We start from the raw sequence: 57,671 nt of genomic DNA, 5'->3' as shown, positions 1-57,671 counted from the left end.
CCGAATGGCCGACGACGTACTTCGTGCCGGCGAGGATCGTGAGGTCGACGCCGCGCTCGATCGCGGGGAAGAACAGCGGGGTGGCCCAGGTGTTGTCGAGCAGCGTCGTCACGCCCCTGGCCTTCGCCGCGGCGACGATCGCGGGAACGTCCTGCACCTCGAAGCTTAGCGATCCGGGGCTTTCCATGAAGATCGCCCGCGTATTCTCGCCGATCAGGTCGGCGATGCCCGCGCCGATCATCGGGTCGTAATAGCGCGTGGTGATGCCGAACCGCTTGAGCAGCCCGCCTGCCATGCCCCGCGTCGGATCATAGGCGCTGTCGACCAGCAGCAGTTCGTCACCCGGCGAGAGAACGGACAGCAACGCCGCCGCGATAGCCGCGACGCCCGAGCAATAGAGGAAGGTCCCCTCCGCGCCCGGCTCCAGCGAGGTCAGCGCATCGGCGAGGCTCCACTGCGTCGGCGTGCCCTTGCGTCCGTAGAACAGCCGGTGATGCGTATCGCTTCTCGCGCTCTCACGGAGATGGCCGACCGAATCGTAGAGGATCGTGGAGGCACGCCAGACCGGCGGGCTGACGATGCCTTGCGTCCACTCCTTGCGGCGGCCGGCGAGGACGACCTTGGTCGCATCGCCGACCGGCTTGTTCGTGTCGCTCATGCCGTGCCTGTCGCCTTGGGTGTCTCGGGATCGCCGCCCCATTCGGACCAGCTGCCGTCGTACAGCGCCGCATCGTTGCCGAGCAGGTGCGCGCCGAACGCGAGCACCGACGCGGTGATGCCCGAGCCGCAGGTCATCACGACTGGTTTTGCCAAGTCGATGCCCGCCTTGTCGAACTCAGCCTTCAGCGCGTCGCCCGTCTTCCACGTGCCGTCCGCATTGAACACCGCACCCTGCGGCAGGTTCTTCGAGCCCGGAATATGGCCCGGCGTCGTCCCCGGCCGCGGGTCTTCCTCCGCACCCGTGAAGCGCGCAGCCGATCGCGCGTCGAGCACCTGCTCCGCACCGCTTTCAACGTTCGCCTTCATCTGATCGAGATCACGCACGCCCTTCAGGTCCGCCCAGGTCGTGAAATGGCCATGCCGCAGCGTCTCCTTGCCCGACGCCATATCACGCCCCTCGGCCTGCCACTTCGCCAGCCCTCCATCGAGGATCGCGACACTGTGCGCGCCGAACAGCCGCAGCATCCACCATGCTCGCGCCGACGTGTGCCAGGGCGAGCTGTCGTACAGGACGATCCGGCTGCCATCGCCGAGCCCCAGCGCCTGCATCCGGCTCGCGAACTTCTCCGCAGAGGGCAGCATGTTCGGAAGGTCGCTGTCGGTATCGCGAAGTTCGCTCAAGTTCATGAACACAGCGCCGGGAATGTGCGCCGCCTCATACTCCGCCGCCGCATCGCGACCCTCGGCGTAGGTCGCGTCGACGATCCTGAGATCACTCGCGCCCAGTTCGTTTGCCAGCCATTCGGTGCTTACCAACGCGTCCATATGCGGCTCCTTGTGCTCGTGAGGTCAGTAGCCAGCGGGGCCGCTCGCGTCGAGGGAGGCGAGGAACCCCGCCGCCTGCGCACGCGTCGCCTCGCGGTCCGCCTCCGACTGTTTCGCCCAGTTGCGATACGGCATCGCCAGCCGGTTGTTGCGCCCCAGCTTGTCCTCGTGCCGCGCGAGGAAATCCCAGTACAGCGCATTGAACGGGCACGCATCGGGCCCGATCCGCTGCTTCACGTTATACCGGCATTGCCCGCAATAATCGGACATCCGGTCGATATACGCGCCCGATGAGATATACGGCTTCGATCCGAGCAGCCCGCCATCGCCGAACTGGCTCATTCCCAGCGTGTTGGGCAGTTCGACCCATTCATACGCGTCGACATACACCTCCAGATACCATTGGTGCACCTTCGCCGGGTCCGCGCCGATCAGTAGCGCGAAATTGCCCGTCACCATCAGCCGCTGGATGTGGTGCGCGTGCGCGGTCTCCAGCGTCTGGCCGATCGCCTCGCGCAGGCAGTGCATGTCGGTCTCGCCGGTCCAGTACCAGCCGGGGAGCTCGCGGTGGTGGTCGAGGAAGTTGCGCTCGACGTAATCCGGCCCCTCACGCCAGTAGATCCCGCGCATGTATTCGCGCCAGCCGATGATCTGGCGGATATACCCCTCGGCCGCGTTCAGCGGCGCGCGACCGGCACGATATTCCGCCTCCGCACGCCGGCACAGGTCGAGCGGATCGAGCAGCCCCGAATTGATGTACGGCGACAGGATCGAGTGCCAGAGATGCCGCTCGCCGGTGAGCATCGCATCTTCGTAATCGCCGAACTGCGGCAGCGCGTGGCGGAAGAAGTTTACCGCCTGCCGCTCGGCATCCTCTGCGGTCACGGCGTACTCGAACCCGTCGAGGCTCCCCGGATGCTCGGCGAACCGCTCGGCCACCATCGCCAGCACGTCCTTGGTAATCGCATCCGGCTTAAACACCAGCGGACGCGGCATCAGCAGATCGTTCTTGGCGGGTTTCCGGTTCTCCTTGTCGAAGTTCCAGCGGTCGCCCTCGGGCTTGCCGTCGGTCATCAACAGCCCGGTCCGCGTCCGCATCTGGCGATAGAACCACTCCATCGTCAGCGTCTTCCGCTCGGCGGCCCATGTCTCGAACTCCGCATGGCTGGCGAGAAAGCGGTCGTCGCTGCGGATCTCGACGGGAATGCCGAACAGCGTCTCCCAGCTTTCGAGCATCGCCATCACCCGCCACTCGCCGCCCTCGGTGACGACGATCCGTTCGGGGTCATGCCGCTCGACCGCGCGCGCGATCTCGCCGGTGAAGCTGCCCGCATTGTCGGGGTCGTCGAGCCGGGTGTATTCGACCGTCCACCCAGCCTCGCGCAACGCCTCCGCATGGTGCCGCATCGCCGACAGGATATACGCGATCTTGCGCTTGTGATGCCGGACATAGGTCGTTTCCTCGGCGACTTCCATCATCAGCACGATCGTCGTTTTCGGATCGCAGTCCCGCAGCGAGGCGATGTCGATCGTAAGCTGGTCGCCGAGGATCGGTACGAGTGTGGTTTTCTTGCGCGTCATCGCATCCTACATGGCGGCCTATGACCGCTCCCCAGAACCCATTGCATCTCGGCCAGAACAGCGCCCTCCCCGCCTCTCCAGAAGAGGCCGTGCTCGATTATGTTCCGAACCCGCGCCCGGGCCGGACGTATCTCGTGCGGTTCGCGGCGCCCGAGTTCACGTCGCTGTGTCCGGTCACCGGCCAGCCCGACTTCGCCCACCTTGTCATCGACTATGTGCCGGGCGAGACGATCGTCGAATCCAAGTCGCTGAAGCTGTTCCTGAGCAGCTTCCGCAACCATGCCGGGTTCCACGAGGACTGCACCGTCGGCATCGGCGAGCGCCTGTTCGACGAGATGAAACCGGTGTGGCTGCGCATCGGCGGCTATTGGTATCCGCGCGGTGGAATCCCGATCGATGTGTTCTGGCAGTCGAGTGCACCGCCGCAAGACCTGTGGCTGCCCGACCAGGGAGTCGCCTCCTATCGTGGCCGCGGATGAGGGCCTGGAATGAGGAAGCAAAATATCGTTTTGATTTAGATTGATATTTTCTCCGTGCTGCACTGCAGTATGTAATGAAACTTTATGCTACCTGAACCGTTGAATTGAATGCGCGACCGGGCTCTCCCAGAAGTGCGCGCTCAAACGAGGGACAGGGTATGGTGAAACCGGCGGACGGTGGGAATATCGCGCGACTTGCGCTGATCGGTAACTTTCTGCCGAGGCAGTGTGGGATAGCCACTTTCACGACCGACGTTTTCACGGCCATGCGCGCGCGCTTTCCCGAGATCGCCGTCGACGTCTACGCGATGGACGATCATCCCGGCAAATATGACTACCCCGCCGAAGTCATCGGCACGATCCCCGAGACCGACCTGTCGGCTTACATCAATACCGCGCGGAAGATCGAGGCCAGCGGCGCGCAGGCGATCTGGCTCCAGCACGAATACGGCATCTTTGGCGGGCCGGCCGGCGAGCACATCCTCGCGCTGCTCGACCGCACCACACTGCCCGTCATCGTCACGCTGCACACGATCCTCGAAAAGCCCAACGCCGACGAGCGTCGCGTGCTCGAGGGCCTGCTGCGTCGCGCCGCCCGCGTGATCGTCATGGCCGAGCGTGGCCGCGACATCCTCCAGCGCGTCTACGGCGCCAATTCGCGCCAGATCGTCATGATTCCGCACGGCGTGCCCGATCGCGACCTGCTCGATCCCGCGACGCTGAAGGACAAGTTCGGCTGGGAAGGCCGCAAGGTCATGCTGACGTTCGGCCTGCTCGCCCCCAACAAGGGGATCGAGACGGTCATCAACGCGCTGCCCGCGGTAATCGCGAAGCATCCCGACCTGCTCTACGTTGTGCTCGGCGCGACGCACCCGAACCTAGTCGCGTACGAGGGCGAGAAGTACCGCGACAAGCTGAAGGCACTCGCTGCCGAGAAGGGCGTCGCCGACAACGTATCGTTCGTCGACGCCTTCCTCGAACATGGCGAGCTGCTCGACTATCTGCAGGCGGCCGACGTCTATGTGACGCCGTACACCAACCCCGCGCAGATCACGTCGGGCACGCTCAGCTACGCGATCGGCGTCGGCAAGCCCGTCATCTCGACGCCGTACGTCCATGCGACCGAGATCCTCGCCGACGGCCACGGCGTGCTCGTGCCCTTCGGCGACGTCGACGCGTTCGCGCGCGAGATCGATGCGTTGATGTCGAACGACCGTGATCGCAACCGTCTGGCCGAGCGCGCCTATGCGCGTGGCCGCACGATGATCTGGCCGAAGCTCGCCGAGGCGATGATGACGGAGATCCGTGCGATCGTGGCGGCGCGCCCTTTTCGCCTCGCCAAGGTGCCAGCCCCGCTAAAGCAGCTGACACCTGATTTCGCCGCGGTCGAGCGGATGAGCGATTCGACCGGCATGCTCCAGCATTCGATCTATTCGATTCCCGATCGTCGCCACGGCTATTGCATCGACGATAACTGCCGCGCGCTGATGTTGATGAGCGCGATGCCCGGTCTCGACGACGTCACCCGCGACAAGTGGATGACGATCTACGCCTCGTTCGTGCAATATGCCTGGAACCCGGACACGCGCCGCTTCCGCAACTTCATGAACTTCGATCGCACCTGGTGCGAGGATTCGGGCTCGGAAGATTCGAACGGCCGCACGCTCTGGTCGCTCGGCGTTACCGCACGCGATGCGCAGGCCGCCAAGCACCGCGACTGGGCGACCGCGATGTTCGACTCGACCGCGTCGATGGCGCTCGAACTCGGCTCGTTGCGCGCGCAGGCGTTCGCGATGCTCGGTGCGGCGGCGATGCTGGAGGCCAAGCCCGGTCACCAGCTGTCGCTCTCGATCCTAGAAGCCTTCCCCAAGGTGCATCTCGACCTGCTCGCCAAGGCACGCCGTCCCGAATGGCAGTGGTTCGAGATCGTCCTCGCCTACGACAACACGCGCCTCCCGCAGGCGCTGATCCGCGCAGGCCAGGCGCTCGGCCGACAGGACCTGATCGATTGCGGTCTCAACACGCTGGACTGGATCGTCGCCAAGCAGACCTCGCCGGAGGGCCGCTTCCGCGCGGTCGGGTCGGAGAGCTTCAACCGCCCCTATGCCGAGCCGTTGCAGTTCGACCAGCAGCCGTTGGAGGCGCAGGCGACCGTCGATGCGTGCGCCGCAGCGTTTGACGCGACCGGCGACGTCCGCTGGCGTGACGAGGCGTTGCGCGCCTATGGCTGGTTCCTCGGCGTCAACGACCTCGACCTGCCGCTTGCCAGCGTCGCGGATGGCGGCTGCTACGACGGTTTGATGCCCAACGGACTCAACCGAAACCAGGGCGCCGAGTCGATTTTGGCGCTTCAACTCGCAAGTTGTGCCATTTCAGGGGTATCAAAGGCAGCGCAAAGCGTGGCAGGAGCGGCGCGCGTCGTCGCCTAGCCACGCTAGTGACAGCCTGACAGGCGACGGTGCGCTGAGTGGAACGACGCGGGGCACTGCTACGATGGATCTGTTCAACCACCAGCTGCGGCTGCACGCGGACCCTTCGCGTGTCGTCGTGCGGCCGTTCCATATCGCCTGGGGCGGTCATGGCGGCGCACCGAGCCGCACCGAGCGGCTCGTCGGCGAAGTGCTGGAAATGTCGTCCGCACAGGCGCGCGCGCAGCTCGAGGTCGTGCTGAAGGATTTCGAGGCGCGTCACTGGCAGACGCGACGCGTGTTCATGACGCGCTACGACCAGATTGAGGACATGCTGGGCTTGAACGGCGCGGAGATCGGCGACGAGAAGCGCCAGCTGATCGGCGCGTATTTCTGCCACGAATACAGCTATGCCGCCGCCGCGCTGATGAACCCGAGCGCGGTGCCGCATTTCGACCAGTCGGGCATGCCGCCAGGCTCGATGCGCATCCTGATGAGCTTGCGCGCGGTCGGCGAGGGTCACATCTCGTCCGTCGCCTTCCGCGAGGGCATCATCACCTGCGAAAACCAGATGAAGCTCGCGCCCGAGCCCCCGTTCGCGACCGCGACCGACGCGGTCGGCAGCGGCGAGGACGAGATGCCGATCGGCCCCGTCACCGTCTATCGCCACCGCGACAGCACGCTGAGCGGCACGGTGATCTTCCCGATCACGCAGGCACAGTCGAAGGGCCTCGAGGATCTGCGCATCGTCCGGTTCCAGCACGAGAACGGCGAATACGAATGGATCGGCACCTACACCGCCTATAACGGCTCGGTGATCCAGTCCGAACTGATGCGCACCCGCGATTTCCGCGCGTTCGATCTGGTGCCGATGACCGGCCCCGCCGCGCGCAACAAGGGCATGGCCTTGTTCCCGCGGAAAGTGAACGGCCAGTACATGATGATCGGCCGGCAGGACGGCGAGAACCTGTTCCTGCTCAAGTCCGACACGCTGACCGACTGGGACGATGGCGAGAAGATCCTGACGCCCGAATATCCGTGGGAGCTGGTGCAGATCGGCAATTGCGGTCCGCCGATCGAGCTCGACGAGGGCTGGCTGCTGCTGACCCACGGCGTCGGTGCGATGCGCAAATACTCGATCGGCGCGGTGCTGCTCGACAAGGACGATCCGTCGAAGGTGCTCGGCCGGACGAAGCAGCCGATCCTGGCCGCGAAGGACCAGGACCGCGAGGGGTATGTGCCGAACGTGGTCTACAGCTGCGGCGCGTTGAAGCACGGCGATACGATCTTCATGCCGTACGGGATCGCCGACAGCTCAGTGGGCTTCGCGTTCGTGCCGATCAAGGACATGCTTGCCGCGATGATGTGAAGGGGGGGCGTGGGTTTGGATCACGTCCCTATCCCCATACCTCACCACCACCCCGGCGAAGGCCGGGGCCCAATTGGGGGACGCAGATAACGGCGGACTGCGCTCCGTCACGCCCACCTTTCCAATTGGCCCCCGGCCTCCGCCGGGGTGGTGCATTAGAACCGAGCGCACCTCCCGCTTCTTGTTCTCCCGCGAAGGCGGGAGCCCAGTCTGGAGCCCCGCCTTCGCGAGAAAACAAACTCACCTACCCCCTTTCCCCTCGGGGAGAGGGAAGGGGCCCGCCCGGCACTTGCCGGGTGGGAAGGGTGAGGGCACGCGCCCTACCGAGAAGCCGCCACAGTCCGCCGGTACATGACCCACGTCAGCACCCCGAACAGCACAGTCCCGCCAATCAGCGCCACGCTCGCAAACCCGTCTCCGACCAACGCCAGGGGGGTCTCCTTATTGGTGAGGTACACGATCCCCGCAAAGCCAACGCCCCACAACGACTCCCCGACGATCATGCCGGTAGCCGTCAGCACCCCCATCCGCTTGGCAAGTTCAGGATCCCGAGCCCGGTCCGCCCAGCGATCATACGCAAATCCAACCACAGCCCCGATCGTAACCGGCAACGTCACCGACATCGGCAGATACACCCCGAGCCCGACCCCCAGAGGCGGCAACCGCAGCTTCCCCGCCTTGCCCAGCAACTCGTCGGCCAGGATCACGAAAACGCCCGTCAGCGCCCCATAGCCGATCATCGCCCAGTTCAGATTGCCCCCCAGCACGCCCTTCGCCAGTGCCGAGATCAACGCAGCCTGAGGCGCCGCCAACGCATTAGGCCCCGCCCCCGGCGCCCCCGCGAACCCGAGCGTGCTCCCGAGCAAGTTGAGCACCGGCGGCACCACGATCGACCCGAACACCACGCCGATCAGCAACGCGACCTGCTGCTTCCACGGCGTCGCGCCGACCAGTTGGCCGGTCTTCAGATCCTGAAGGTTGTCGTTCGAGATCGTCGCGATCCCGAACACGATGCCCGTCACGATCAGCCCGTACGCAACCAACGCCTGCGTCGTCCCCGGCTCGACCGCACGGCCGAACCACGACACCAGCAGGATCGACGCGGCGAGGATGGCGAGGATGCCGATTCCCGACACCGGCGAGTTCGACGCGCCGATCAGCCCCGCCATATACCCGCAGACCGCCGCGATCACGAGGCCGATGACGAGAATGAACAGAAGGCTGCCCGCGATCAGCCCGATCGCCGAAGCCTCCAGCGGCCCGCCCTGCAACACGGTCCAGAGCAGGATGCCGATCGGCACCAGCATCGCGAGCGACGCGATCCCGACGATCCCGATCGGAATGTCACGCTCCTCGAGCGCCAGCACGACGCCGCCCCGCTTGGCCGCCGAAGCCGCCAATGCCGAACGCACCCCGCCGACGACGGGCCCGGCGATCTTGAGCAACGTCCAGATCGCCGCAACGCCGATCACGCCCGCGCCGAAGAACCGCACGTCCGAGCGAAACACCGTGGTCGCGATCACTTCCGCGGTCCCGGTCACGCTCCCGCCCGAAGTCAGGATCGGCAGCAATATCCACCACCCGATCACCACGCCCGCGAACATCGCCATGCCGACCGAGATACCGACCAGATGCCCCGCGCCCAGCAACGCGAACGACAGTCCGCCCGAGATCCCGGTCGCACCCGCGCCCACGCGAAACCACGTCGCGGCCTCGGCGGCGACCAGCTTGGTCTGCGTCAGGATCGCGAACCCCGCCGATACGATGGCGTTGACGACGATGATGCCGAGCCCGCGCGCGCTCTCCTCGCCGCCTTCGCGACTGCCCGCGCCGACCTTCAGAACCTCTGCGGCCGCGCGGCCTTCCGGATAAGGCAGCACCGTATCGACGACGAGCGCGCGACGCAGCGGCACCGAGAACAGCACGCCCAGCACGCCGCCGAACATCGTGATCGCCGCGGTGGTGAAGAACGGAAAGCCCTGCCACCAGCCGATCATCACCAGCCCCGGCAGCACGAAGATGATCGCCGCCAGCGTGCCCGCCGCGGACGCGATCGTCTGGACGATGTTGTTCTCGAGGATCGTCGAATCCTTGAACGCCCGCAGCACCGCCATCGAGATCACCGCCGCCGGGATCGAGGTCGCGAACGTCAGCCCGATCTTGAGGCCGAGGTAGACGTTGGCCGCGGTGAACAGCAGCGTGATGATCCCGCCGAGCACGATCCCGCGGAAGGTAAGCTCGCGCATGCCGGTTTCGGGGCCCGTGTCGGGTACGCCCCGCGTCGCGTCGGTCATCTGGTCAGCCTCAAAGCAATTTGGGCGACTTGTGGCATGATGCGCAGCCAGTGGAAACTGCAACTCCCGCTACGAGCTTGTTCTCCCGCGAAGGCGGGAGTCCAGTCTGGGCTCCCGCCTTCGCGGGAGAACAAGGAGGAATGAGCCATCCCCACCTCCGTCATGCCCGAGCGAGGCGAAGCTTACTCCCGTCGAGCAAGCACCCCCCCGGCGAAGGCCGGGGCCCAATTAGGAGACGGAGGTAATGACGGACAGTCCCTAATTATATCGACCTGTCCACTTGGACCGCGGCCTTCGCCAAGGGAGGGGCTTGCCGGCGGGGATATGACCAAACCAGCCCGGAATGACGGAGTGATGCAGCAGTATTCCTCAAAAAACCTGCGAACTCACCAACGCCACTCAACCCTACCGCGCCGCCATCCGCCGCGCGAAATGCACCTCAACCGCCCGCGTCACGCTCTCCGCGATCCGGTGCCGCCCCTCTTCGCTATTCAGAAACGCCGCGTCCTGGGGGTTCGAGATATACCCCGTCTCGAACAGGATCGACGGCATGTCCGGCGCCTTCAGCACCATCAGCGACGCCATCCGGTGAAAGTTCGCCTTCAACGGCATCAAGGGTTTCGCCTCGCGCCCGAGCAGCCGCGCGAACGTCGCCGAGGCGTTCATCGTCTCGCGCTGCGTCAGGTCGATCAGGATCGACGACACGTCCGCCGGCGCCTCCCCGAGATTGACGCCCGAGATCACGTCCGCCTTGTTCTCGCGCGCCGCCAGCCGCGCCGCTTCCTTGTCCGAAGCCACCTCCGACAGCGTATAAGCAGTCGCGCCCGTCGCATTCACCGAACCCGTGCTGTCGCAGTGGATCGAGATGAACAGATCGCCCTTCAGCCGCCGCGCAACCCCATATCGCTCGCGCAGGATCAGATAGCGGTCGTCGTTCCGCGTCAGCGCCACGCGCACGCGCCCCGATGCCAGCAATTCGTCGCGGATGGCTTTCGCGACCTTCAGCGTCACGTCCTTCTCGCGCAGTCCGTTGGGCCCGATCGCACCCGGATCGACGCCGCCATGTCCCGCATCGATCACCACCAGCGGCCGCGTGTCGTCACCCTGCACGCGCGGCAGCTTCATGCCCCGCGCCTTGGGCGGCACTGGCACCGACACCTTGTATTTGGGCCGCGACGCCGCACCGAAGGTGAACGGGAAGAAGTTCAGCGGCCCCGCGATCCCGGCCTGCGCGAACTGATCGTAATCGACTGTGCGCAACGCCAGCGTCAGCTGGCGTCCATCGGAATCGAACCCGCCGTCGGTGACGATCGCCGGCTCGGCCAGATCGAACACCATTCGCATCCCCGAACGCCCGCTGCGCATCTGCGTAACGCCGGTCACCAGCCCGCGTGCGGTCACGGCGCGGCCAGGCGTCGCGCCGGTCACGTCGACCGCGATCTGCCGCGGCCCGGTCAGCACGCGGCTGGCGGCATCGCCCACCGCCTCGTCGAAGCGGATGACGATCCGCCCGTCCCTGATCGCGACGCTCTGCACGGTCGCCGCCCAGGCGGGGACGCTTGCCAGCCAGCCGGCGATGAGGGCGATTACCGTCAACACCCCGCGCCCTTGCCGTGCGGACTTGCCGCCGGTCCAGCAAAAACCCATGCTACACCCCTTTGATCGATACATCCGATCGCTGCGAGCGAACGATAGCACTGCGCATCCCAAGACGCAGTTGCGCAGTGCGGTTAATTCGACGTTTGCCACGTAATTGCCGACAAGGCTCTGTCGCCCCAGCAAGTCTGCGTCGTTCCGCCCCGAATTCGAGCCGAAACGCCGCCGAAAGCAGCCAATATCGGGCTAGTTGCGAGATCGGGTATGCAGTGCTAGTCCTGTCGTACAGCCGTGTGTCGCCTAGTTTTTACCAGCGACGCGCCGGTCTTCACGCCCGCCTGCGGATCCTTCGCTGGCGCGGCACTTCAGGTTGACGCTCGAATGACGCATTCCCCCCGCCCCGCACTCCGACCGGCCTTTGCCGACGGACTCGCGGTCGTGCGGGCGCCGCAGGGAGAGTTCCCGCGGCATGCACTTCGCGCAGAGGCAGTTTCGCACACCATCCGCGAGTCCGGGCGTCCGTGCCCGACCGCACCACCATCAAGCGCGCGACGGCTGCCGACAGGCCCGGCGCGCGCGCGGAGAATCTATAATGACAACGCGCATGCTGATCGACGCACGCCACCGGGAAGAGACCCGGATCGCAGTCGTCAAGGGTAACCGGATCGAGGAATTCGATTTCGAGAGTGCCGAACGCAAGCAGCTCAAGGGCAATATCTACCTCGCCAAGGTCACGCGGGTCGAGCCGTCGCTCCAGGCGGCATTCATCGATTACGGCGGCAATCGCCACGGCTTCCTCGCGTTCAGCGAGATCCACCCCGATTACTACCAGATCCCCAAGGAAGATCGCGACGCACTGCTCCGCGAAGAAGCCGAGCATGCCGCCGAGGAAGCCGCGCTGCGCGCCGACTACGACTCGGACGAAGACGAGGGTGACGACGAGGACGATATCGAGCGCTTCGAGGACGATGGCGGGGTAGATCCCGACGTCGCCGAGGAACTCGAAGGCGTAGAAGCCGGCGAAGCTCCCCGTCGCAAGCGCAAGCCAAGCGCCGACGATGCCGCGGTCGAGGACCTGCGCGAGCGTCGCATGAACCTGCGCCGCCGCTACAAGATCCAGGACGTGATCCATCGCCGCCAGGTGCTGCTCGTCCAGGTCGTCAAGGAGGAGCGCGGCAACAAGGGCGCGGCGCTGACCACCTACCTGTCGCTGGCCGGTCGCTACTGCGTGCTGATGCCGAACACGAGCCACGGCGGCGGCATCTCGCGGAAGATCTCGAACGCGGGCGATCGCAAGCGTCTCAAGACGATCATGGCCGACATGCAGCTGCCGCCGTCGATGGGCTGCATCGTCCGCACCGCCGGCCTCCAGCGCTCGAAGGTCGAGATCAAGCGCGACTTCGACTATCTCGCCCGCCTCTGGGACGGCATCCGCGAAGCCACGCTGAACGCATCGGCCCCCGCGCTCGTCTACGGCGACAGCGACCTGATCAAGCGCGCGATCCGCGACATCTACAACAAGGAAATCGAAGAGATCATCGTCGAGGGCGAGGACGGTTATCGCCAGGCGCGCGAGTTCATGCGCCTGCTGATGCCGACGCACGCTCGCCGCATCAAGCATTACGCCGACCCCGTGCCGCTGTTCCAGCGCGCCGGCGTCGAGGATCAGCTGTCGGCGATGTACCATCCGGTCGTCCAGCTGAAGTCGGGCGGCTACCTCGTCATCAACCCGACCGAGGCGCTCGTCTCGATCGACATCAACTCGGGCCGTTCGACGCGCGAGCATTCGATCGAACAGACCGCGACCGCGACCAACCTCGAGGCCGCGCAGGAAATCGGCCGCCAGCTCCGCCTGCGCGACATGGCCGGGCTCGTCGTCATCGACTTCATCGACATGGATAACAATTCCAACGTCCGTAAGGTCGAGAAGGCGATGAAGGAGGCGCTCAAGAACGATCGCGCGCGCATCCAGATCGGCCGCATCTCGTCGTTCGGCCTGATGGAAATGAGCCGCCAGCGGCTGCGCACCGGCGTGCTCGAAGCCTCGACCCGCGCCTGCCCGCATTGCGAGGGCACCGGGCTGGTCCGCACCGCGTCGTCGTCGGGCATCTCCGCGCTTCGCCTCATCGAGGACGAGGCCGCCCGCGGTCGCGGTTCGCTGCTGACCCTGCGCGCCAGCCAGGAAGCCGCGGTCTACATCCTCAACCGCAAGCGCGCCGACATCGCCGAGATCGAGGATCGCTACGGCGTGATCGTCGAGATCATCCCCGGCCAGGACGAGGAAGGCGCGCACATGACGGTCGATGCCAGCGGCCCGCCGCCTGCGCACGCCCCGAAGTTCGTCCAGATCATCGAGGAAGACGAGGACGACCTTCCGGAGGAGATCGAGGACGAGATCGAGGAAGAAGAGGTCGAGGAAGCCGAGGCCGAGCAGCCACGTCGTCGTGAAGGTGGTCGCGAAGGCAATGGCGAGCAGCGTGCACCCCGTGAAGCTCGCGATGCTGACGGCGAAGGTGGCAAGAAGCGCCGTCGTCGTCGCGGTCGTCGCGGTCGCGCGCGTCCGGGTGAAGAGGGCGCCGCAGAGGGCGTCAACGAGGACGGTTCGTTCGAAGACGCCGACACCAACGTCGAGGAAATCGACGAGGTCGAGGGCGACATCGTCGAAGTCGGCGGTGGCGAAGCGGTCGAGGCTGGCGCTCCTGTCGAGCAGAGCGCTGAGCATTCGGGCAGCGCAGAGGGCGAAGGACGCCGTCGTCGCGGTCGTCGGGGTCGTCGCGGCGGTCGCCGCAACGAGCAGGGGTCGGAGAACGGCCAGTCGGTCGCCGTCAGCAGCATCGACGACGCCCAGCTGATCGCCGAGGCCCCCGAGCCGGAAGCGTACGAGCCGGTCGAGTCGACCTATGCCGAGCCGCCTTACGAGCCCACGTACGAACCGGCGTTCGAGCCGGTCGTCGAGGAAGCCCCGGTCGCGGAAGTCGCCGAGGGTCCGAAGATGCGCCGTCGTCCCCGCGCACGTGCGGCAGCAGCCGCGGCGAACATCGCCGAGGCGGTGTCCGATGCAGCCCCCAAGGCTCGCCGCGGTCGCAAGCCACGCGCGGTCGAGGCGGAAGCCGAGACGGTTGCGCCGGAGCCAGTGGTTCCGGAGCCGATCGTTCCGGAGCCCGTCGCGGCCGAACCGGCTGCACCGAAGCCCGGTCGCCGCCGTCGCGAAGCGGTCGCGGAAGCCACGATGGACGAGGTGAGCGCAACGCCCGCCGAGACCATCGAAGCGTCGGCCCCCAAGCCCAAGCGTGCGCGTCGCAAGGCGTCGGACGCTGCGGTGGAAGCCCCAGCGGTTGAAGCGGCGGTCGTCGAGGAAGCCCCCGCCAAGGTCGCCAAGCCCCGCGGTCGTCCGCGGAAGGTGGCCGTGGTCGAAGCCGGCGATGCCGCCCCGACCAGCGAACCGCTCGCCACGCCGATCGAGACCGTCCCGCCCAAGGCCGAAGTCCAGCCCCAGGACGTCGCGCCCCCCCGTACCGACGACGGCGCCAACGACGACCCCGACGGCTCCCCCCGCCGCGGCTGGTGGCAGCGCACCTTCGGCGCCTAACGCCGAACGCCAGCCACAAAAAACGGGCGCGACCGAAAGGCCGCGCCCGTTTTCGTTTGTGGCGAGGCGCCGCAGCTACTGGTGAAGCGCTCCGTGCGACAAAGGCATGTTTCCCCGCGAAGGCGGGGACCCAGACTGGGCACCCGCCTTCGCGGGTGAACACGATACGGGGGCGGTGCTGGGTAGTGTTCTAGTACGTTCGTCAGACGCGCCCCCGTCCGCCCCACGCACCACCACCCCGGCGAAGGCCGGGGCCCAATTGGAAAGGTGGCAATAACGAAGCGCCACCCCCCGTCAGCAGCGTCCCCGCTCCGTGCGACAAAAGCATGTTTCCCCGCGAAGGCGGGGATCCAGACTGGGCACCCGCCTTCGCGGGTGAACACGACACGGGGGTAATGCTGGGCTGTGTTCTAGTACGTTCCTCGGGCGCGCACCTGTCCGCCCCACGCAGCACCACCCCGGCGAAGGCCGGGGCCCAATTGGAAAGGTGGTAATAACGAAGCGCCACCCTCCCGTCAGCAGCGTCCCCCAATTGGACCCCGGCCTCCGCCGGGGCGGTAACCGATGGCTGAGGCGGGTGACCGATCGCTAAGGTAGCAACTTATAAGCCCCCCAAACCCCTGTCCTACACAACCAAACCCTGCTCCCCTCCCCCAATGCCAACCCGCCTCCCCATCAACCCCGCCAAACCGCTCCCAGCGTCTATACTTCCTATACTTCACTCTGCCGCACGCCCCCCTGCACGCCCCGCCGCACGACCATTGCCCCCCCGCCCCCGATCGACGATAACCCGTAAAATGAAGCGCCTAGTAGCCGCCGCAGCCACCGCCCTGCTCCTCTGGACGCAACCCGCCGTCGCCCAGTCGATCCTCCGCGACGCCGAGACCGAAACCATGTTCGCGGAGATGTCGAACCCGCTCGTCAAGGCGGCCGGGCTCTCGACCCGCGACGTGAAGGTCGTCCTGATCAACGACGAGTCGATCAACGCGTTCGTCGCCGGTGGCCAGACCGTCTACGTCCACTCCGGCCTCATCCAGGCCGCCGACAACGCCAACGAAGTCCAGGGCGTCATTGCGCACGAGCTCGGCCACATCGCCGACGGGCATGTCGTCCTCGCCGACCGCGGCACCAAGCCGGCGATGGGCATGTACCTCCTCTCGATGGTGCTCGGCCTCGCCGCGATGGCAGCCGGCAGCGGCGAAGCGGGCGCCGGCATCATGGCCGCGGGCCAGCAGGCGGCGATGGGCAGCTACCTCTCGTTCAGCCGCGTCCAGGAATCCACCGCCGACGCGACCGCGGCGAAATTCCTCCGCCAATCGAACATCTCCGGCCGCGGCATGCTGAGCTTCTTCAAGAAACTGCAGCAGCAGGAATATCGCTACGGCACCGCCAACATCGACCCGTTCATGCAGTCGCACCCGCTCTCGGGCGAGCGCGTCGCGACGCTGACCGCCGACCTGCAAGCCTCCCCCGCCTGGGCCAACAAGCCCGATGCTGCGCTGGAGGAACGCTTCCGCCGCGTGAAGGCCAAGCTCGCCGGCTATGTCATGCCCGCCGACCAGACGCTCCAGGCCTATCCGCCGAGCGACCAGTCGATCTACGCGCACTACGCCCGCGCCTATGCCTATCACAAGGCCGGCTACCCCGACAAAGCCGATGCCGAGGCCAACGCGCTGGTGAAGGCCGAGCCGACCGACCCGTATTTCCTCGAGATCAAGGGGCAGATCCTGCTCGAGGCGGGCAAGCCCAACGAGTCGCTGGTCCCCTTGCGCGAGGCCACCGAAGGCTCGCGCAACAACCCGCTGATCGCCACCACCTTCGGCCACGCGCTGATCGCGACCGAGAACAAGGCGAACTACCCTGAGGCGACCAAGGTCCTGCGCACCGCGGTCGGTCGCGACGACCAGAACCCGTTCGCCTGGATGCAGCTCGGCACCGTCTACGAACTCACCGGCGATACCGCGCGTGCCGCGCTCGCCACCGCCGAGCGCGCGAGCATGGGCGGCGACATGCGGACCGCGTCGGCGAGCGCGCAATATGCACTGGCGAACATCCCGGCGAACACGACCGACTGGATCCGCGCGCAGGATATCGCGATGGCCGCGCAGAACGAGATGGACGACAATCCCAAGCAGTATAAGCGCCGCAAATGAGCAAATTCACATTTCCGGCGATCGCTTTAGCCGGCGCCGTCATCGGCGGCCTCGCGGTCTGGGGCTATGACCGCCAGGGCGGCGGCATCGAGCGCGCGCAGGTCGAGTCGATCGTCCACGACTACGTCCTCGCGCACCCCGAGATCCTCCCTGAGGCGATGGAGAAACTCCGCGACCGCGAGTCGGGCAAGACCGTCACCGCCAACCGCGACGCGATCGTCACGCCCTTCGGCAGCGCCTGGGCGGGAAACCCCAAGGGCGACGTCACGCTCGTCGAGTATTTCGACTACAACTGCGGATACTGCCGCGCGAGCCTGCCGATGATCGCCAAGCTGATCGCCGCCGACCCGAAAGTCCGTGTCGTGTTCCGCGAACTCCCGATCCTCAGCGCGGAAAGCCGCATCGCCGCCCGCGCCAGCCTCGCCGCCGCACAACAGGGCAAGTTCGCCACCTTCCACGAAGCGCTCTATGCCGGTGGCCCGGTCAGCGAAGCCTCGATCGCCGCCGCGGCGACCAAGGCCGGTGTCGACACGACGCAGGCCAGCTTCACCAAAACCGCCGACGCTGAAATCGCCAAGAACATGGAAACCGCCGCCAAGCTCGGCATGACCGGAACGCCGAGTTGGGTGGTAGGCGACCGAGTCCTGTCCGGTGCGCTGCCCCTAGAGGACCTCAAGAAGGCGGTAGCGGCAGCCCGCGCCGGCTAACCGTTCTCCTGCGAACGCAGGAGCCCAGGATACCGGGCGTCGCGCTTTGTAACCCTGGGCTCCTGCGTTCGCAGGAGAACAAGGCGGGAGCCCCTATCATTCCCCCCTCCCCACCCCCATCTTCCCCACACGAAAAAGGGGTGCCAATGACCGAACCGATCCTGTCCATCGCGGGCGTCACCAAGACCTACAAGAGCGGCACCACCGCCCTCCACCCCGTCGACCTCGATATCCAGAAGGGCGAGATCTTCGCCCTCCTCGGCCCCAACGGCGCGGGCAAGACGACGCTGATCAGCATCATCTGCGGCATCGTCACGCCCTCCGCCGGCACGATCAAGGTCGCCGGCTACGACGCGATCCGCGACTATAAGCAGGCGCGCAGCCGCATCGGCCTCGTCCCGCAGGAACTCAACGTCGACATGTTCGAGACGGTGCTCGCCACCGTCACCTTCAGCCGCCGCCTGTTCGGCCGCTCGGGGCATAGCGATTACATCGAACAGGTGCTCCGCGACCTCTCGCTGTGGGACAAGCGCGACGCCAAGATCCGCGAACTCTCGGGCGGGATGAAACGCCGCGTCCTGATCGCCAAAGCGCTCAGCCACGAGCCCGAAATCCTGTTCCTCGACGAGCCCACCGCGGGCGTCGACGTGGCGCTGCGTCGCGACATGTGGAAGCTCGTCCACCGCCTCCGCGAGGGCGGCACGACGATCATCCTGACGACGCATTACATCGAGGAAGCCGAGGAAATGGCCGACCGCGTCGGCGTCATCAACAAGGGCAAGCTGCTGCTCGTCGACGACAAGGCGTCGCTGATGAAGAAGCTCGGCAAGCGCGAGTTGGACATCGCGCTCCAAGATCCGATGACGACGATCCCCGCAGAACTCGCCGACTGGGACGTGTCGCTACAGGACGACGGTAAGCGCCTCCGCTACGTGTTCGATGCGCAGGCCGACCACACCGGCATTCCCTCGTTGCTCCGCAAACTCGCCGAACTCGGCATCGGCTTCAAGGACCTCGAAACCAGCAAATCGAGCCTCGAAGACATCTTTGTCGATCTCGTCGGAGAGCGCGCATGAACACCCATGGCATCTGGGCGATCTATCGCTTCGAAATGGCGCGTGCGCTGCGCACCTTGTGGCAGAGCCTCGTCACGCCGGTTCTCACCACGTCGCTGTATTTCATCGTCTTCGGCGGTGCGATCGGCAGTCGCATGCAGAATGTCGGTGGCGTCGATTACGGCAGCTTCATCGTCCCCGGCCTGATCATGCTTTCGCTGCTCACGCAGAGCATCTCGAACGCCTCGATCGGCATCTACTTCCCGAAGTTCACGGGCACGATCTACGAGCTGTTGTCGGCCCCCGTCTCGGCGATGGAGATGGTGATCGGCTATGTTGGCGCCGCGACCACCAAGTCGGTGATCCTCGGGCTGATCATCCTCACGACCGCGTCGTTCTTCGTGCCGCTGCGCATCGAGCACCCGTTCGCGATGCTCGCGTTCCTGATCCTGACCGCAGTGGCGTTCAGCCTGTTCGGGTTCATCATCGGCGTGTGGGCCAACGGGTTCGAGCAGCTCAACTTCGTCCCCGCACTGCTGATCACGCCGCTGACGTTCCTCGGCGGCGCGTTCTACTCGATCGACATGCTGCCTCAGCCGTGGCGGACGTTCAGCCTGTTCAACCCGGTCGTGTACCTGGTGAGCGGCTTCCGCTGGAGCTTCTTCGGGCAAGGTGACGTGGCCGTGGGGGTAAGCCTCGCAGTGACGGCCGGCTTCCTGGCGGTGTGCTTGTTGGTGATCGCGTGGATCTTCAAGACCGGCTGGCGGATGAAAAACTGACGGTGGACAGACGCACCACCCCGGCGGAGGCCGGGGCCCAATTGGTGAGGTTGCAGTAACGACGCGCTGTCTCTCGTCAGCAACGTTTCCCAATTGGACCCCGGCCTTCGCCGGGGTGGTGCGTACATGCTGCTCGGCCGTCCAAACCCTACCGCATAACCGGCAACGTCACCCGCGACCCCGCACAGACCTTCTGCGTCGCCTTCACATAGTCCGCCGGCTTCGCCCGCCCGATGTTCGCCACGAACGATTGCGGGTTGCGGTCGATCATCGGGAACCACGTCGACTGGATTTGCACCATGATCCGGTGCCCCGCCTTGAACACGTGATCGTGATCGCGCAGCGGCACGTCCCAAGCCACGACCTTCCCCGGCACCAGGGGTTGCGGCGCGGTATCGCTCGCCAGGAACCGCCCGCGCCGCACCTCCATCGCGATCGGCAACTGATAGCCGTTGAGCGTCTTCGCATAATCGCCCGGTTGCGCCGTGCGGCCGTCGAACGCTTCGGTATCGTCGGGCAGCACGTCGATCAGCTTCACCACGAAATCGCTGTCCGCGCCGCTGGTCGATGCCTGCAACGTCGCCGACAACGCCCCCGTCACGGTCAGGTCGGCGGCCAGTGGCTCCGACACATACCCCAGCACATCGGGCCGGTGGTCGACGAAGCGCTGGTCGTCCGCCTCCCACCACGACCAGTCCGGGCTGGCATAGGTCGCCGACATTGGCCGCTTACGAAACGGCACCGGGTTCGCCGGATCGGACACGTAACCGCGGCATCCTTCACCCGCGGCCGGCGCAGTGAACGACAGGCTGCCGTCCGTGTGCAAGTACAGGTTCGTCGCCTTCGCGCCCGTCGGAGGCCAGGCCGCATAGGTCTTCCAGACGTTCGAACCCGACTGGAACATCTTCGCCGCAAAGTCCGGCCGCGCGCCCTTGCCGTGCAGCCAATAGGCGAAGAACGGCGCCTGGATCTGCTCCTGGAACTGCGTGCCGCTGGCGGTGCCGAGCGGGATCGGGCCGAGGTGATCCGCCGTACCCTGCCATCCGCCATGCCGCCACGGCCCAGCCACCATCTGCGCGAGATGATCGGGATCGTTGCGCTTCTGCTTGGCGTAGATCTGCCACGAACCCCACGGATCCTCCTGATCCCAGAACCCGGCGACGTTCAGCGTCGGGACGGTCGTCTTGCCGAGCGAATCGGTCCAACGCTGCGCGGTGTAGAAGCCATCGTGGTTCGGGTGATCGAGCAGCGACGTGAACATCGGCACTCGGCCCTTGAAGACGGTCCGGTCGATCGCCTCCGCCGAGCCCGCCTTGAGGAAATAATCGTACGTATCGCTCGGATAGGCGAAGTCGGAATTCTTCGTCTTGTCGAGTTGCAGCGACGACACCCAGTCGGTCGCATAGCTCAGCCGCAGCGCGCCGTTGCGGTGGAGGTCGTCCGACTGCCAGTAATCGATCCATGCCGCCTGCGGGGAGACCGCCTTCAGCGCAGGATGCGGGTTCGCCAGCGCGACGGCCGCGGCGAAACCGGGGTATGACACGCCCCACATGCCGACCTTGCCGGTGTTCGCGGGGACGTTCTTCACCAGCCATCCGACGGTGTCGTAGGCGTCCGTGGCCTCGTCGACCGCTTTCGGATCACCGGCCCCGTTGCCCTTGGCATGCACCGCAGTCGACAGTGTGAAGACGCCGTCCGACTTGAACCGCCCGCGCATCGACTGGAACACGAAGATGTAGCCGTCCTTCATCAGCGGACCGAACCGGCTGGCGTTGGGAAACGGCGCGTCCGGCACGCCGTAGGGGGTCCGCTGGAGCAGGATCGGCAGCGGCCCGGTCATCCCGCGCGGTCGCATGATGACGGTCTGCAGCTTCGCCCCGTCGCGCATCGGCACCATCACCTCCTCGAAGGTGAAAGGGGACTGCGCCGCCGCCTGCAGGCCCGTCTGCGCGATGGTTGCGCTGGGCACCGCGGCGGTGACTGCGAGCGCGAGCAGGAGAGCGTGGCGCGACATGGAATTTTCCTTCGTGAACCCTGGCCCTTCGTGAACCGTACCGCGATTGGACGAACCCGCGAAGGCGAAGTCAAGCCGCGCGCCACGCTCCGGTCAGCGCCGGTCGCAATGCCAGCGAATTGAGATCGATCAATGCGTGCAGGAGCATCGCCAGCCACAACTCGCCCGTCATCAGATAGATCGCCGCCATCAGCGCGCCGACGAGCGTGGTCGCGATCACGCCGGCTCGCCCCTGATAGAGGTGCATCGCACCGAACGCCGCGATCGCGACGCCGAACGCGACGAACGCGTTGCCGGACACGAGCGCGACCAGCAGCGGCAGGAACAGGCGGAAGGCGAGTTCTTCGGATATGCCTGCCGCGATCGACATGGCGGCGGCGTGCATGATCTCGGGCCGGTTGCGCGGCAGGAGCGACCCGACATTGCCGATCGTCTTGAGGATGCGCCAGTTGCGCCGCGTGGCGAGGACCGCGCCGATGACCAGGCCGCCGAGCGCGCTTCCACCGATCATGCCGAGCAGTTCCGCGCGGCTGTCGCCGGCGAGGCTTGGCAGGAGGCTGCGCAGGGCGTCGAACTCGCGGGGGGCGGTGACGATGGCGTCGAGGCGACCCAGTAGCGCGAGGCCGATGATGGCCGGCAGGACGAAGGCGATCGCGGCCTTGGCGATCCACAGGCGGTAGGTTTTCTGGCGCGAGGCGGTGTCCGGGAGGCGCTTGATGCGACGATAGCCGAGGAGGTCGCCCTTGAGGAACCAGACCAGGCTCATGAGGGTGGCGAGGAGGAGGGCGTTGGGAAGGATCATGCGCATACCTCCCTAACCTTGTTCTCCCGCGAATGCGGAAGCCCAGTCTGGGTCCCCGCCTTCTCGGGGAAACATGGTGGTTGGTGCGGCACCCTAACCCAATGCTCCACCCCGGCGAAGGCCGGGGCCCAGTTAGAAAACGTCGCTAACGGAGGAATGCGCTTTATTACTCCGAACTTTCCACCTGGGCCCCGGCGTTCGCCGGGGTGGTACTCGCGGTCCCGATCAATCAGTCCGATGCTCGCCCTTGACCCAACGCACCGTCCCCGAAGACGCGCGCATGACCACGCTCTCGGTGGTCATCTTGCCCTTCTTCCGCTTCACGCCCGCCAGCAGCGAGCCATCGGTAACCCCAGTCGCCGCGAAGATGCAGTCGCCCTTGGCCAGCTCGGAAAGGTCATACTGCTTGTCGAGGTCCGTAATCCCCCACTTCGCCGCACGACCGCGCTCGTCGTCGTTGCGGAACAGCAAACGCCCCTTGAACTGCCCACCGACACAGCGCAGCGCCGCGCACGCCAGCACACCCTCGGGGGCGCCGCCCGAACCCATATACACGTCGACCGTAGTCTCCGGATCGGACGTCGCGATCACACCGGCGACGTCGCCGTCACCGATCAGCATGATTCCGCAACCAACCTGGCGCAGTTCAGCGATCAGCGCCTCATGACGCGGCCGATCGAGCACGCACACGATCAGGTCGCGCGCCGGCACGCCCTTCGCAGCGGCCACGGCGTTGATGTTCTCGGTCGGCGTCTTGTCGAGATCGATGATGCCCTCGGGATAGCCCGGCCCGACCGCGATCTTGTCCATGTAGACGTCGGGCGCGTTGAGCAGACCGCCCTCTTCGGCGATCGCCAGCACGGCGAGGCTGTTCGGGCCCGCGGTCGCGCAGATCGTCGTGCCTTCGAGCGGATCGAGTGCGATGTCGATCTTCGGGCCGGTGCCGATCGCGGATCCGACCTTCTCGCCGATGAACAGCATAGGGGCTTCGTCGCGCTCGCCCTCGCCGATCACGACGGTGCCGTCCATGTACAGCGAGTTGAGCGCCTCGCGCATCGCCTCGACCGCGGCCGCATCCGCCGCCTTCTCGTCGCCGCGACCGACGAGCGTGGACGCGGCGATCGCCGCAGCTTCGGTCACGCGGACCATTTCGAGAACGAGAACGCGGTCGAGAACCTGGCTGGCGGCAGCGGTCAAAATATTTCTCCTCGGTATGTTTCGTCCCGGATAGGCAGCAGCCACCGGGTTGTCGACCCGATCAGTCCCTCAGAAGGTCGTTGATCGAGGTTTTGGACCGTGTTTGCGCATCGACCCGCTTGACGATCACGGCGCAGTACAAGGCCGGCTTGCCGTCACCGCCGCCGATCGAGCCGGGCACGACCACCGCGTACGGCGGCACTTCGCCCTTGAAGACTTCGCCGGTCGCGCGGTCGATGATCTTGGTCGAGGCGCCGAGATACACGCCCATCGACAGCACCGCGCCCTCGCCGACGCGGACGCCCTCGGCCACTTCCGCGCGCGCACCGATGAAGGCGCCGTCGCCGATGATGACGGGGTCGGCCTGCAACGGCTCGAGCACGCCGCCGATCCCGGCACCGCCCGACAGATGCACGTTCTTGCCGATCTGTGCGCACGAGCCGACCGTCGCCCAGGCGTCGACCATCGTCCCCTCGCCGACATACGCGCCGATATTGACGAAGCTCGGCATCAGGATCGCACCCTTGGCGATAAAGCTCCCGCGCCGCGCGACCGCACCGGGGACGACGCGGATGCCCGCCGAGCGGAACTCCGCATCGCCCCAGCCCGCGAATTTCGAAGGCACCTTGTCGAACGCAGGCGCGCCGGCCGATCCGCCCTCGATCACGACATTGTCGTTCAGGCGGAACGACAGGAGGACCGCCTTCTTCAGCCATTGATTGACCTGCCAGCCGTCAGCCGTCGGCTCGGCAACGCGCGCGGTGCCCGCGTCCAGCATCGCGAGCGCCGACTCGACGGCATCGCGAATCTCACCCTTGGTATCGAGGCCGAGGTTCGCGCGGTCTTCCCAGGCGGCGTCGATGATGGTCTGCAAGGTCATGATATCTCCAGGATGGTTTCGAGCCACGGCGCAAGCACCGGCACGGTAAAATCGATGTGGTCGCGCGCGCCGCCGGGGGATTGCTCGGAGCCGTTGTCGACCCACACGGTGGTCATTCCGATCGCCTTGGCCGGCGCGAGATTGCGCGTCATGTCGTCGACGAACAGCGACTCCCGCGGGTCGATATCGAACGCCGCGCAGAAGCCCGCATAGGCCGACGCATGCGGCTTCGGCATCAGGTCCATCGCGTGAATGTCGTGGATCGCCTCGAAACTCTCGCCCAGCCCGAGCCGGTCGAGGATCTTCAGCGCATAGGGCTTGTCGCCATTGGTGAAGACCAGCTTGCGCCCCGGCAGCTTGGCGATCGCCGCGACCAGCGGCGCATCATGCTCAAGGACGTCCATCTCGATATCGTGGACATGCGCGAGGAACGCGTGGGGATCGACGTGATGCTCGGTCATCAACCCCGACAGCGTCGTGCCGTGATTATGGAAATACCCCTTCTGCACGCGCCGAGCCTCGTCATGGTCGAGGCCGAGCAGATCCTGGATGAACCCGGTCATTCGCGCATCGACCTGCGCGAACAGGTCCGCGCTCGCCGGGTACAGCGTGTTGTCGAGATCGAAGATCCAGTTGCGGACATGGTCGAGGCGGGGGTCAAGGCGGGCAAGCATCGGCCGGAACCTCTACGGAACGCGGCGCGCGGCGACAAGCGGGCTGACGTTGGTACGACCGAACGAAAGCACCGGGATTCACATCAAGGGTGGATAAGCTACCGCTCGGTACCTATCTCTGACGCATGACACGTTATTCCCTGCTCGATCTGGTCCCCGTCATCGAAGGCGGCACCGTCTCTAAATCGCTCGCCAACGCGGCCGACCTCGCGCGGCATGCCGAGAACGTCGGGTTCCAGCGATATTGGGTCGCCGAACACCACGGCATGACCGGGATCGCCTCGGCTGCGACCGCGGTGGTGATCGCGCACATCGCCGCAGCCACGAAGACGATCCGCGTCGGCTCGGGCGGCATCATGCTCCCCAACCACGCGCCGCTGGTGATCGCCGAGCAGTTCGGCACGCTCGACGCACTGTTCCCGGGTCGTATCGACTTGGGTCTTGGCCGCGCGCCCGGCTCCGACCAGCGTGTCGCTCGCGCGATGCGCCGCACGCTGGAAACCGACGCCAACGCCTTCCCGCAGGACGTGATGGAGCTGCAAAGCTACTTCGCCAACGACGGCCAGACCGGTATCGTCGCCACGCCGGGCGCTGGCGCAGATGTCGAGATGTGGATCCTGGGCTCCAGCACGTTCGGCGCGCAATTGGCGGCGGCGCTAGGCATGCCTTACGCGTTCGCCTCGCACTTCGCCCCCGACGCGCTTGATGCGGCGCTCGCAATCTACCGCCGCGATTTCCGCCCGTCCGCGCGGCTCGCCAAGCCGCATGCGATGGCTGGCTTCAACGTGTTCGCGGCGGATACGGACGCTGAAGCAGAACTGCTCGCCAGTTCGCAGCAGCAGTCGTTCGTGGCGCTTCGCACCGGCAACCCCGGCAAGATGAAGCCGCCACTCACCGGCTACCGCGAATCGCTCGGCGCGCAGGGTAACCAGATCCTCGACCACGTGCTGCAATGCTCGGCAGTCGGCAGCCCGGCCAAGGTTGCGCGCGGGATCGCGGCATTCATCGAGCGGACCGGCGTCGACGAGGTCATGGTCACGAGCGCGATCTACGACCACGAAGCGCGCAAGCGGAGCCTCTCGATCACGGCCGACGTGATGCAGGACCTGAAGATCGCGGCGTAAGGCTGCGACAATCTCTCGGAGGGCGCAACGGGCATTTACGCCACGTCCCGCCCATCCGTTCAGCCATTGCCGCCTTCGACATACTCGAAATAGCTGAAATCCGCCGGTTCGCCTGCTCCCGACAGATCCTGGCACGCCATCCCGACAAAGGCGCCGGTGAAGTTCGGCAGCCCCGGCAGAGTCGCCTCATCAGACAGGATGCTCGCGTCGAACCGTTCGGCTAGCCAAATCCAGTCCGTCGATCCGGCACTCCGGTATCCAAAGCGGAGGCTTTCGTGATCCACCTCGACGCGCAGTCCGATCGGTCCCGCGTCGATCGCTATAGGCTGCGTCATCACGCTACTGCCGAGCGGGGTCGGGATCGCCGACAGCACCTGAAGCACACGCTGGCCATCGTCGTCGGCGGTGACGTGCAGATAATGGAACTTGGTCGAATTATAATAGCAGACCAGCCCCGCCGCCTGCTGAAAATGGCGTGGCGCGAATGTCACCTGCGTCTCGGCAGCATAGGCGAACGCCTGCTGCCGGCGTGCGACCAGCGACTGCGTGAAATGGCTCCCGATCGTCTCGCGGCCATACAGCCTCAGATAGCCAGGCCGCGCGGTCAAGCTGAACAACCGGTCGGCATCCGGGGTACGAAGCCACTGGAATGCCTCGGGCAACGTCGCGGTATCGAATGCGCTTCGGTCGCGTTGCGGCTCGGAAGCGACCGACGGCGTGGCATCCTCCACGACCAGCGCGGGACTCGCTTCGCCGTCGAGCGTCCGCAGCCAGCCATCCTCGCCCCAGCGCATCGGCTGGATCGCGGTCTCGCGGCCCAGCACACACCGGTCGCTGACGGGCAGCGGCCGCCCGCACAGATACACCATCCGGGTTTCACCCGTTGGCGTTTCGACCAGATCGCCGTGCCCGGTCCGTTGCAACGCCGCGCCCTGCTTGCCCGCCGCAGTCAGTACCGGGCCATCCGGATGCACCTCGTACGGGCCGAACAGTGACCGTGACCGCGCCATCACGACGGCATGGTTGCGCTCGGTGCCGCCTTCCGCGACCAGCAGGTGATACCAGCCGTCACGCTTGTAGAGGTGCGGCCCCTCGGTGAAGCCGAGCGACGTACCCTCGAAGATCAACCGTCGTTCGCCAAGCAGGCCACCATTGGCGAGATCCATTTCCTGCGCGACGATCCCGGCGAAACGACGCCCGCCCGGCCGATGGTCCCACAGCATGTTGAGCAGCCAGCTCCGCCCGTCATCGTCGTGGAACAGCGCCGGATCGAAACCGCTGCTGTTGAGGTGGACGGGATCGGACCAGGGCCCGTCGATATGCTCCGCCGTGACCCAGTAATTGTGGAAATCGCGTAGCGACGCCCCCCGCGCGCCATCGATCGTAGTCTGGCCATAGCGCTTCACGTCGCTGTAGATCAGATGGAACCGGCCGTTCGCATGGCTCAGGTCCGGCGCCCATACTCCGCAGGAATCTGGGTTCCCACGCATATCCAGCTGGCTAGCGCGGTTGAGTGGCCGCGTCACCAGCCGCCAGTTCGCCAGGTCGCGTGAATGATGAATCTGGACGCCCGGATACCATTCGAAGGTGGAGGTCGCGACGTAGTAATCGTCGCCGACGCGGACGATGGACGGGTCCGGATTGAAGCCGGGAAGGATCGGGTTTCGAATAGTCATGCAGGCTTTCGTATCAGGATCCAGAGGAGTGCGGCGCCGACCAGGTCGAGCAGTCCGAGCAGGATGAAGAACGGCTGGTAGCCAACCTCCGCGACCATCGATCCGAGCGCCAGCGTAAAGATCAGGACGCCGAGATTGGCGGCGGTACCCGACATCCCCGTCGCGGTCGCGACCTGGTCCTGTGGGAACAGGTCCGACGACAGCGTGATGACGGTCACCGACAGCGTCTGGTGCGCGAAGCCGCCGAGGCATAGCAGCGCGATCGCTGCGATCGGGCTGGTGACGGTGCCGACGAACATCATGCCCGTCATCAGCACCGCGCCGACCGTGAACGCACCGCGCCGTGCATCGATCAGGTCGACCCCGCGCCGTTGCAGCCACGCGACCACGATCGGCCCGAACAGGCATCCCAGGTCCGCCGCCAGGAACGGCAGCCACGCGAACATCGCAATCTGGCCGAGATCGAAATGGCGTACCTGCACCAAATATAGCGGCATCCAGAACGACAGCATGCCCCACACCGGATCGGCGAGGAACCGCGCCGCCGCGATCGCCCACAGGTTACGCCGCCGCAGCAGATCGCCGAGCGGCGGACGCTTGCGGCGCGTGGCGAGCGATGCCTCCTGCCCTTCGACGATCAGCGTGTGTTCGGCCGGCGACAGACGGCGGTGCTTTGCGGGCGGCGCATACCAGAACAGCCAGCCGATGACCCACACGAGCCCGAGCGCACCCGCAATAAAGAACGCCGCACGCCAGCTATGGTTGAGCACCGCCCAGGCGACCAGCGGGGGCGCGAACACCGCTCCGAACGACGCGCCGATCTGATATATGCCGCCCGCGACGCCGCGCTCGCGCGCCGGAAACCATTCGGCCACCAGCTTCATGCCCGCCGGTTGCGCCGATCCCTCGACCAGCCCAAGCGCCCCGCGCAGGCCGGCGAATCCCATCCAACCGGCCGCCAGCCCATGCGCCATCGTGATCAGCGACCACAGCGCGACGAACACCGTGAAGCCGATCTTCAGCCCGACCACGTCGAGCACATAGCCGGCGAGCGGCTGGAACATGATGCCGATCTGGAACGCGCCGGTGATCCAGGAATATTCCGCGGCGCTGATATGCTGTTCGGCCATGATCGCGGGTGCCGCGACGCCCAGCACGCTGCGCGCGAGATAGTTGATGACCATCGCCACCACGAACAGGCCAATGATGGTCCAGCGGATATTCGTAAAGCGCCGCACCCTCACCCCCTCGGTAACGTTATCATTGCGTGGTAGCCGCCGACGATCGCTTTAGGCAAGCACTGCTGCTGCAAAAAAAATGTCGGACGTTCGGCGAAGTTTATCCCGCGCAACGGTAGGCGATGCCATTCTGCGCCGTAGCGCTCGGGCTCCACGTACCGCTTCGATCCATCGTCGATATGCTCGTGAACGCCGACATCGGTAGGCAGTCGGTGTGAGGGGCTCGAACGACAATCTTGGTGCGGACGTCAGGATACACACGGACTAATGCTCAGTTCTCAATCGATATTCAGGGCGGTCGAACACACTGGTCGAGATCTGGCCAACTTGCATCGTAGGACCAAAGGTCTAGGTCGCTTTGACGTGTATGGTTCGGACTATGAGGCTCGACGTGACAGTCGTCGGGCAGGGTTGAAGGGAACGGTGTGAAGGAACGCGCTCGGCGCTCGCGCAGCCCGACGATCATCGATGTCGCCGCACAGGCCGGCGTATCGCCGATGACGGTGTCGCGCGTTATCAACGGCCGTGCCAGCGTCGACCCGACGACGCGCGCCAGCGTTCAGGAGGCGATCAAGGCGCTTGGCTACACGCCGAATCTCGCCGCGCGCAGCTTGGTAACGTCGACCGAACTGAAGATCGGCGTGATCTACGCCAACCCCAGCGCCGCATTCATGAGCGATTTCCTCACCGGCGTGTTCGAGGAGGCTTCGATCCGGGGCGCGCGCCTGATTCTGCTGAAAGGCAAGGATGGTCGTCCGCCGAGCCCCGCCGCGTTGGAGACTCTGGTCGCGACAGGCATCTCGGGCATGATCTGCGCACCACCGTTGAGCGAGTCCGCGGCGGTCCTCGACGTGCTGCGCAAGGCGCGCGTGCCGGTGGCGGCGGTCGGCGCGCATGATGTCGACGACGTGATCTGCGTCCGTATCGACGATCATCTCGCGGCGTACGAGATGACACGCGAGCTGATCGCGATGGGTCACCGCCGGCTCGGGTTCGTCGTCGGCAACCCCGATCAGGTCGCCAGCCTCAAGCGGCTCGATGGCTTCTACGCCGCGGTTCGCGAACATCCAGGCATTTGCGCGACGATCGCGCAGGGCGATTTCAGCTTCGCTTCCGGGCTCGCCGCCGGGGATCAATTGCTCCAGGCCGATCCGCCCCCCACCGCCATCTTCGCGAGCAACGACGACATGGCGGCCGCCGTCGTGTCGGTCGCGCATCGGCGACAGCTCGACGTACCGCGCGAACTGACGGTCGTCGGGTTTGACGACACCACCGCGGCGGTGATGCTGTGGCCGCCGCTGACGACGGTGCACCAACCGGTCCGCCGACTCGCCGCCGAAGCGCTTGGTCTTCTGGTCGCAGAGATCGCCGCGCCGCCAAGGACTCCCGCCAAGCGTGCCGACCGTGTGCTGGACCACGAAATCGTCAAGCGGCAGTCCACGTCGTCGCCGCAGGACGACGGCAAGCTTTAGCACCGCTCTTCCGTTCTTCGGATGAGGGCAGCGTCTATTCAACTTCGCTGATAGTATGAGTATTGACTGCTTCGCGATCCCAAGGCCGTGTTGCCCGATAACGCTATCAAACTTGGGATTGACCTGCAGAATTGCATTGCGGGGACAGGATGCAATGGTTCCATAGCTACGATCCTGTCGGGTCACGCCCGTGCTTCCGTTTCAACGGAACGGATATCACGTGTAGGTTCGGCGGTGCGATCGGTCGCTACGGTTCCCGGACCGATTGCCGGCATGATGCTGAGTTCGCCGGCGGTCGCGCAGACCGACGCCGGTACGGCGACCCGACAGGAGCCAGAGGACCGAGGGTCGGACATCTACTCCGCGACCTTCGAGGAACGACCAGACTGCCCGGCCGATATTCGTGCGTTCAGCTCGAGGCAAGCTTGGGATCTGCGTCTTCGGCAATGGCGTTGTCGCGCGGACGGCATGAGTTCGCGCAACCACCTGCCGGAGATCGCGTCGCACGACTATCTCGCAATAGCCTCGGGCACGACTCCAAAGCTCAAGCCCGACGCCGCGGCCACATCCTCGCCGCGCAAGACCCGCGCGTGACGACCGCGATCATCATGACCAGTGACTTCTTTCCGAAGGCGCCAATCCGATCCGCGGCGCAATGTCCGACAGGGCGCTACTGACGGCTCACGATCGAGCGCAAACGTTTCGACTAACCGGCCGCACGCGAAGTATGCCGATCACTCCCGCTCGGCAAATCAACCTCCGCGCAGCAAGCGCATCACCAGCGTCCGGATCCGCCCGTAATTTTCTTTCGACGCACCCAGCACGCCGTGCCGTTCTGGAGGAAGGAACGCCAGCGGGTGACCGTCCGGGCGGAACACATAATGATCGAACCACGCCCGCCACGCCGCGCGCTCGGCCGGCGGACGTTCGGCGATCGTCAGCAGCGACAACAGCATCGCGGTGTAGGGTTGGTCCGGCCCCGCGCTGAACCCGTCCCACCAGAAATTGACCAGAACGTTGACGTCGCCGACCGCCTCGACCTGATGCCACCAGAGTTTCGGCACGTAGAGCGCGTCGCCGGGTTCCAGTTCGACCACGAGCGCACGGTCGCGAGCGTTTTCGAAACGGGGAAACCGCGGATCGCCCGGGTCACTTCCGACCGCCAGCCCGATAGGCTGGCCGGCGAGCGTGTGGTCGATTGGTCCGACATATAGGTCACGGATCGCATCGGGCGGGAACAGCGTGAAGCGCCGCCGCCCCGCCGCGACGCACGCGACATTGTCCATCGTGTCATAGTGGCAGGCGACCGTCGACGCATGGCCGACCCAGAACCGGGGACGCACCGTCGGCGGTATGAACGGCAGGCGAGTCGCCTCTTCGATGCCGGGGAAATACGTCTCCGCGGTCATCGACCCCATGTACATACTCGTCCGATTGGCATCCGTCGCGCTGGCGAGAATCCGCGTAAAAGCCTCACCGAACGGCACCGCGCTGCGGTCGAAATTGAACCCGGCCAGCGACGCGTCGTAATTATACCGCGCGCCAATCTCTGGCTTGCCGACGAACACTTCAGCGAGCTTGCCGATGTCGAAGCGGCGAAGCTGCTCCACCACGCCGGCCAGCGCTCCATCCGACGTCTTTGCGCCCGACAACATAGGCCAATCCCGCGCCGCACCGCGCAGCACCGCCGGTTCGCACCGCGTCATGACCTCTGTTCGGAAGGTCTCGGGATCGCGCAACGCGTCGGCGGGTGGTTCGTAGAGCATCAGCCCACGTCTGCCAGCCGGTTGTTGCGGATGCGCCCCAGCGTCCGCAGATGGCGAATCGATCCGGCCTGTGCATAGGCTAGTTGTAGATCGCCCCTGCGAAACAGCTCGAGCACCGCAGCATCCGGCAGCGCGTGCAGCGCGTCCAGGCTGATTGTGTAGAGTCCTTCGAGCCTCAGATGCTCGCCATCGTCGAAGTTCATCGTCACGTCGATCGGCTCGAGCAGGCGGTGCGCCAGGAAGCGTTCGATCAGCGCATCCGTTTCCGGGATGCCCGACTGGAGGACGTGCAGCGCCTGCTGGATGCGCTTGAGCGGTAGCGCTGCCTCACCGTTCATGTCGAACAAAAGCTGACCGTCCAGCCCGTCAAAGACGCCGTGTTCGCGGTCGATGACCAATTGCCCGTCGGCGATGTAAAAGCCCTGCCGTTCGAGGTCCGCAGGCCGATAATCGGGCAACGCGCCGTTCACTGCCATCATGTTGCGCCCTGGTTCCAGGCCCATCACGACGCCCGCATAGAATGCCCCGGTCTCTGGATGCTTCGTAAAAAGAACCGCATAGTACGGAGCGGCTTGGAGAAATTCATCGGCGACGATCTGCGCAAACTGCCGCTCGCCGTCATGCGCACGCGATACACGCAACGACGCATGCTGTGCGTGGCTCAGCGTCTCCCAGATCGGCATCTTTCTCCCTCCATGCAGTGTTCTAACGGAGAGATCGCACATGCCGCACGGCTTGCAAAGCCCGCGACCACTCATACAAATACTTGCAATGATCGGCGGCATGCTTATTGTGAGCGCTACCGTAGATGATCGAGCTGGTGTGAAAACGCCCGCGATTCGAACGTCGTAGCAACATTGTCGTGTACGCCTCTCAATCGAAGGGGCGGCGCGGCGCGCATGAGGGGATGTTTGACCGTGACCACCAATACGCGTGCTTTTGGCTTTCGAGGACTGACCCACACGTCGAACACACTCGCCTGCGCGACCAGCGTTCTGGCGATGATGTGGTCGATCCCGGCGATGGCGCAGGATCAGGGCAATCTTCAGAACAGCACGACCGCTCAGCCGGCCGCGCCGCAACCAGCGGTGCCTTCTACCGCGAATACGACGACGGCTTCGGAGGCCGGACAGCCGCAGGACCTGGCAACTGCGCCCGACGCGTCGCAGGGTAACACCGTGCAGGGCGACACACCGCAGAGCGACGACATCATCGTCACCGGCCTGCGCGGTTCGCTTCAGCGCAACCTTGACCTGAAGCGCACGTCGTCCGGCGTCGTCGACGTCATTTCGGCCGAGGATATTGGCAAGTTCCCGGATTCGAACGTCGCCGCGGCCCTGCAGCGGCTTCCCGGCGTGTCGATTCAGCGCTCGGGTTCGCGCGGCGAGCCTACGGGCATCACCGTCCGCGGCTTCGGCGGCGATTTCAACACCACCTTGTATGACGGTCGTCGTATCTCGACCGCTACCGGTGGCCGTCAGATCGACTTCAGCACCGTCGGCGTCGACTTCATCGGCCAGCTCAGCGTCCTGAAGACACCGGACGTGTCGCTGTCGTCGAGCTCGATCGGTGCGACGGTCGACATCCAGTTCCCGAAGCCGTTCGATCATCCCGGCTTCCGCCTAGCCGCCACCGGCTCGGGTTCGATCCAGGAGCGCGCCGGCAGGATCGTGCCGACCGCGGGCCTGCTGATCAGCGATACCACCGACGACGAGACGTTCGGCGTACTGGCCGATGTCATCTACACGCGGCGTGATACCGATACCAACCGGGTCTACGTTTCCGGCTGGCCCGGCGGCAACTTCGCGCCGTGCCAGCTCACCGGGAACGCCGGCGCCGGCGCGTGCTCGCCGACCAGCGATACGGCATCGGCAGGCTACGCGAATCCGAACAATCGCCAGAATCTGCCCGGCTGGTTCCCGCAGCAATATGGCGCAGAGCAACAGCGTGTGAAGGACGAACGCGTCGACGCCCGCGTCGCGTTCCAATATCATCCGACCGACGACCTGATGGTCACCCTGGACAATAATTTTTCTCGTCAGGAAATCGTCCAGAACAATTATGCGTTCGGCGTCTGGTTCAACCAGGGCGACCTGCGCAACGTGACGCTCGACGGGAACGGAACCGCGGTCGACTTCACGCAGGCCGGCACGCCGACCGACTTCACGTCGGCTCGCAACACCGAGATCCTCCAGACCAACCAGACCGGCCTCAACGTCAAATACGACGCGACCGAAAATCTGACGCTGGAGGCCGATGGGTCCTATGCGAAAAGCTGGCGGAATCCCGGCAACGTCATCGGCAGCCAGAACGGCGACATCGGCTATGGCACGGCGCTGGGCAACACGCTGCAGTTCACCGTAGACGGCAACAGCAGCAGCGCGTTCCCGACGATCAGCAACTTTGGTCCGGCCGGCAACACCGCCGCCTGGGCGGACACGTCGCTGATCGGCACGCACGTCGCGGTCAACCAGACGCAGCGCAACACCGACGAACTGATGCAGTTCCGCGGCAATGCCACTTGGAAGCAGGACGACCTGACGATCAAGGCCGGCGGCCAATTTTATCAGGATACGTTCAACTTCCGGAACACCAGCACCTTCACGAATAATTTCTGGCAGGCCTATGCCGGTTACGGTGCACCCTCTGCCGGCACCTCGGGCGTCGCGCCCCTGCCCGCAAATCTGTACCAGGGGTCGGTCAGCCTCAACAACTTCATCCCGGGGTTCGACGGCAGTCTGCCGCCATCGGTGTTCGTGTTCAGCCCGATTGCGTACCAGAACTATCTGACCAGCCTGGGCAACCCGCAGGCGCAGAACGTGCCGGGGTTCAACTATGGCAACGTGACCGGCTTCACCGGGACATTCGACGAAGCGGTCGATCCGGGCAGCATCTTGCGGGTCCGAGAGCGGACGTGGTCGCTGTATTTCAGCGTCAACTTCAAGACCGAGATCGGCAGCCTGCCGTTCACTTTCAACGCAGGCGTGCGTAACGAGAACACCAACCTGGTCTCGACCGGACAGGGTCGCCTGCCCACGTCGCTGGTGACCAGCACTGCCGACCGGACATTGCTGAGCATCCCGACCTATACTGACGTGCAGGGCGTCACGAGCAACAGTTCCTACTCGTACCTGCTGCCAAGCATGGACGCGAAGCTGGAGCTAGCGGACAATCTGATCCTCAGGTTCGATGCCTCGCGAACGTTGACCCGTCCGTCGCTCGCGCTGCTGAATCCGGTGCTCAACGTCGGGAACGGCCAGCGTATCGGTGCCCTTTCGGCAAGCGGCGGCAATCCCAACCTGAAGCCCTATCTCGCCGACAATTTCGATATCGGTGCTGAATGGTATTATCAGCGCAACTCGTATCTCTCGGTCGGCTTCTTCCTGAAGAACGTCAGCAACTTCGTGGTCGGCGGCGTTACCCGACAGGCGATCAACGGCCTGGTCGATCCGACAACGGGCACACTGGCCAGTTTCGCAGTCACACAGCAAGTGAACGGACCAGACGCCACCGTCCGCGGCGTCGAACTTGCCTGGCAGCAGGTGTTCGGCAGCTCGGGCTTCGGGTTCCAGGCGAACGCGACCTTCGTCAACACCAACCGGCCGTATGACGAAACGAACATCTCACAGACCGGCTTCGCAGTCACGGGCTTGGCGAATTCGGCGAACTTCGTCGGCTTCTACGACAAGGGGGGGTTCCAGTTCCGCACCGCGCTCAACTGGCGCGACAAGTATCTGCTCCAGTTCGGTCAGCTCCAGAACACCGGTTCGTTCGGCGCGGAACCGACCTTCGTCAACCAGAGCTTCCAGATCGATCTGACGACGAGCTACGACATCAACAAGCACTTCAGCGTTTTCGGCGAGGCGCTGAACATCAACAACAACCAGCAGAGCACGCACGGGCGCTTTGACAACCAACTGCTCGACGTGTTCGATTACGGCCGTCGCTACACGGCGGGTATCCGCTACCGTTTCTAACCCCTCCCCCTGGCGGAACACGTCCTGTTCGTGTTCCGCCTCTTTTCGATTACGCTGCACCATGCACGAAATTCAGAACATTGTTATCGTCGGCGGCGGCACCGCGGGGTGGCTGACCGCGGGCGTCATCGCGGCCAAGCATCAGGCACGCCGCCAGCACGGCTTCACCGTGACCCTGGTCGAATCGCCCAACGTGCCGACGATCGGCGTGGGCGAAGGGACTTGGCCGACGCTGCGTTCGACGCTCAAGAAGATGGGCGTATCGGAGACCGAACTCTTCCGGCAATGCGACGCGTCGTTCAAACAGGGCGCGCGGTTCAATCGCTGGACCACGGGCACGCCGGACGACGGCTATTATCATCCGCTGATGCTCCCCCAGCACTTCGGCCAGGTAAACCTCGCGCCGCACTGGTTGGCGGAAGACGGCAGCGCGACGTTCTGCGACACGGTCACGCCACAGGGCAGGATCTGCGATGAAGGGCTCGGTCCCAAGACGATCGCGACGCCAGAATATGACGGCCATGCGAACTACGCCTATCACCTCGACGCGGGCAAATTCTCGCATTTCCTCCAGCGGCATTGCTGCGACACGCTCGGCGTCCGCCATGTGAAGGCCGACGTCACCGAGGTCCGGCTCAACGAGAGCGGCGACATCGCCAGCCTCGACACCGAGCAGGGCGTTTCAATCGCGGGCGACTTGTTCGTCGACTGCACCGGCTTTGCCGCGCTGCTGATCGGCGGCGCGATGAAGGTGCCGTTCCGCAGTTGCACCGATGTCCTGTTCTGCGACACCGCGCTGGCGATGCAGGTGCCGTACGACCTGCCCGACGATCCGATCGCGAGCCATACGATCTCCACGGCGCAATCGGCCGGCTGGATCTGGGACATCGGCCTGCCGACGCGGCGCGGGGTCGGCCATGTATTTTCGAGCAGCCACATCAGCGTGGATGCCGCCGAGCAGGAACTGCGCGACTATATCGGCCCCGCCGCGCGCGACCTGACCGCGCGACGGCTTGCGATCCGCGCCGGCCACCGCGAGCAGTTCTGGGCGCGCAACTGCGTCGCGGTCGGGCTGGCCGCAGGGTTCCTCGAACCGCTCGAAGCCTCCGCGATCGTCCTGATCGAGCTGTCGGCGAAGATGATCGCGGAACAGACGCCGGCCTGCCGCGAGGTGATGGACGTCGTCGCGCGCCGCTTCAACGACACCACCAGCTACCGCTGGGGCCGCATCATCGACTTCCTGAAGCTGCATTATGCGCTGACCCAGCGCACCGACACCGAGTTCTGGCGCGACAATGTGCGGCCGGAAACGATCCCCGACCGCCTGATGGGGCTGATGGAGCTGTGGCGCTTCCAGTCGCCATGGGTACATGACGAGTTCGACCGCGCCGAAGAAGTCTTCCCGTCCGCCAGCTATCAATATGTGCTGTACGGCATGGGTGCGCGGACCGCGGTCATGCCGGGCACGATCGACGACGACCTCGCGCTGGCGCGGCGTGCACGACACGACAACCAGATGCAGACGCAGCGACTGGTAAGCAGCCTGCCCGGTCACCGCGATCTCATCGACAAGATCAAGCGGCACGGCCTTCAGTCGATCTAGCCGTCAGGGGAACATTATGCGGACCGTCACAGCGTGCCTGGCCATCGGCGCGATCCTAACCATCGGCGCGACCGCAGCGTCGGCGGCCCCGCGCCTCGACGGTATCCTGAGCGATCACGCGGTAATCCAGCGCGGCCAGCCCGTCGTCCTGACCGGACAGGCGGCGGCTGGCGAGACGGTGATGATCACGCTCGCCGGCCGCAGCGTCACGGCCAAGGCCGCGCGCGACGGCAAGTTTTCGGTGAACCTGCCTCCCCTTCCCGCCGGTGGTCCCTACGACCTGACGATCGCCGCGCCGAGCGGTGCGGCGGTCCTCCGCGATATCCTGGTCGGCGACGTGTTCCTGTGTTCGGGCCAGAGTAACATGGAACTCCGCGTCGAGCAGGGCCAGGGCCTGTTTCCCGATGCGCATCCGGAGGTCGACGACAAGCTCCGCCTGTTGACCGTCGAGAAGGTGTCCGCCGCTGCACCGGTCGCGCGATTTGCCCAACAGCCGGCATGGACGGTGTCCGGCCCCACCACCGCGCCAAGCTTCTCCGCCGCGTGCTTCTACATGGTTCAGGCGCTGCGCCGCACGTCGGGCGTACCGATCGGCGCGGTGCATTCGAGCTGGGGCGGATCGCGGATCAGTGCGTGGATGAGCGATACTGCGCTGCGTCAGGCGGGACTAGGCGACCCCGCCGATCTCCTCGCGCTCTACGCCCGCGATCCCGCGGCCGCCAACCGGCAGGCGTCGACGATCTGGGAAAACTGGTGGCGCGCAGGGTCGGGCGATACGACGGGCCGCGAGCCGTGGCAGGCGGATGCAGCGCTCGACTGGCGTCCAGTCCCGGCGATGACCAATTTCGAGACGTGGGGCGTCCCCGAGCTGGCCAGCTACAACGGCATGCTCTGGTACCAGCATGAGGTCCAACTGACCGCCGAGCAGGCGCGCGGTCCTGCGACGCTGGTGCTCGGCATGGTCGACGACGCGGACCGCACCTGGGTCAACGGCATAGGCGTCGGCGGCAGCAGCCTCGCGTCGCAATCGCGCGTCTACGCGCTGCCCGCCGGTAGCTTGAGAGCCGGGCGCAACGTCCTCACCGTGAACGACGACGACGTCTACGCCTATGGCGGCATGACCGGCCCCGCGGATACGATGCGGCTGTCGTTCGCCGATGGGACCAGCGTCCCGCTCGGCACCGGCTGGCGTTATGCAATCGCGAAGCGGCTTGCGGACGCCGCACCACGCGTACCGTGGGACGACATCAACGGCGCCGGCACGCTCTACAACGCGATGATCGCGCCGCTTGGCGCCACGAAATTCGCCGGCATGGCCTGGTATCAGGGCGAGTCCGACACCGGCATCCCCGGTTATGATCGCCGGATGACGGCATTGATCGCCGATTGGCGGCGCCGTTTCGGCACGCCCGAGACCGGCTTCGCGATCGTCCAGCTCGCCAATTACGGCAGCCCGGCTATCGCCCCGAGCGAAAGCGGCTGGGGCGATGTCCGCGATGCGCAGCGACGCGTAGCGGCGGCGGACCCGCATGCCGGCATCGCCGTCGCGCTCGATCTTGGCGATCCGCTCGACATCCATCCCGGCGAGAAACACGAGGTCGGGCAGAGACTCGCGCGCGTGATGCGCGCGGCGGTGTACGGCGAGAAGATCGCCCCCTCCGGCCCGGCGGTCGCCGATGCGCGGCGTAACCCGGATGGCAGCGTCGCGGTCCGGTTCAGCGGCGTCACGGGCGCATTGCACGCCCGCAGCTCTGCGCAGGCGATCGGCTTCGAGCTTTGCGGCCCCGCGGTCGGCACCTGCCGCTATGCCGCCGGCCGGGTTTCTGGATCGACCGTAACCCTGCCAAGCGATGGCCAACCCGTAACACGCGTCCGCTACGCCTGGGCCGATGCGCCTGCGACCAATCTCGCGGATGACGCACCGCTGCCGGTCGGCACGTTCGAAGTGCCGGTCTCGCCGGCTCGATAAGCCCTGAACGGGCGCAAAGAATAAAATTGGCCGCTCGCGCGTGCCGCAAATGGGGGGATAGTGACGATGCGCAGGACCATGAAGACGAGAGCCCTCGCGACGGTAGGGCTCGCGCTCGCATTTTCGCCGGCGCTCGCTCGCGAGCCTGCGGCCCCCCCAAGCCAGCAGACCGCAAGCGACCCCGCCGAGCAGATGGCCCGCGCCATCGTCGCGCGGATGACCCTCGACGAGAAGCTGCCACAGTTGCTCAACGTCGCGCCCGCCATTCCGCGGCTCGGCGTGCCCGCGTACAACTGGTGGACCGAGTCGCTGCACGGCGCGCTGGGGCCACTCGCGACCACCAACTTCCCCGAGCCGATCGGCCTTGCCGCGACCTTCGACGGTCCGATCGTCCACGACGTCGCGGGCGCGATCAGCAAGGAGGTGCGCGGGCTGCACACGCTCGGCCGCGAGACCGGCAGGAACGGGCATATCGGCACCGGGCTCGACACCTGGTCGCCCAACATCAACATCTTCCGGGATCCGCGCTGGGGTCGCGGGCAGGAGACGTATGGCGAGGATCCGTTCCTGACCGCGGCGATGGGCGTCGCCTTCGTCCGCGGAATGCAGGGTCCCAACCCCGATCGCCCGCAGGTGATCGCCACGCCCAAGCATTTCGCGGTGCACAGCGGGCCCGAGGGTACGCGGCATTCCGCCAACGTCTTCGTTTCCGCGCACGACCTGGAGGACACCTACCTCCCCGCCTTCCGCGCCGCCTTGGTCGACGGGCGCGCGGCATCGGTGATGTGCGCCTACAACCGCATTGATGGTCAGCCCGCCTGCGCCAGCGATCTGTTGCTCAAGGAGCATTTGCGCGAGGCGTGGGGCTTCAAGGGCTATGTCGTGTCCGACTGCGACGCGGTGAAGGACATCGCGGACAACCATAAATACGCCCCCGACAGCGCCGCCGCGGTCGCAGCCGCGATGCGCGCGGGCGTGGACAACGAGTGCAACGGCGAGACGCTGGGCGATACTGCCGGCCTGGAGACCCGGTACCGCGAGGCACTCAGCCGCGACCTGATCACCGAGGCGGACGTCGACCGGAGCCTCGTCCGCCTGTTCGCCGCACGCTACCGGACCGGCGATCTGTCCGGACTTGCCGGCGCACCCAAGGCATTGCCGACCAGCGTCGTCGGTGCTCCTGAGCATCGACGACTAGCGCTGGCTGCAGCCGAGCGATCGATGGTGCTGCTCAAGAACGATGGCATCCTGCCGCTCAAGCCCGGCGTAAAGCTCGCCGTGATCGGCCCGCTCGGCGATGCGACGCGCGTGCTGCGCGGCAATTACTCGTCGCCGCTGTCGGGCCAGCCGGTGTCGGTGCTGGAGGGGCTGAAGACCGCGCTCGGTGCGAGCCAGGTCACGCTCGTGCCGTTCGGGGAGTCCGTTACGGACGGCGACCGCGTACCGACCGCCGCATTGCTCACGCCCGACGGCAAGCCCGGCCTGCTTGCGCGCTACTATAATCCGACGACGCCGATGCCCGCACAATACGCGCCGGGTACGCGCGAAAAACTGGTCGCCGCCGCCAAGTATCAGACCCAGCCGGTGGTCACGCGGATCGAGCCCGATGTCGGCGACCGCAACCTCGATCTCGCGCGGGTGACCGACGTCCACCGCACTGAATGGACCGGCTTCATCGTCCCACCGGAAAGCGGCACCTACCGCGTCGGGCTGTCGGGTTCGGGCGGTATGCTCACCCTCGACGGCAGGCTGATCTCCGACCGACGCAAGGCGCGCTGGAACGACCTCCCCGGTATGACGACGCTGAAGCTCGAAGGCGGCAGGCGTTATGCGATCCGCGCCGAGGGCAGCGGGATCGACCTGGTGTGGAAGCGGGTGTCGGATGCGCCGTCCGTCGAGCTTCGCCGCGCGGCGGCCGCCGCCGACGTGCTGGTCGCGGTCGTCGGCCTCACCTCGGACCTGGAAGCGGAGGAGACCGGCGTGACGGTGCCGGGCTTCTCGGGCGGCGACAAGACCACGCTGGACCTGCCCGCGGACCAGATCGCGATGCTGGAACAGGCGAAAGCCACCGGCAAGCCGATCGTGCTCGTGGCGATGAACGGCAGCCCGATCAACCTCGCCTGGGCGAAGGACAACGCCGCCGCCGTGCTGGAGGCCTGGTATCCGGGCGAGACCGGCGGCACCGCCACAGCCAATATCCTTACCGGCCGCACCAACCCGTCGGGACGCCTGCCGCTCACCTTCTACCGCAGCGTCGCGGACCTGCCGCCGTTCGGCGACTATGCGATGAAGGGCCGCACTTATCGCTACTTTGCGGGCACGCCGGTCTATCCGTTCGGCCACGGGCTCAGCTACACGCGGTTCGGCTATACTACGCCGACCGTGACTCCCGCACGCGGCGGCGCCGAGGCCGGCATCCGCGTCACCACGCGACTGACCAATCAGGGCGAACGGCCGGGCGAAGAGGTGGCGCAGCTTTACCTGAACTTCCCCGATCGGCCGGGCACGCCGCGGATCGCACTGCGCGGCTTCCAGCGTGTCGCGCTGCGTCCCGGCGAGACGCGTACCGTCACCTTCGACCTGTCGCCGCGCGATCTCAGTTCGGTGGCCTTAGATGGCACGCGCTCGATCGCGGCGGGCAGCTACCGCGTCACCGTGGGCTCGGGCCAGCCGGGAACCGGCGCGCCGGTCCAATCCGCGCGCTTCACCGCACGCCAGTCGAAGGAATTACCGAAGTGAAGCGTATGCCATCGATGATGATGATCGGCGTGGCGCTGGCCGCGTTGTGCGGTCCGCTCGCAGCCGCAACAGCAGCCGCCGCGGACCCATTGACGCCGACCGGCAAGTGGAGCGCCAACACCGACGGCTCCGCACCGGTGCCGCCGATGGGCTGGAACTCGTGGAACGCCTTCAACAGCGACGTCGACGAGGAGAAGGTGTTCGCCTCCGCACAGGCGCTGGTCGATACCAAGCTGCGCGACATCGGCTATCGCTACGTCAACATCGACGATGGCTGGTGGCTGAAGCGTCGCCAGCCCGACGGGCGGCTGCTGATCCGCACCAGCCACTTCCCGTCCGCCGCTACCGGCGCGGACACCAGCTTCCGCCCGCTCACCGACCGGCTGCACGCGATGGGACTGAAGGCCGGGATCTATTCCGACATCGGCCGCAACAGCTGCGGCCAGATCTACACCCCCGATTTCAAGAACCAGCCCGAGGGCACCGTCGCGGAGCGCGAGGTCGGGCTGTACGGTCATGTCGATCAGGACATCCGTCTGTTCTTTGCCGAATGGAACTTCGATTTCATCAAGGTCGATGGCTGCGGCGCGCGCGGCCTTCCGGCTGACGCACCGCGGGTGAAGTCGGGTCTCTATCGCGCGTTGACGCCGCTGGTCGACATGCAGTCGCTCGGCGGATCGGACGTCGCGGGCATTCGCGGCCTCTACGAACAGGTCCACACCGCGCTGCACACGCACGCCGGCGACCGCCCCTACGTCTATTCGCTGTGCCTGTGGGGCGCGGGCGACGTACGCGCCTGGGGCAAGGATGTCGGCAATACCTCGCGCACCAGCGACGATATCCAGCCGGTCTGGCCGCGGATGCTCACCAACCTCGACACCGTCACGCACCGCGCGCTCTATGCGCATCCGGGATCGTGGAACGACCCCGACATGCTGTTCGTCGGCACCGGCGATTTCGACGCAGCACATCTGACCGAGGCGCGATCGCACTTCTCGCTATGGGCGATGGTCAATTCGCCGCTGATCATCGGCTACGACCTGCGGAAACTGACGCCGGACCTGCTCGCGATCTTCGGCAACGCGGACATCGTCGCACTGAACCAGGATCCGGCCGGCAACCAGGCGGTGCTCGCCTATGATTCCGGCGAGGTACAGACCTTCGTCAAGACACTCGCCGACGGCAGCAAGGGCGTTGCATTGTTCAACCGCACGGCGTCGCCCGCCAAGGCCGTGCTGACCGCCGAACAGCTCAAGATGCTGCCGACCGCCGACGTGCGGTTGAAGGACCTCTGGACCAAGAAGGGCCAGAGCTTTCGGAAGGAGGTAGCGGTGACGCTAGCGCCGCACGAAACGCTGATCTTCCGCGCGACCGGCACGCGGCGCCTGCCGGGCGGGCTGTACCTTTCGGAGCAGACCGGCCGCGTCAATCCGGCGGCCGACGGCGTGGTAGTGCCGCAGCCCGATCCGACGATCTACCAGTCCATCACGCCGTGGACCGGCACGCGAGGCCCCGGCGAACACCCGCAATATGGTGGTTGGGGCGGCGCCGAAGCCGACCGCGCGCCGTATGGTAAATTGCTCAGGGTGGCCGGCACCGACTTCGACACCGGGATCGGCGTCCTGGCGAACTCCCGCCTCGAAGTCCGCAACCAGGGTTACGCTCGGTTCGCGGCCAAGGTCGGCGTCAACGATTCCGGCCAGCCACGCTCGGGCACGACCGTGTTCGAGGTCTGGGGCGACGGTCGCCTGCTCGCCAAGTCGCGGCCGATGGGGTTCGGCGAGGCCGCTGCGCCGCTGGAGGCGAAGGTCGCAGGGGTGCGGATCGTGGAACTGGTAGCGCGGGGGAGCGGCTCGGCTGCAAACGCCGGGACGCCGCAACCTGCGATCTGGGCGGAAGCCGCGCTCTATAAATAGGGACAGGGTAGGCCGCCCCCTTCCCCCGTTCGCCCTGAGCGTAGTCGAAGGGCCCCTATCCACATGTGTAACACCCGTTCGGAGCGGTGCTTCGACTTCGCTCAGCACGAACGGAAGGGTGTCGAAACGACGCTAACGTACCCGCTCCGGCTTGGCCGGCGGCAAAGCCGACAGCGTGAACCGATCGACATCCAGCCACCCCCGGCTAGCTGTCGGCGCATAGCAAAACAGCGCGAGTTGCTCGCCTTGAAACGTCCCCGTCCGCCAAGCGAACGCCAGCGGGAATTCGCTTCCGAGCCCGGTCCAGTGCCGCCCGTCCACACTATACGCCACCCGCGCAAGATCGGTCGTGAAGTCCATATCGGTCCGTAACCACAGCGCATCAGCCTTCGCGAGCGGCGCAGTGGCGTGAACTTCCGTCCGCGCACCATCGACCGTATCCTCGGTCACCTCCATCGCCAGCGTCGCCGTGCCACCCGCGGCGCCCTGTACCGTGATATTCCCGCTGAACTGGCCGAACGTCCCGAACCCGCAACGATCCCCCGCCGCCAGATGGCGAATGTCGAGCTTCACCTCGCCCCGGCTCGCCGGCCCCTGCCCCTTCTGCACCAGCGTATTGCGTGCACTCCAGAAGCCGGTCGCGACCGTCGGCTTTAACCGCAACCACCCCGCTCGCTCGGTCAGCGACCAGCGCGAAGGCTCCGGATTGTGGTTCCACTGCCACTGCAACCCGAGCGTCCGCTTCCCGAAATCATCCGACGTCGCCGGTTCCGCAAAGACGCCGCCGGGGATCGGCTTGGCCGCACGCCGCGGCACGCGACCGGGTGCCTCGCGCGTGCCCCATACCGGCCAGTCGTCCTGCCAGAACACCGGGCTGAAGTTCGTCATCCGCCCGATCGCGCCGCTATCCTCCATCACGAAACCGAACCATCGGCCATCGGGCAAGTCGACCAGCGCGCCCTGATGCCCGCCGGTCTTGTCGTCGATCTGGTCGCGCGTTTCCCACGGCCCGAACAGGCTGCGCGACCGCGAGACGCTGAGCGCCAACCGCGGCGGCAGCGCGTTGAACATGTAGTAATACGTGCCGCGCCGGATGATCTTCGATCCCTCCGCGCCCTTGATGTAATGCACCTTCTGCGACGCGGTGACGTGCGCCAGCGCCTTGTCGAGCGTCAGCAACGTAATCGTCCCGTCCGCGGTACTCGCGGTCGCCAGATACGCGCGCCCGTCCTGCTCGATGAACAGCCCCGGATCGAACGCCTCGCGCTCCAGTTCGTGATAGCGCCACGGCCCGCGCACGTCCTTTGCGTACCAGATCCGCGTCTTCTGCCCGACCGGCGTATTGGCGAGATAATAGGTGCCCGCGTGGTAGCGTAAGGACGAGGCGTAGAGCCCGTGCCGGTACGCGTTGCCGCCCTTCAGGTCGTATTCGGGCTTGCCCTCCAGCCGATCGACGAGGTGCGACGCGAGCGTCCAGTTCACCAGATCGCGGCTGTGCAGGATCGTAATCCCGGGCGTATTCGCGAACGTCGTCGTCGCGAAATAATAGTCGCTGCCGACGCGGATGATGTCGGGGTCAGGATAATCCGCGAACAGAACCGGATTGCGAAAAGTCCCGTCGCCCTGATCCGATCGCCACACCTGCGCCGATGCGACCGTCGCCATCAGCCCCAACGCGATTGCCAACCCGACCCTCACTCGCCGAACGCCAGCGTGCGCGAGAAGAACGGCATCATCTTGTCCTGCACGCGCCCCGCGACGCCGCTGGTATGATCGCCCGGATACACCTCGAAGCTGTTCGCAATCCCGTAGCTGTCCAGCGCTGCGTGAAGCTTGCCGGCATCGTCCTTCAGCCCGTCCCGATCACCGACGTCGATCCCGATCGCCGCATAACGCCGCATATTGCCGACATACTGATCGAGCATCGCCAACGGCGCATTGGCGGCCCAGCGCGCCAGCACGTCTGGTTGCGGCACGCCGTCCTTGACCGGCAAATTGAGATACAGCGGCGGCGCCTTGGGATTGGGCGACCACGCCGCCGCCGTCGCGAGTTGCGCGCGCTGCCCCCACGACAAGGTCGCGCTGTCCGCCGGCGAGCGCAGTGCGCGGATCGCCGTCTCGGTCGTTGCATCGGGCGTGCCGAGCGCACGCGTCGAGAGGCAGCACGGGCTCATCATGTAGAGAGCGCTGAACACGTCCGGGTGCTTCATGCCGATCCGCGCGGTGCCGTAGCCGCCCATCGAATGCCCCGCGAGCCCGCGGCTGCGACGGTCCGCGATCGTCCGATAATGGCCGTCGACATAGCCGACCAGATCGCGCGCGACGAACGTCTCGAAGTCGCCGACCGTCACCGAACTCGAATAGAAGGACCCGTTATGCGCGGTCTTGCTGTCGGGCAGCACGACGATCATCTCGCGCGCGCCCTTGGCGAACGCGCCCTCGATCGTCTGCGGCACGTGGATCTCGCCGATCCACTGTTCGACGCCGATCGAATAGCCGTGCAGCGCATAGACCACCGGATAGCGCTGCTTTGGGTTGCCCCGATAGCTTGGCGGCAGGACCACCAGCACCGCGCGATCCGGGCTTTCACCTTCAAGATTACCCTCGATCGCGGGCGAGTGGACGGTGATCCGCTCGATCGTCACGGGCCGCGCACCCGCGACGGGCGGCGGTCCCGGCGTTTTGACCTGCGCCGAAGCGGGACCGGTCGCCAGGATCGCCAACGCGGTACCAAGTGCGACGAAAACTTTCTTCACGGACATCCCCTTTTGCGTGTTCACGCGCACCTAGAACTCGACCAGCGCGACGCCTTGGCGGGGCAAGGACAGGTTGAGCCTGCCGTCTTTCAGGCGCACGTCCTCGGACACCAGCATCGACGCACGCTTTAGCGCCGCGATCTGCGCGACAGTCGGCTTGGCTGGGGAGCCCATCGCCTGCCACGCGCCGAATGCGTTGGCGTGCGCAGGATCGACGCGCCACATTCGCCCGGCAGCAGCGGGCGCTACCCCGGAAACACGGAGGTCGATCTGCGCGTCCGGACCCGGCACATCGTCGTCGTAGTAATTCCACAGCAGCACTTGGGCCCGCTGGTCGGCACCCCGCGTCGCGATCACGCCCACGTCGGCCGGTCCGCGCACACCGTCGCGCAGCACCGCATCGAGTGGTATCTGCCCGTCGCTGCTCGCCGCAACGCTGTCGGAACCTAGCCGCGCGAACAGCCGAAACACGTTCATCACCGCAAGATCGACACCGTTGGTGGCAAGCTGCCGATACCCGGCGAACCAGGGCTGACCGACGAAAGTGTACGACCAGGACAGCGCACCTTCCAGCTTCGTCCCGCGCCGTCGAGCCAGTTCCCAGAGCCGCGCGTAGCTCGCCGCGGTGTAGCTCGCGTACAGCGGCCCGTTGCGATACGCATTGGCGGGCCCCGGACACGCTGCGCACCCTTCCGGATCGTTCTCGCCGATCACCACCGGCTTGCCGGCGAGCGCGGGTATCGCGGCGAACTTGCCGAACGCCTCGTCGGCGGTACGCAACTGGTTGGCGATCCCCATGCGGACATGCCCGTCGACCAGCACCGGCTGACCCTTGGCATGAAACGATAGGAAGTCGGTCGGCGTACCGGTGCGACCGGTCGCGTAGTTCGTGCCGGTCACGACATGCTTCAGGAACCCGTCCATGAAGCTGCCTCCGGACCCGGCGAGATCCGGTCCGCCGACCCGCGCCGTCGGCAAGGCGCGGCGGATCGCATCGACCGTGACGTCGTGCAGCCGGTAGAATTCCTCGGGACCCGCGCTCCAGTAGAAGCTGAGGTTCGGCTCGTTCCAGGTCTGGAAATACCAGCGCTCGACTTCAGCACGGCCGTAACGCTCGACGTTGTGCTGCGTCCAGCGATAAACGAGATCCGCCCAACGCCGCTGATCACGTGGCGGATAGGTCCAACCGGCAGTCTTTCCCTTGTCGTCCACCCCCGGCGCCCAGGGCAGGCGATACGGCGTACCCTTCGGTGCAGCACTTAGCGCCTCCGGCATAAAGCCGATCTCGAGATACGGATGGATGCCGGCCGCGCGATACGTGTCGATGATCCGGTCGACGATCGTCCAGTCGTACACGGGCTGGCCGTCGCGTTCGGTATAGGCGTTCGTGCTGCCCCATTTGAAATCGGGGGTGCCGTCGCCGGTGGTGAGCAAATTGTGCGCGCGGAAATACACATTATCCGGCCGCAACCGCCCCAGTTCGACGAGTAGCCGCCGCCCCTCCGGCAGGGTCGCATAATTGGGCTCGTCCGCACCGAAGAAGCGCCAGATCGGCGGCAACGGCGTGGTGACGCGCGCGGCGTCCACGGTGACATGCACGATCCGAGCCGCCGGGGGATCGGGTGGAGCCGCACCCGATGATCCCGTAGTCAAGAGCGCCAGGGCCGCAGTGGCCATCATTGCACGTCGCGTCATGTCCGCACCATTCCTTCTCCGCCAAGACGGACGATCTTGCCCGGCACCAGATCGATCTCGACGCGCCGCGTACCCAGCCGGATCACGCGACGCCCCGATATCTCGCCACGGACCACTGCCTCGACCAGTTCGCCGCCCTGCCAGCGCAGATCGACCGAACACCTACCCCGTGCGCGCAGCCCGGTTACCGACCCCGCAGGCCATGCTCTCGGCAGTGCCGGCAGCAGCAGTATCTCGTCGCCCCGGCTCTGCATCAGCATCTCGGCGATCGCGCGCGTACCGCCGAAATTACCGTCGATCTGGAACGGCGGATGCGCGTCGAACAGATTGGGATAGGTCCGCTCGGGCCCCAGCAGGAACGCGAGGATACGGTGCGCGTGATCGCCGTCGCGCAGCCGCGCCCACAGGTTCGCGCGCCACGCGGTCGCCCAGCCGGTGGACTCGTCGCCGCGCAGTTCGAGCGAACGCCGCGCCGCCTGTGCCAGTGCTGGCGTACGGTCCAGATCGATCTGGTCGCTCGGGAACAGCCCATACAAATGCGAAACGTGGCGGTGATGCGGTTCTGGCGCAGCCGCGTCCCAGTCGCTTTGCCACTCCTGAAGCTGACCCTGAGCGCCCACGTGATCGGGTGCGAGCCGCGCGCGAGCCGCCGCCACCTCCGCTGCAAACGGCGCATCGATCTTCAGCAACGCCGCCGCCTGCCCGACCTGATCGAACAGATCGCGCAGGATCTGCATGTCCATTGCCGGCCCCGCGCAGATCGATGCGCCCGCCGGATGGATGTTCTCGGGCGACAGCGACGGGTTGGTCACCAGCGCACCGGTCGCCGGATCGGTCTGGAGCGTGTCGAGAAAGAACAACGCCGCCCCGCGCATCAGCGGATAGACTGACCGCAGATAGCCGAGGTCGCGCCCATAATCGTAGCGATCCCACAAATGCGTGCACAACCACGCGCCGCCGGTCGGCCACAGCCCCCATTGCGCCCCGTCGATCGGCGCCGTCGCGCGCCACAGATCGGTGTTGTGATGACACACCCACCCACGCGCACCGTACATCGTCCGCGCGGTGCGTTCGCCAGTGACCGCCAGTTCGCGCACCATCTGCACCAGCGGCGCGGTACACTCGGCCAGCGCGGTTACCTCCGCCGGCCAGTAATTCATCTCGGTATTGATGTTGACCGTGTATTTGGATTCCCACGGCGGCTTGATCGCGTCGTTCCAGATACCCTGGAGGTTCGCCGGCTGCGTCCCCGGCCGCGACGAAGCGATGAGCAGATACCGGCCGTAATCGAAATACAGCGTCGCCAGTGCCGGATCGTCACCGGCGCGATCGGCACGGACCCGCTCGTCGGTCGGCTTGTCGGCCGCCGCCGTACGGCCGAGATCGAGCGTCACCCGGCGGAACAGCGCGCGATGCGCTGCGCTCGTCTCGGCACGGATACGGTCGATGCCGCGCCGGCTGGCACGATCGAGCGTGGCAAGCGTCGCGGCTTCCGGGTTGCCGCTCACGTCGTCGAACCGGCGATAGCTGGTCGCCATCGCCACCAACACAGTGATCGCGCGTGCCCCCGTAACGCGAACCCGGCTGCCGTCCGTCGAGACGACACCGCCCACCGTCGAGACCCGCGCCCGCGCGGCGAAGCGCAACTGTCCCGCAATCCCCGCCCGCTCGCCATTATGTCCGGCCAGCGTCACCGTCGCACCGTCGATCGAAACGCTGGCACCAAGCTGCGGGGATTGGAACCCCACCAGCAGGTCGAACGGCCGATCGCCGACCAAATGCACCGCGATCACCTGATCCCCCGGCGACGCGAACACGTCGCGACGAAACCGCGTACCGTCCATCGTGAAACTCGTGGTCGCAACCGCAGCATCGAGATCGAGCTGCCGGACATAGTCCCCGACCGCGCCCGACACGCCGGGCATTTCCAGCAGCAGGTCGCCGACCGGCTGATACGCCATCTGCGTCTTGGGCAGTCCCATGACCTGCGCGTTCGCCAGCGCCTGCGCCTCCGCAAACTTGCCCGCGTCGATCAATCGCCGCACCTCGGGAAGCGCTCCGCGCGCTGCCGGGTTGACCGGATCATACGGCCCGCCCGTCCACAAGGTATCCTCATTCAGCTGCAACCGCTCGCTCGCGGTCCCACCGAACACCATCGCGCCCAGCCGGCCATTGCCGACCGGTAACGCCTCCGTCCAGGCAACCGCCGGCTGCCGATACCAGAGTCGCGGACCGTCCGCCGATGCCGCCGCCCACGCCTGTCCCGGCGCAGACCCGGCAAGGGCAGCGACGGCGACCGCCGCTGCCCCTTCCAGCATGTCGCGCCGCGTGGGTTCGACGGTCATCGCCCGATCAGCGCAGGTCGAGCACCAGCACGGACTTCGCCGGCACCGTGAGCGTCAGATTACCACCCGTCACTTGCGCGCCCGTGAATGGCTGCGGCGTCACCACGTCAGGCGCATCGAAGCTGTTATGCGCGTCCATCGCGGTGCCGGTGATGATCCGCCCGCTGGCCTGCGTCGCCTGCAACCCGGCAAGCGATATTGACACCGGCATCGCGCGGTTGGGATCGAGATTGACCAGCGCGACATGCACCTGCCCCGCCGTGTCGCGCACCGCGGACGCACTTACCGCAGGCACCGCTACCTCGTCCTTGTGATACCAGGGCGAAGTCACCTGGATCGGCAACGACGTCGCGCCCTGCCACGGCTTGTAGAGGTCGAACACCCAATAGGTCGGCGTTTTCACCATCCGCGCGCCGTCGGTGAGCAGCATTGCCTGCAACACGTTCACCATCTGCGCGATCGCCGCCATCTTCACCCGGTCGGCATGATGCGCAAAGATATTGAGATTGAGCCCGGCGACCACCGCATCGCGCAGCGAGTTTTGCTGCTCGAGGAAACCCGGATTGCTGCCCGGCGTCGGATCGTACCACGTGCCCCATTCGTCGACCGCGAGCATCACGCGCTTGGCGGGATCGTATTTGTCCATGATCGCCGAATGCTTGGTGATGAATTCCTCCATCTCCAGCGTGTGCGACATGGTGCTCGCCCATTCGCGCTCCGGGAAGCCGATCGCCGCGCCCTTGTCCTTCCAGTCCTTGTCGCGCGGCCGCGTATAATAGTGCAGCGCAAGCCCATCGATGTTCTTGCCGGCGATCCGCATCATCGCCTCGGTCCACTCGTAGTTGGAGTCGCTCGGGCCGCTGGCGATCTTCAGCATCGTGCCGTTCGCGGACTTGGCGAACTGCGCATAGCGGTTGGTCAGGTCGGCGGCATATTCGGCGCGCATGTTGCCGCCACAGCCCCACAGCTCGTTGCCGATGCCGAGATACTGGATCTTCCACGGCGCGGCATGGCCGTTGCGCTCGCGCTCCTTGGCCAGCACGGTCGTGCCTTTCGCCGCGGTCATGTATTCAACCCATTGCGCGGTCTCGGCGGGCGGTGCGCTGCCGACGTTGGCGGAGACGTAGGTGCTCGCGCCAAGACGGTCCATCAGCCCGAAATATTCATGCGTGCCGAAGCTGTTGTCCTCGTTGACGCCGCCCCAGTTGGTGTTGACCTTGGTCGGGCGGCTCTTGGTCGCGCCGATACCGTCCCTCCAATGATATTCGTCCGCGAAGCACCCGCCGGGCCAGCGCACCATCGGCACGTTGATCGCCTTCAGCGCGTCCAGAACGTCACGGCGATAGCCGCCGTCATTGGGAATGCGCGAGCCCTTGCCCACCCAGATCCCGCCATAGATGCCATGGCCGAGATGCTCGGCGAACTGCCCGAATACGTCGCGGTGGACGACCGGACCCGGCTTGTCCGCCTGCAACGTCGCGGTCACGGTCGGTGCCGCCATATCCTGCGCAACGGCCAACGTCGCGAAGCCAGCACCCGCCAGCATCAGCGGCGCGAACGTCAGCGCGGCGAGCGCGCGCTTGAGGCCGCGCGTCTGGCCGGAACCCAACTGTGAAGTGCGTTGCGTGAACAGGTCCATACTCTCCCTTTCGGCCACCATGAGGCAGCCCCATCTTTTCGATACTTGTAGGAGTAGTTCAATCTCGGCCGGCGTCAACGTCAGCCGAGATCGACTACGGTCGCTTGAAGGTCCAGCGCCCGGCGGGGCTGGCCAGATCGAACTTGGCTAGCGTCGGGGTACTCGCGCCGATCGCGACCAGCGCCAGACCTGCCCGGCCACCCGGTACGGACTTCGGCATGATCCGGTAGGTGCCGTCGGTCAGCTGATCGATCCGCCACAATTGATCGGCCGCGCCGTTGAACGCAGGGACCGTCTCGACCTCGCCTTGCCCGGTCGCCGCGAGCACCCGCGTCGTCCCAGCAATCGTGATCGTGTAATAGGGCGCACCGAAATACCCGCCGGCATCCGCCGCCGGCGCGATCGTCCACAATTGGTGTGGCCGGTTCATATAGTCGGCAAGATCGACGCGGATGCGGCCCTGCGGCCAGCCCGCCGAATCCTGTGCCAATGTCTGGTCGGGGATCGGGCTGACCGGGTCGGTCGGCTTGGCCATGAAGCTGCGGCGGGGGTCGAACGCGATCCTTACGACATCGGTCGCGAGGCCCAGCGCGTAACCGCTGCGTTCGGAGGCAACTTCATAGGTGCCGGGGACCACGTTCTCGCCGGCGACCGGCCAGCCGTCGGTCCAGCGGAGCGGTTCGATCCCCAGCACGCTACGGCCGCTGCGATCCATGTCCGCCTCATAGTGCATCGAGAATTTCTCGACGCCGCCATCCAGCTCGATCAGCCCGAAATGGCCCGGGCCGATGTTGCGACCGCGGGCGCTGACGACCAGCTTGCCGCCGCCGCGGAGCAGCGGCGTCCCCATGTGATCGACATACGGCCCGAGCGGACTGCGCGATCGGCCGACGCGGATATGATAGGTCGAATTGGGGCCGTCGCAGCACGTCCCGTGCGTGCCGAGCAGGTAATACCAGCCGTCGCGGTGCATCATCGCGGTGGCTTCCATGTCGATCGCGACGTCGACCGGCTGGTTGCCCGCGACGCGCAAGCCCGTCTTGGGATCGAGTTCGATGATGCGGATCGGCCCGAAATAGGTGCCGTAAGTCAGCCACAGACGGCCATCGACGTACAGGAATGCAGGGTCGATCGCGTCGACCGTCTCCACCCCGTCGCTCGACGCGACCACGCCGACGTCGTGATATTTGAACCGCGGCGATTTCGGATCTAGCGACAGCGTCCACATGATCTTGACCTGGCTCGCATGCCCGCCGGACATCCCGCCTCCACCGACCGCATAGGCGACGTAATAGCGCTCGCCGATCTTGATCACATCGGGCGCGACGCCGCCGCCGGGACGCTCGGGCCCGCTCCGCCACGTCCAGCCGTCGTCGGAGACCAGGCCCCCGCCGCGCGTGCCGAACGTGTAGTATTTGCCGTCGGACTCGGTGACCGTCGACGGGTCGTGGATGAACGTCTCGCCCTGCAACTGCGCGACGGCGGGCGACGTCCCGGCGGCGAGGATCACGGACAGACCGAGAGCGGCGGCGGCAACACGCGTCATGAGGGTCTCCATGCTAGCGGACATCGGTTTTGAGGTCGGTGATCGGCCGGCCGGCCTCGTCGACGAAGCGCACGCAGAAATCGCTCAGACCGGGACCGTTGATCACTGCACCGCGCAGGACGTTGCGGCCCTTGCGCAGCGTCACGCGGTCCGACAGCACGTCGTCCATCACCATGCGGCGATCGTTGAACAGCCCGGCCGTCTCCTTGCCGTTCAGCCACCAGATCGACGCCGAATTCGACCCGACCGCCAGCCGCACGTCCCGCATCTCGCGCGGGCTGTCGACGATCGTCACCGCCCAGAAGATCACGCCGTAAGTCGGCTTGCCGAGGCCCTTGGCGAAGCTGAACAGCTTGACGTTGAACGCCCCCGAGTCGAGCGCATGCCAGCGTAGCGGTTGTCCCCCCTTTACCATCTGGGCCTTTACCACCTGCCCGTCGCGCGGGATCGCGGTGAACTGGCCGGGGAAATACTGCGTGGTCAGCGCCTGCCGGACATACGTGGCGGTGAAGCCTGTATTGCTGCGGTTGGGCTTGTCGATCGGCTCGAGCAACAGCCAGCGCCGCAGGAACCCGTCACTGTCTGGCGTGGTGGCGCCTTGCGTCACCGGCTCGAAATACGGCGCGAGACCCGGCGCCGTCGCCGCATCCTGTCCGTTCGCGCCGGACGACATTCCGGCTAGCGCACCCAGCGCCAACAGCGGCACCGCCCGCAGCCCGATCGCCCTAACCCTCGTGAAGCGCGTCATACCCGTCTCCCCCTGCATCTTATTCATCGCCGCACGAGCACGCCGTTCGCATCGAGCCAGTGCATGAAATCCTCGAACCAGCCGGTGCTGGTCGTGCCCTTCTTGCCCAGCCCGAAGCCGTGGCCGCCCGCCTGGTAAAGGTGGAACTCGACCGGCTTCCCGGCCTTCTGCCAGGACTCGATCAGGCCGAATCCCTTGTTCGCGAACAGCGGATCGTCGGCGGCAAGCACCGCGAACAGCGACGGCGCGTCGGCCGGCACCTTCACCGCCTCCATCGATCCATAGATCGGCGCGATGAAGGCGAGATGCGTGTCGGGCGCGGCCAGCGCGGTCGCCATCGTCGTCATAGCGCCCGCCGAAAAACCGACCATGCCGACGCGGGCGGGATCGATCTTCCACTCGGTCGCGCGCGCCCTCACCAGAGCGACGGCCGCGCGTGCATCGGCGATCTGGTCGCTAAGCCCGGCGATCGCCTCGTCCGGACTCATCCGTCGCTGCGGCTGCGCGGCACCGGCGAACATCGCCGTGACCGACCGCTCGAACCCGCCCATGTCCGCCGGCGTCGGCTTCAACCGATATTTCAGCACGAACGCCGCGATACCTCGATCGGCGAGCGCCTTCGCCACGCGCCAGCCCTCGTTCTCCATCGACAGCATCAAGAAGCCGCCGCCCGGCGCGACGATCACCGCCGCCCCCGTCGCCTTGGCCGGATCGGGCAGGAACGGCGTCAGCGTCGCGGCCGTGACGTTGCGCGTCATCGCGACGCCGTACTGCTGGAACCACGCCTCGGGCGCAGCCTGTCCCTTCACGCCGCCGGTGTTGAGCGGGATCGCACTCGGCTCGGCCGGAGCCGCCGTTGCGGTCATCCGCGCGTCCTGCGCCAGCACCGGCGTGGCCAGCGCCAGCGCGCTCGCCAACAGTCCCATTCCGATCGTCCAGCGCATCGCACTCACCCCAAATTACCCGTCAAACCAACGCTCACGACAGCAGGATACGCCGCGCGGCCCCCTCGGGATCGTCGACCATGCGGCTCGTCGTATCGAACACCATCGTCTGGCAGCGCTGCGGATCGGTCGGCGTCCAGCTCAGGCCCGGCTGGCTCGGATTGCCGGTCCGCGCGAAGTTCGCCCACGCGGTCGACATCGTCCGCGCGACGCGCTGCGCTTCGGGCGTATTGCCCGTGCCCTGATCGCAGAGCGCGGTGTTGTCGAAGCAGAAGGCGAGGTCGGCGGTGTGCCACGCGCCGGCTACGCCGCCCAATTGCGGCGACTGCCACTGGAACAGATATTGGTACACGGGCGCGCCGCGCTGCGCATGCTTCAGCCGCACCATGTCCTGCACGCGGTTGCGATTCTGCAAGCCCTGCACCCCGTACGCCAACGTCCGCACCGCCTTTTCCGGGTGCGCCTGCTTCATCGTGGCAATCAGCCGCCCCGCCTTATCGTCGCCCATCTGCGCGGTGAGATCGGTCCGCCACTGCGCCTCGCTCGGGTTATAGCCCCAGCGCATGCCCTCTTCGCTGACGTTGCCGATCATCACCGGCACGTCGCGGGAAACCTCGGGCGCGATGTCCGAGTACGACCGGACGTCGATCACCTTGCCGTCGAGCGTCGGGTTCCAGCCCACGCGCGGCGTCAGCGAAGGCCCCATCGGCCCGCGCGGCCCGTTGATCTCGGTCGCGACCTTGTTGCCCGCGTCGAACAGAGGCTTCCACGCGATCCGCTGGAGCGCACCAATGTCCTTCGGCCCGATGTTCAGTTCGCGCAGCACGCGCCGCGAGAAATCGCGCGACTGTTCGGCGGTCGGCAACGAACCACCGCCGCCCGATTGCACCGCCGCGCGGTGGATCAGGCCCTTGCCGGTCGCCATCCCGAGCAACGTCGTCACCTTCGATCCGCCGCCCGACTGGCCGTAGATCATCACGGTGTCGGGATCGCCGCCGAACCGCGCGATGTTCTCGCGGACCCAGCGCAACGCCGCGACGCAATCGGTCATGCTGACGTTGACCGACTCGTCATACGCCGCGCCGCCGACTTCGGTCAGGTCGAGGAACCCAAGCACGTTCAGCCGGTGGTTGATCGACACCTGCACCACGTCGTGATGCCGCGCCATCTGCGCGCCGTCATGCGAGGCGAGTTCGTACGACGATCCGAACGCGAACCCGCCGCCGTGAAAATACACCATCACCGGCCGCTTGCCCGACAGCGACGGCGTCCAGATGTTCAGCTTCAGCATGTCCTCGCCGACGAACCCATCGGTCCATTGCTGGAGGAACGTGTGCTCGACCGCACTGAAATCGTGGAGCGTCTGCGGGCAATTCGCGCCGTAGGAGAGCGTGTCGCGCGTCTCGGTCCAGCGCTGCGGCGGCTTGGCCGGCAGCCAGCGATTCTCGCCGCCGGT

General features: G+C 66.1%; 39 protein-coding genes (2 of these 39 running past the window's edge). 16 read left to right on the top strand and 23 right to left on the bottom strand.

Translation table 11 applies throughout. The features are described from left to right. The 3 genes in view from metC to U1708_RS12290 are tightly spaced (at most 24 nt apart) and all read right to left on the bottom strand, a layout consistent with a single transcriptional unit that may run on beyond the window. Window positions 1-658, bottom strand: the 5' portion of a protein-coding gene (gene metC, locus U1708_RS12300; RefSeq protein WP_332746093.1) for a cystathionine beta-lyase. It extends 539 nt beyond the left edge of the window; 658 of the gene's 1,197 nt are visible here — the first part of the coding sequence; the start codon lies at window positions 656-658; the stop codon falls past the left edge of the window. Beyond that, complete coding sequence (gene sseA / locus U1708_RS12295; protein ID WP_332746091.1) at window positions 655-1,485, bottom strand: 3-mercaptopyruvate sulfurtransferase; 831 nt, start codon at window positions 1,483-1,485, stop codon at window positions 655-657. Before sseA ends, metC begins: the two co-directional genes overlap by 4 nt. Window positions 1,486-1,509: 24 nt before the next feature. Next, window positions 1,510-3,066 carry a cryptochrome/photolyase family protein gene (locus U1708_RS12290; protein WP_332746089.1) on the bottom strand — a complete coding sequence of 519 codons (1,557 nt, stop codon included), beginning with the start codon at window positions 3,064-3,066 and terminating at the stop codon, window positions 1,510-1,512. Window positions 3,067-3,086: 20 nt separating this feature from the next. Here U1708_RS12290 and queF point away from each other — a divergent pair, with 20 nt between their 5' ends. The 3 genes from queF (at window position 3,087) to U1708_RS12275 (ending at window position 7,322) form a co-directional block, all read left to right on the top strand. After that, the gene (gene queF, locus U1708_RS12285; RefSeq protein ID WP_056411723.1) at window positions 3,087-3,545 is read left to right on the top strand and encodes a preQ(1) synthase; all 459 of its coding nucleotides are present in this window, start codon (window positions 3,087-3,089) and stop codon (window positions 3,543-3,545) included. A gap of 158 nt (window positions 3,546-3,703) precedes the next feature. Beyond that, window positions 3,704-5,974 carry a glycosyltransferase family 4 protein gene (locus tag U1708_RS12280; protein ID WP_332746083.1) on the top strand — a complete coding sequence of 757 codons (2,271 nt, stop codon included), beginning with the start codon at window positions 3,704-3,706 and terminating at the stop codon, window positions 5,972-5,974. Between the two features lie 64 nt (window positions 5,975-6,038). Beyond that, entirely contained in the window at window positions 6,039-7,322 is a 1,284-nt protein-coding gene (locus tag U1708_RS12275) for a glycoside hydrolase family 130 protein (protein ID WP_332746082.1), read from the top strand. A gap of 320 nt (window positions 7,323-7,642) precedes the next feature. Here U1708_RS12275 and U1708_RS12270 read toward each other — a convergent pair whose 3' ends face one another. Both U1708_RS12270 and U1708_RS12265 read right to left on the bottom strand, forming a co-directional pair. Further along, window positions 7,643-9,616 (bottom strand): OPT family oligopeptide transporter, encoded by a 1,974-nt coding sequence (locus tag U1708_RS12270; protein WP_332746080.1) that lies wholly within the window; start codon window positions 9,614-9,616, stop codon window positions 7,643-7,645. 405 nt (window positions 9,617-10,021) lie between these two features. Further along, window positions 10,022-11,263: an N-acetylmuramoyl-L-alanine amidase gene (locus U1708_RS12265; protein WP_332746077.1), complete on the bottom strand. Its 1,242-nt coding sequence runs from the start codon at window positions 11,261-11,263 to the stop codon at window positions 10,022-10,024. Between the two features lie 541 nt (window positions 11,264-11,804). On the opposite strand from U1708_RS12265, the gene U1708_RS12260 reads away from it, so the two are divergent. The 5 genes from U1708_RS12260 (at window position 11,805) to U1708_RS12240 (ending at window position 19,495) form a co-directional block, all read left to right on the top strand. Then, the gene (locus U1708_RS12260) at window positions 11,805-14,801 is read left to right on the top strand and encodes an Rne/Rng family ribonuclease (protein ID WP_332746075.1); all 2,997 of its coding nucleotides are present in this window, start codon (window positions 11,805-11,807) and stop codon (window positions 14,799-14,801) included. A gap of 797 nt (window positions 14,802-15,598) precedes the next feature. Next, complete coding sequence (locus tag U1708_RS12255; protein WP_332746073.1) at window positions 15,599-16,954, top strand: M48 family metalloprotease; 1,356 nt, start codon at window positions 15,599-15,601, stop codon at window positions 16,952-16,954. Then, a complete protein-coding gene (locus U1708_RS12250) occupies window positions 16,951-17,661 on the top strand; it encodes a DsbA family protein (RefSeq protein ID WP_332746071.1) in 711 nt (236 codons plus the stop codon). Before U1708_RS12255 ends, U1708_RS12250 begins: the two co-directional genes overlap by 4 nt. A gap of 146 nt (window positions 17,662-17,807) precedes the next feature. Further along, window positions 17,808-18,737, top strand: a complete 930-nt coding sequence (locus tag U1708_RS12245) for an ABC transporter ATP-binding protein (RefSeq protein ID WP_307089035.1) — start codon at window positions 17,808-17,810, stop codon at window positions 18,735-18,737. Then, window positions 18,734-19,495 carry an ABC transporter permease gene (locus U1708_RS12240; protein ID WP_332746067.1) on the top strand — a complete coding sequence of 254 codons (762 nt, stop codon included), beginning with the start codon at window positions 18,734-18,736 and terminating at the stop codon, window positions 19,493-19,495. Before U1708_RS12245 ends, U1708_RS12240 begins: the two co-directional genes overlap by 4 nt. A gap of 148 nt (window positions 19,496-19,643) precedes the next feature. Here U1708_RS12240 and U1708_RS12235 read toward each other — a convergent pair whose 3' ends face one another. The 5 genes from U1708_RS12235 to U1708_RS12215 form a co-directional block, all read right to left on the bottom strand. Continuing rightward, entirely contained in the window at window positions 19,644-21,509 is a 1,866-nt protein-coding gene (locus tag U1708_RS12235) for a CocE/NonD family hydrolase (protein WP_332746065.1), read from the bottom strand. A 70-nt stretch (window positions 21,510-21,579) separates the two neighbouring features. Further along, window positions 21,580-22,311: a CPBP family intramembrane glutamic endopeptidase gene (locus U1708_RS12230; protein WP_332746063.1), complete on the bottom strand. Its 732-nt coding sequence runs from the start codon at window positions 22,309-22,311 to the stop codon at window positions 21,580-21,582. A 225-nt stretch (window positions 22,312-22,536) separates the two neighbouring features. Next, window positions 22,537-23,508 (bottom strand): class II fructose-bisphosphatase, encoded by a 972-nt coding sequence (glpX, locus tag U1708_RS12225; RefSeq protein ID WP_332746061.1) that lies wholly within the window; start codon window positions 23,506-23,508, stop codon window positions 22,537-22,539. A 61-nt stretch (window positions 23,509-23,569) separates the two neighbouring features. Continuing rightward, window positions 23,570-24,388, bottom strand: coding sequence for a 2,3,4,5-tetrahydropyridine-2,6-dicarboxylate N-succinyltransferase (gene dapD / locus U1708_RS12220; RefSeq protein WP_332746059.1), 819 nt, complete (start codon window positions 24,386-24,388; stop codon window positions 23,570-23,572). Continuing rightward, window positions 24,385-25,062, bottom strand: coding sequence for a pyrimidine 5'-nucleotidase (locus U1708_RS12215; protein ID WP_332746058.1), 678 nt, complete (start codon window positions 25,060-25,062; stop codon window positions 24,385-24,387). The genes dapD and U1708_RS12215 overlap by 4 nt, the downstream gene beginning before the upstream one ends. A 125-nt stretch (window positions 25,063-25,187) precedes the next feature. On the opposite strand from U1708_RS12215, the gene U1708_RS12210 reads away from it, so the two are divergent. Continuing rightward, window positions 25,188-26,186: an LLM class flavin-dependent oxidoreductase gene (locus tag U1708_RS12210; RefSeq protein WP_332746057.1), complete on the top strand. Its 999-nt coding sequence runs from the start codon at window positions 25,188-25,190 to the stop codon at window positions 26,184-26,186. Between the two features lie 59 nt (window positions 26,187-26,245). Here U1708_RS12210 and U1708_RS12205 read toward each other — a convergent pair whose 3' ends face one another. After that, window positions 26,246-27,862, bottom strand: a complete 1,617-nt coding sequence (locus U1708_RS12205; protein WP_332746055.1) for a glycoside hydrolase family 43 protein — start codon at window positions 27,860-27,862, stop codon at window positions 26,246-26,248. Next, window positions 27,859-29,100, bottom strand: coding sequence for an MFS transporter (locus U1708_RS12200; protein WP_332746053.1), 1,242 nt, complete (start codon window positions 29,098-29,100; stop codon window positions 27,859-27,861). Before U1708_RS12200 ends, U1708_RS12205 begins: the two co-directional genes overlap by 4 nt. Window positions 29,101-29,525: 425 nt before the next feature. Between U1708_RS12200 and U1708_RS12195 the strand changes: the two genes are divergently transcribed. Both U1708_RS12195 and U1708_RS12190 read left to right on the top strand, forming a co-directional pair. Next, window positions 29,526-30,572: a LacI family DNA-binding transcriptional regulator gene (locus U1708_RS12195; protein ID WP_332746051.1), complete on the top strand. Its 1,047-nt coding sequence runs from the start codon at window positions 29,526-29,528 to the stop codon at window positions 30,570-30,572. A gap of 276 nt (window positions 30,573-30,848) precedes the next feature. After that, window positions 30,849-31,166, top strand: coding sequence for a hypothetical protein (locus U1708_RS12190; protein WP_332746049.1), 318 nt, complete (start codon window positions 30,849-30,851; stop codon window positions 31,164-31,166). Between the two features lie 158 nt (window positions 31,167-31,324). Here the strand turns inward: U1708_RS12190 and U1708_RS12185 are convergent, their stop codons facing one another. Next, the gene (locus tag U1708_RS12185) at window positions 31,325-32,338 is read right to left on the bottom strand and encodes a cupin-like domain-containing protein (RefSeq protein WP_332746047.1); all 1,014 of its coding nucleotides are present in this window, start codon (window positions 32,336-32,338) and stop codon (window positions 31,325-31,327) included. Beyond that, window positions 32,338-33,063, bottom strand: coding sequence for a SapC family protein (locus tag U1708_RS12180; protein WP_332746045.1), 726 nt, complete (start codon window positions 33,061-33,063; stop codon window positions 32,338-32,340). The genes U1708_RS12185 and U1708_RS12180 overlap by 1 nt, the downstream gene beginning before the upstream one ends. A gap of 276 nt (window positions 33,064-33,339) precedes the next feature. Between U1708_RS12180 and U1708_RS12175 the strand changes: the two genes are divergently transcribed. The 5 genes from U1708_RS12175 (at window position 33,340) to U1708_RS12155 (ending at window position 44,542) form a co-directional block, all read left to right on the top strand. Beyond that, window positions 33,340-36,315, top strand: coding sequence for a TonB-dependent receptor (locus U1708_RS12175; protein WP_332746227.1), 2,976 nt, complete (start codon window positions 33,340-33,342; stop codon window positions 36,313-36,315). Between the two features lie 61 nt (window positions 36,316-36,376). After that, window positions 36,377-37,918, top strand: coding sequence for a tryptophan halogenase family protein (locus U1708_RS12170; RefSeq protein WP_332746043.1), 1,542 nt, complete (start codon window positions 36,377-36,379; stop codon window positions 37,916-37,918). 16 nt (window positions 37,919-37,934) lie between these two features. After that, complete coding sequence (locus U1708_RS12165; protein WP_332746041.1) at window positions 37,935-39,887, top strand: sialate O-acetylesterase; 1,953 nt, start codon at window positions 37,935-37,937, stop codon at window positions 39,885-39,887. Window positions 39,888-39,965: 78 nt separating this feature from the next. Next, entirely contained in the window at window positions 39,966-42,626 is a 2,661-nt protein-coding gene (locus U1708_RS12160) for a glycoside hydrolase family 3 C-terminal domain-containing protein (RefSeq protein ID WP_332746039.1), read from the top strand. A gap of 5 nt (window positions 42,627-42,631) precedes the next feature. Then, window positions 42,632-44,542, top strand: coding sequence for an NPCBM/NEW2 domain-containing protein (locus tag U1708_RS12155; RefSeq protein ID WP_332746226.1), 1,911 nt, complete (start codon window positions 42,632-42,634; stop codon window positions 44,540-44,542). 132 nt (window positions 44,543-44,674) lie between these two features. On the opposite strand, the gene U1708_RS12150 is transcribed toward U1708_RS12155, so the two are convergent. The 9 genes from U1708_RS12150 to U1708_RS12110 form a co-directional block, all read right to left on the bottom strand. Continuing rightward, entirely contained in the window at window positions 44,675-46,228 is a 1,554-nt protein-coding gene (locus U1708_RS12150) for a glycoside hydrolase family 43 protein (protein WP_332746037.1), read from the bottom strand. A gap of 8 nt (window positions 46,229-46,236) precedes the next feature. Next, window positions 46,237-47,298 carry an alpha/beta hydrolase gene (locus U1708_RS12145; protein WP_332746035.1) on the bottom strand — a complete coding sequence of 354 codons (1,062 nt, stop codon included), beginning with the start codon at window positions 47,296-47,298 and terminating at the stop codon, window positions 46,237-46,239. 30 nt (window positions 47,299-47,328) lie between these two features. Further along, entirely contained in the window at window positions 47,329-48,993 is a 1,665-nt protein-coding gene (locus tag U1708_RS12140; protein WP_332746033.1) for a GH39 family glycosyl hydrolase, read from the bottom strand. Then, on the bottom strand, window positions 48,990-51,338 hold the full coding sequence (locus U1708_RS12135; protein WP_332746030.1) for a glycoside hydrolase family 95 protein: 2,349 nt from the start codon (window positions 51,336-51,338) through the stop codon (window positions 48,990-48,992). The genes U1708_RS12140 and U1708_RS12135 overlap by 4 nt, the downstream gene beginning before the upstream one ends. 7 nt (window positions 51,339-51,345) lie before the next feature. Beyond that, the gene (locus tag U1708_RS12130; RefSeq protein WP_443030044.1) at window positions 51,346-52,884 is read right to left on the bottom strand and encodes an alpha-N-arabinofuranosidase; all 1,539 of its coding nucleotides are present in this window, start codon (window positions 52,882-52,884) and stop codon (window positions 51,346-51,348) included. Window positions 52,885-53,071: 187 nt separating this feature from the next. Next, the gene (locus U1708_RS12125; protein ID WP_332746028.1) at window positions 53,072-54,523 is read right to left on the bottom strand and encodes a family 43 glycosylhydrolase; all 1,452 of its coding nucleotides are present in this window, start codon (window positions 54,521-54,523) and stop codon (window positions 53,072-53,074) included. Window positions 54,524-54,536: 13 nt separating this feature from the next. Then, window positions 54,537-55,271: an acetylxylan esterase gene (locus U1708_RS12120; RefSeq protein WP_332746026.1), complete on the bottom strand. Its 735-nt coding sequence runs from the start codon at window positions 55,269-55,271 to the stop codon at window positions 54,537-54,539. Window positions 55,272-55,294: 23 nt separating this feature from the next. After that, window positions 55,295-56,215: an alpha/beta hydrolase gene (locus U1708_RS12115; RefSeq protein ID WP_332746024.1), complete on the bottom strand. Its 921-nt coding sequence runs from the start codon at window positions 56,213-56,215 to the stop codon at window positions 55,295-55,297. A gap of 34 nt (window positions 56,216-56,249) precedes the next feature. Then, window positions 56,250-57,671, bottom strand: partial view of a carboxylesterase/lipase family protein gene (locus U1708_RS12110; protein ID WP_332746021.1) — the 3' portion only. The gene runs 240 nt beyond the window's last position; the window shows 1,422 of its 1,662 coding nt (coding positions 241-1,662); the start codon falls outside the window, past its right edge; it ends in the stop codon at window positions 56,250-56,252.

Origin of the sequence: Sphingomonas arabinosi, assembly GCF_036663715.1 — a bacterium.
GTDB lineage: Bacteria > Pseudomonadota > Alphaproteobacteria > Sphingomonadales > Sphingomonadaceae > Sphingomonas.
Note: the sequence above shows the minus strand (reverse complement) of the source record. Positions and strands in the feature narration are given on the sequence as shown.

Excerpts from the sequence above, each read along its gene's own strand:
- queF (WP_056411723.1), top strand. The coding sequence starts at position 3,087 with ATGACCGCTCCCCAGAACCCATTGCATCTCGGCCAGAACAGCGCCCTC.
- U1708_RS12280 (WP_332746083.1), top strand. The coding sequence starts at position 3,704 with ATGGTGAAACCGGCGGACGGTGGGAATATCGCGCGACTTGCGCTGATC.
- U1708_RS12130 (WP_443030044.1), bottom strand. The coding sequence starts at position 52,884 with ATGCTGGCGGGTGCTGGCTTCGCGACGTTGGCCGTTGCGCAGGATATG.
- U1708_RS12120 (WP_332746026.1), bottom strand. The coding sequence starts at position 55,271 with ATGACGCGCTTCACGAGGGTTAGGGCGATCGGGCTGCGGGCGGTGCCG.
- U1708_RS12170 (WP_332746043.1), top strand. The coding sequence starts at position 36,377 with ATGCACGAAATTCAGAACATTGTTATCGTCGGCGGCGGCACCGCGGGG.
- U1708_RS12245 (WP_307089035.1), top strand. The coding sequence starts at position 17,808 with ATGACCGAACCGATCCTGTCCATCGCGGGCGTCACCAAGACCTACAAG.
- U1708_RS12275 (WP_332746082.1), top strand. The coding sequence starts at position 6,039 with ATGGATCTGTTCAACCACCAGCTGCGGCTGCACGCGGACCCTTCGCGT.
- U1708_RS12135 (WP_332746030.1), bottom strand. The coding sequence starts at position 51,338 with ATGACCGTCGAACCCACGCGGCGCGACATGCTGGAAGGGGCAGCGGCG.
- U1708_RS12235 (WP_332746065.1), bottom strand. The coding sequence starts at position 21,509 with ATGTCGCGCCACGCTCTCCTGCTCGCGCTCGCAGTCACCGCCGCGGTG.
- U1708_RS12165 (WP_332746041.1), top strand. The coding sequence starts at position 37,935 with ATGCGGACCGTCACAGCGTGCCTGGCCATCGGCGCGATCCTAACCATC.
- U1708_RS12185 (WP_332746047.1), bottom strand. The coding sequence starts at position 32,338 with ATGCTCTACGAACCACCCGCCGACGCGTTGCGCGATCCCGAGACCTTC.
- U1708_RS12140 (WP_332746033.1), bottom strand. The coding sequence starts at position 48,993 with ATGACGCGACGTGCAATGATGGCCACTGCGGCCCTGGCGCTCTTGACT.
- U1708_RS12265 (WP_332746077.1), bottom strand. The coding sequence starts at position 11,263 with ATGGGTTTTTGCTGGACCGGCGGCAAGTCCGCACGGCAAGGGCGCGGG.
- U1708_RS12160 (WP_332746039.1), top strand. The coding sequence starts at position 39,966 with ATGAAGACGAGAGCCCTCGCGACGGTAGGGCTCGCGCTCGCATTTTCG.
- U1708_RS12250 (WP_332746071.1), top strand. The coding sequence starts at position 16,951 with ATGAGCAAATTCACATTTCCGGCGATCGCTTTAGCCGGCGCCGTCATC.
- U1708_RS12230 (WP_332746063.1), bottom strand. The coding sequence starts at position 22,311 with ATGATCCTTCCCAACGCCCTCCTCCTCGCCACCCTCATGAGCCTGGTC.
- U1708_RS12290 (WP_332746089.1), bottom strand. The coding sequence starts at position 3,066 with ATGACGCGCAAGAAAACCACACTCGTACCGATCCTCGGCGACCAGCTT.
- U1708_RS12175 (WP_332746227.1), top strand. The coding sequence starts at position 33,340 with ATGATGTGGTCGATCCCGGCGATGGCGCAGGATCAGGGCAATCTTCAG.
- U1708_RS12260 (WP_332746075.1), top strand. The coding sequence starts at position 11,805 with ATGACAACGCGCATGCTGATCGACGCACGCCACCGGGAAGAGACCCGG.
- U1708_RS12215 (WP_332746058.1), bottom strand. The coding sequence starts at position 25,062 with ATGCTTGCCCGCCTTGACCCCCGCCTCGACCATGTCCGCAACTGGATC.
- U1708_RS12240 (WP_332746067.1), top strand. The coding sequence starts at position 18,734 with ATGAACACCCATGGCATCTGGGCGATCTATCGCTTCGAAATGGCGCGT.
- U1708_RS12125 (WP_332746028.1), bottom strand. The coding sequence starts at position 54,523 with ATGACGCGTGTTGCCGCCGCCGCTCTCGGTCTGTCCGTGATCCTCGCC.
- sseA (WP_332746091.1), bottom strand. The coding sequence starts at position 1,485 with ATGGACGCGTTGGTAAGCACCGAATGGCTGGCAAACGAACTGGGCGCG.
- U1708_RS12255 (WP_332746073.1), top strand. The coding sequence starts at position 15,599 with ATGAAGCGCCTAGTAGCCGCCGCAGCCACCGCCCTGCTCCTCTGGACG.
- U1708_RS12190 (WP_332746049.1), top strand. The coding sequence starts at position 30,849 with ATGCTGAGTTCGCCGGCGGTCGCGCAGACCGACGCCGGTACGGCGACC.
- U1708_RS12210 (WP_332746057.1), top strand. The coding sequence starts at position 25,188 with ATGACACGTTATTCCCTGCTCGATCTGGTCCCCGTCATCGAAGGCGGC.
- U1708_RS12155 (WP_332746226.1), top strand. The coding sequence starts at position 42,632 with ATGCCATCGATGATGATGATCGGCGTGGCGCTGGCCGCGTTGTGCGGT.
- dapD (WP_332746059.1), bottom strand. The coding sequence starts at position 24,388 with ATGACCTTGCAGACCATCATCGACGCCGCCTGGGAAGACCGCGCGAAC.
- U1708_RS12115 (WP_332746024.1), bottom strand. The coding sequence starts at position 56,215 with ATGCGCTGGACGATCGGAATGGGACTGTTGGCGAGCGCGCTGGCGCTG.
- U1708_RS12270 (WP_332746080.1), bottom strand. The coding sequence starts at position 9,616 with ATGACCGACGCGACGCGGGGCGTACCCGACACGGGCCCCGAAACCGGC.
- U1708_RS12205 (WP_332746055.1), bottom strand. The coding sequence starts at position 27,862 with ATGACTATTCGAAACCCGATCCTTCCCGGCTTCAATCCGGACCCGTCC.
- U1708_RS12180 (WP_332746045.1), bottom strand. The coding sequence starts at position 33,063 with ATGTGCGATCTCTCCGTTAGAACACTGCATGGAGGGAGAAAGATGCCG.